Source organism: Bacillus cereus group sp. BfR-BA-01381, assembly GCF_022663555.1.
Taxonomy (GTDB): domain Bacteria; phylum Bacillota; class Bacilli; order Bacillales; family Bacillaceae_G; genus Bacillus_A; species Bacillus_A pacificus.
The window spans coordinates 1-52432 of sequence record NZ_JAKUFR010000032.1 but is presented as its reverse complement, the minus strand read 5'-3'; the positions used below and the strand labels follow the sequence as shown (position 1 = coordinate 52432).

Here is a 52432-nt window from a genome sequence, read left to right as displayed (position 1 = left end):
TAATTATTATTGATAATAATTATCATTTTCATTTAGATATTATATCGCCACTTTTTTTAAATAGCAAACTATTTTTTTACTTTGTTAAATATTAAAATACTTATTACAATTCCCTTCCAAAACTTACAAATACACGCAAAATAGAATACTAGCTTATTTTTAAAAGTGTAGTATACTTAATCATTATTTTGAGTTTTCAAATAAAAATATCCAAGGTGATGCAATGTTATATATAAAACAACTACTCTATTTTACTTATGAACAAGCATTATCCTGCTTATTCCCAGTCGTTATTTTCTTAACACTAGCCCTTTCAAAAATCTTTTCGATCCCAGGGTTATATCGCTACGATTTCATACTCATCGTATGCCTTCTTATGCAGTGGGTTATGTACAAGACTGGCCTTGAGACGAAAGACGAATTAAAAGTAATTACTGTCTTCCACCTCATCGGCCTTTTACTAGAAATATATAAAGTTCATTTCGGTTCATGGAGTTATCCGGAAGAGGCATATTCAAAGGTTTTTGGTGTTCCACTTTACAGCGGCTTTATGTATGCAAGTGTTGCAAGTTACATATGCCAAGCGTGGAGAAGATTGCATTTGCAAATGCATCATTGGCCGAAAGCTATTTTTGTAATACCTCTAGGAGCAATGATTTACTTCAATTTTTTCACACATCATTTTCTATACGATTTTAGATGGTTCTTAACTTTACTTCTATTCATCGTTTTCTTTCGGACATTTGTGGAATTTTCATTACGAGGCGTTACATATAAAATGCCGCTCGTTCTCTCCTTTTTTCTTATCGGATTCTTTATTTGGATTGCAGAAAACATCGCAACATTTTTCGGTGCATGGCAATATCCAAATCAACGGGAAGCGTGGGATCTCGTCCACTTTAGTAAAATTAGCTCATGGTTTTTACTCGTTGTTATTAGCATTATGATTGTTACACAACTCAAACATTTGAAAGAGTCGAAAAGATAATACTGATTATGTAAAAACAGTTAGCCCATCACTCATTAGAGGGTGATGGGCTTTTTTTAGTAATATTTTTTAAACCGTCCTTATCAAAGGAGTTATAATTTACAATAGCATAAGCAGTTGCACATTATGAACTACTACTAGCTGAAGAAGTTGCTGCAGATGAAGCGGCAATCGTTGCCATCATAGCTGCTTGTTGTGCTTGGATAAGGACTTCTATCATAGTTTGTAAACCTGTGTTGGTAGCTTTACTTTCCTCACCTTTCTGACTTACGAACAGTTGAATAGCAATAAGAATATTCGTATCTGTATGCCAACGGAATAATTTCTCTCCCTGCAATTTTTCAATCAACGCTTTAATAGAATGAATCTCTTTTTCTCCATCCTCAAGTAACGCTAATAGCCCGATTGCTGGGTAATGCATCTGTTTCACTTTTACCTTTTCTTGCTTTAACAAATTCCATATGTTTGTGCATGTTGCAACTAATATTTCTTCCCTGACATCCTTCTTTAGTGAAAGAATATGGCTTAGAAATTGGAGGTCATTCCCTTTGCGCAAGCCAGCTTTTGCTAGTTTCTGATAAAGACGCTCCACTCGGTCCATAAGTGTTTCTACATGCTCTGATTGTCCTGCTAATAAAACGGAGAGCGGATAATCATTTGTACCTGTTAGGAAAAGATGATCCTCTTTCATACGTTTATATACTTGCATCGAACGCTGAATATGCGTGCCATGATGCTCATTATCTTCTGTTAAAAGTACAGCTGCTGCAAGATAAGTAAATATACTGCGGCTAAAACCACCAGCGACCAATTGTTCATATAAGTCTAAAAACTCTCGAAAAGCTTTCTTATAATTTGTAAAGTGAATATCTAATGTTGCGGCCACTACAAAGCGATGATAAGACTTTAAGTATGAAAACATCCCTACCTCATTCTTAATATAACTACTAATTTCTAAAAAACGTCCGAGATCAAGCAATTTATCACTACTTGCATACATAGCAGCAATCATCATTCCTGTTCGAGGATCACTCGTTTTCCATTTTAGTTCTCCCTTTATCTGTGCATATGTATGTGTGTATTGCTCCAGCTTTTGTTCTAATGTAATCATAGTATTCACCCCTATTTCTAGTTCTTCTCTTTTATTATACGTATATTCCATATTTAGGAATACCTTATTTCATAATCACATCTTAAAAATTAGAAGGTTTCTTGTCCTTCTTCATCAGTAGCACGATGATCCCCCCTAATCCTTCAAGAAGTTATACAAAAAAGGTAGATAATAATTTATCTACCTTTTTTGTATATATTATTTAACATTACACCTGTATTGCTTGTTATATGCAATTAAGACTAAAGAGCTTTAATAATACGTTCCATCGCCTTCATTTGCCCAATATGATCCGCTTCATGATAAAGCATCATGCCGTATAGCTCACCAACTGTTTCTAGTCCTAAGAATGGCTCTGGCAGTTTATTTTCAAATGCTTCTGCTGGCATTTCGTTAATACGTTTTGCTTGTTCTTTTAATTGGGCCATTAATACTTCTAATGACGGTCCTTCTGTTTTCCATTTAGATGGTCTTGATCCATATCCAAACATACCTGGATATTCCGTTGGTAATTGTTTGAATTCTTTTCCAAACATAAAAACTTCTGCTGCCGTTAAAACGTGACCGATATGCCAGCGGATTGTATTATTAAAACCATTCGGCTGCGTATCCGCAGTTTTATCGTCTAGCGTCTCCATAAATTTAAACAATTCCCCACGCGTTATTTCAAATTGTTTTAAACCAACTAATCTATTCATCTTATCGTTCTCCCTCTTGATGCACAATTTATTATGAACTAAGAATGTTCAACTTATTAAAGTTTCACCTTGTATAATCTATCAGAAACAATTAATAAATACACCTAATATGCTTAATAAAAAGGTTCACCCCTCGTAAATATAGAATTACTTACTGCACAAATATTTTAGTAAACAAAAAAGGAGTGTTAATTTCATGTTACATGTTTTAAAACAGCAATATCACCTTATTAGCTCTACAAGAGAAACTTTATTTTCGTTTTTGGAAGAAATCCCGCTAGAAAAATTACATAGCACTGTTCCCAATTTCGGAAACGGTAGTATTATAAAGACCCATATTCATGTAGCTGATTGCTACCGATACTGGCTTGGATCATTCGCATTTAAGCAAAAGCGAGCAGATTTTTCATTTGCTAGTGATGATGAAATTGAGCATGCAGATGTAGAGAAAGTCCGTGCTAGATTTAAGTTAGTAGATGAGACTGTACAACGGTTTTTAGAGGAATACAACGACCGGTGGCTCGAAAATATAGCAAATGAAGTGAAATGGCAAAAAGAGCCTTGGAGCATAACTCCGCTATGGCTTTTAACTCATACGGAAACGCATGAATTTCACCATAAAGGCCAAATTGTATCTATGGCTCGTCACCTTGGGTACAATCCTCCTGATACAGATCTTAATCTTAATTAATTCAATCGTTCAAACAAATGAATTACTATAACTATCGTTAGCAGTGTTTATATATATGGAAAGGCCCTTCATTCTTTTTGATGTTGTTTATAGTTTTGCAATTTTTTTGCGGCACAAACTTGTAATATATTTTAATTATGTTTGTGTCGTGTTCTTACTAACTAGTTTCATATCCATAAAAAATATATTAATATGTTTCCTTCTATAATTTCAGTTACCTAATCAATAAGAGGTTCTTTCTTTTTATTATGAATGTATACAAAACAAACACGAAAATTCCGAAAATAAAAGTTGAAAACGCTGGTAACGCTTTATCATTTGGCACGTACACACTCCAAAAAGAATTAAGAAGCGCATGAAAAATTAGACACATAAAAATACTTTTAGTTGCGTTAATAATTGTAGTTAATAAGAAAGATACGGCAATTGTCGTAATTATAAAGGCTATAAAATCCCTTTGGGTTTGATTCGTGCCCGGAATAAACCATAACGGCCAGTGCCAAATAGCCCATATAACGCTCACAATAATCGTACTAAAAAATTCTGAAAACCTTTTCTGAAGAGCAGGTTGTAAGATTCCTCTCCATCCAATTTCTTCAAGACCTCCACCAATGATCATTATTGGAAAACTAATTAATGCCACGTATAATGGTTTTTGCACTGTTGCTCCACCAAATATCGTTGGAAGATAACAGCTTATAAAGGCTAGAATAATGATTAGAATATACCATGCAAAGTGATGTTTAGGATTTACAATATTTTTAATGAACCTTCTAAACTCCTCTTGTGATCCATATTTTTTCTTTAAACTAATCGCAATGATTGCCGGCATGATCCCACCGAAAACAAATAATATCATCGCAAGCGGTGTACCCAATGTCGTAATGTTTAATTTTATTAAGTTAATTAATAACCCCCAAAGTGTCCATGTACCTATAAAAGTACAAATTACATATCGTTTAATATCATTACTCATCTACTTGCCTCCTTTGTTTTAATTAGAGCACAAATTTCGAAGTATGAAAACAAATTATGTTAAATTATCCCAACATCCGAAAGAAATATCCATAGTCAACTAGACCTTTACGAAATATCCCGCTATCTGCTTCACTTCAATTAAAGCTCGAAGTTAGGGTCTTACTATTCGTTAATACTGGATAGACGAACAAAAAAAGAGCATGTTTTGAAATCCAATCAAAACATGCTCTTAAAATATTCTATCTTACAATCTCCATTTCCTCATCAATACCAAATAGTCTCCGCATAATTATATGCATCGCTATTCGGAATAGCATGTTTCCCCTGCGCTTGCGCTTTTCTTGGATCTAAATCATATACCATCGGCGTATAGCATGATGTTTGCCCTTTATTTACAACACCATTTCCTCCAGCACTTCCGCAAGTATATGCCTTTCCATCGGTTTTTCTGACGACCCTTGCATCAGCTTCGTTATTATAAACCGCTGGACGAGTTACAGTAACCTTTGCCCACGCTGTTTTACACGTCGTGCTAAATTTTAATTCCACATATGAATTAGAATCAATCCACTTCTTTTCTTTCGTTACTGCTGATTGATCACAGCTATTGTAGTAAGGGCTTTTCCCATCATATGAATGGTCTTCTGCAAATGCTTTATCATTATTCGTCGTACTAAACATACTAGTTACAACGAGCAATGCCAGACAAAGACATGCGCTTACCTTTTTAAAAAGCTTCATAGAATTCCACTCCTTTATTAATAACGTCCAGTTTTCCCGTAGCCATTATTAATCGTTACCGCTTCAGCATCAGCTGTATAACCAAAATCAGCGGTTAAATCAAATACCATTCCTGTATAAGTGCTCGTTTGCCCCGTTTTTATTGCTCCATTACCACTATTAGAATCTACTGATTTTTGAAATACACCATTTTTATATTTATTAATAACAGCGTAAGCATATACTCCTCCAGAAACAGAAGGTGCTGGTTGATCTAAAACAAGCTTAGACCATGCCGCATGACATGTATTACTGTAACGTAAATACACTGTTCCTACTTTTTTACTACCTTCATACACCGCTGTAGACTTTGCATTAAATCCATCTGCATCACATGTTGTACTGCCTCCGTATACTTTCGTTGTTGCTGGATTTTTCCCGTCATAATAACTACTCAGATCGGTAGCTGCAAATGTACTTCCTTGAAAACTAAATAATACCCCTACACTCGCTACACTTAACACACATACTTTCATTAACTTTTTAAACATTTTAAATTCCCCCTCAAAATAAGTACGTATATCTCCCCCCTAGTACGCCCCTCCTTTCATACTGCCTAGAGGCATCTTACAGAAACGAATAAAAGTTGTAAATTCCCTTACGATTATTGGAATATACGAAGAAATTTACTTATCCTTTTAAGAAAAAAAGTTGAGAAATACACATTTGAAAACATCCTTTATTTAAAACATAAAGAACCGATACTTGTTACATGCAAGCATCGGTTCTTTTATACAAAATTGCCATTTTTTCTTTTATATAAAATAAATATTTCTCCACTTAGTCTGTTGTAAAAAACTCCCTCGTTACATCAATAAATTGTTGCAGTGGTACTGTCATCCATTTGTCTTTATGCCAAGCAATTTGTGTGAAAATTGGATTGATAGTATTGTCTAGGTGTAACTCTTTTATCGTTCCCTCTCGTATATCTTTTTCTACTACTATTGCTGGCAAAACGGCTACACCTAAATCTGCAATCACACATTGTTTAATTGCCTCTACACTAACGAACTCAATCTTATTTACTGGATACACATCTTGGATGCGAAATAACTCTTCAAATAAAATTCGATATGAACACCCTAGTTCTGTTAATAAAAGTGTTTCCTTCTCTAAATCTTTTATAGAAACGGAAGTTTGCTGAAGTAAATGATGCCCTGGAGCAGCTACTACTTTTAATTCTTCTTTCATAAGCGGCTCCACATGTAAAGCATCTTCTGTTTTACATTCGTCCAAAATAAATGCAAGATCGACTTTTCCCTCCATCAATTGTTCCTTCGCATCTTTATTGGAATGTGCTGGTTTAAATATAAGTTTTATTTGAGGAAATTGCGCTTTAAACCTCTTTAATATAGAAGGAAGTCTATATGTACATTGGCTCTCTTGCGCACCGATTATTAACGTACCTGCTATTTCCTCATCATCTTTCACAGCCACCTTCGCTTCGTTACTAAGTGCAATCATCTTGTCGGCATATAGTTGAAACTTTCTGCCCGCTTCAGTTAAGAAAAGGCGTTTTCCTAATCTTTCAAATAACAGCGTACCTAGCTCAGCTTCTAACGTTTTAATTTGCGCTGTCACGCTCGATTGAGCAAAGTTTAATTTCTTCGCAGTTTGTGTAAAGTTCAAAGTATCTGCCGCTACTTTAAATGTAATTAATTGTTTTATCTCCATTTATCATCCCTCTTTTCAATCGATATTTCCGATTGATTCTATCGAAATAATCCTCTTTGTCTATTGATATTTATATTGTATGATAAAGAGCATCGACAAACAATATAATGGAGGTATTCCATATGAAAGCACTTTGTTTCGAACAGTTTGGAAGTCCGGATGTACTACAATATAAAGAACTAAATGATCCAATCATAAATCCAAATGAAATTCTTGTCCGCACGAAAGCAATCGGTTTAAATTTCGCCGATATTTATAGACGCCGCGGTGATTATCATCTCGCTGGCAACCCGCCTTATATATTAGGTTATGAAGGCGCTGGTATTGTTGAAAAAGTAGGAGCTGACGTTACAAATATTAATCCTGGAGACCGCATTGCATTTGCTGACGTTCCATTTGCAAATGCAGAATTAGTTGCCGTTCCATCAAAAAAAGCAATCCCGCTTCCAGATTCTATTTCTTTTGAAACAGCCGCTTCTGTCTTATTACAAGGTCTAACGGCACATTATTTAACGAAAGATAGCTATCAAATAAAACAAGGTGATACAGCTTTAGTCCATGCCGCAGCTGGTGGTGTTGGACAGCTTCTTATTCAAATCATTAAACTACTAGGCGGAAAGGTAATCGGCCTCACGTCAGCAAAAGAAAAGGCACAAATAGCTACATTAGCTGGTGCTGATCACGTATTTTTATATACAGAAGCATGGCCTGCGAAAGTACTTGAAATAACAAACGGTGATGGAGTAAATGTTGTATATGAATCAGTAGGTTCTACATTAGAGGAAAGTTTTAGCGCTACTAAAACTGGTGGCACTGTCGTATTTTACGGAATGGCCGGTGGTAATCCTGCGCCAGTTGATCCACGTATGCTTATGGATGCTTCGAAAACTTTAACTGGCGGAGACCTTTGGAACATGCTTACATCTTATGAAGAGAGAATAGAACGCTCCTCTCAATTATTCGAATGGATTGCGACCGAAAAATTAAAGATCGCAAGTTCTAATACATTCTCTTTACAAGATGGTGCCCGTGCTCATGAATTATTAGAGAGCCGAAAAAGCACAGGGAAGATTTTATTGATCCCATAATCGTTCCAATAAAAAAGGAAGCTAGAATGTATTTCTTTGCTTCCTTTTTTAAAGTTATTTATGTTCAATTGTAAAGTGATAATAAAGTTATTTAATTCTGATCTAAAAATATAAGAGCCTGGCTACAAATCATATTGTAGTAAGGCTCTTTAAAGTTGTTTAATTTCTAACCATTTAAATGTGCTTGTAGACAAAAATTAATAATAAAGTTGTTTAAATCTTGTTCAACTAAAGCACCCGTTAGTTTAATAAGAAAAAATTATCTATTATTATTAAAGTGGCCCACCTTCAAAACCAATAGGCCATCCATCGTTTTTAAATTTTACTTTATACTGAAACTCAAAGTGACCATCATAAATAAAAGCTAAACTAAACCCAGAAAATATATAATCGTCAAAATTAACCATCTTTCCAAAAAATATTGTGGATAGATAGTAGTTCTTCATTTCTTGATTAGGGAAGAATTTCTGTAAATATTTTAATGCACAGCTTATATGTAGATGGAGTTCATCGAATGTTTTTTCTGCCATTTCGATAATCTCCATATCGGGATTTTCATTATTCCCCTGAATAATAATCTCCACATCTTCCCATTCTCCGATATTAATACTATAAAACCACCGTTTTTGAATGAGATACTTCTCATTTTCGTATACAGGGGGATTAACTAGGTTTAATTTTTTTACCTCATCTTTAGTTAACGGTTTATCAAGAATAAGCTTTTTATGCAAAATTTCTTTGATATTAGAGACAATATATTTAGATTTGTTTAATTCTAAAGAGTCCATTTTCTACCTCATAAATTATAAAATAAAGTAAATTCCCCCTTAAGTATATCATCATCCTTATTCAACTATCCTGCACCGTTAATTCAATAAGAATTAAACAACTTTATTATTTTCAAAGGACTTTATTGTAAATTAAACAACTTTATTATCTCTTAACATCAATCTCGCTTCTTTTCAATAACCCTGTTATTTATATTTTTTCTCTACGCTTCTCTTTCTAGGCCCCTCATTTTTAAGTTTATATAATAAACGAATCTAAATATTAAAGGAAAGAACACTCCCCCTGATATCAACGATCCAATAAATATAGTATCAATAAAAGAAAGAATCCCAAATAATAGTATTCAAAAAAAATAAAATACAACTGCACTCCAATAAATAAAACGCGGAAACTTAGTTTGGAACGAATCACCTTTTTCACACGGTTTTCCAAATAACAAATGAACGAATTTAATCAACATAATCACTTCTCCATATAATTGTTAATATTCTTTTCTTCTTAGAACTGAACATAAATCACATACCATGTGCCACCCATGTTCACACATTCCTTACTTTGTTTTATCCCGCTTTAATGGGCAGTAAGACCCCCACCTCAAAATACAGCGAAAGCAAAGAAGTTAGGGGGGATCAACTGCCCATAAAAGTCCGATTGGTTCAACTTTATTTCTCGTATACTTACTTTAGATTCCGAGATAAAATGTAAGGTTAATGTCCCTCCAATACACTGCAAACTAATTTGTTGTTCCTACTCTCTAATTATACCATTACAATAATTTTCATAGTTCATTTTTAACAGAATATTCCGATTCAAATCAATAAATGATATATTAAAAAATAAGGAAAGGAAGCTAGATTTCTCTACCTTCCTTTCCTTATTTTTATATTTCCACACTTTCTTTTCCTTTTGCAACATAACTCATATCTCCAACCGACTCGACTGTATATGCTCCATCTTGATATACAATCTTCGTTACACTAGCATTTTCCACTCCAAGTTTTGTTTTACTACTGTCTAACATTTCTATTAAGGTAGTAATCAACAACCCATGAACAACAACTAAAACGTTACCGCCACCATCTTTAGCAGCTTCTTCACTAATTTTATCTATCTCTGCTTTTATACGAGTAGAAAATAATTCCCAATCTTCCGCCTGTTTCGTAGGGTCTGCTGCTCTAATAAGATTAATTACTTCTTGAATAGAAAACTTCATAAGTTCTTCTGGTGATGCAACGCCCGCAGCTTTTCCAACCACATCCCACATATTTTCAAGCTTTTCACCTTCAAAAATACCGAAATTTAATTCTCTTAAATTTTTCCTTTGTTCAAGTTTCAATTTTGATTGCTCACTATATTTTAATACTAAATTAGCAGTTTCAATCGCTCGGCCGCTATCACTACTATACGCATTCATAAAATGAACATCTTTTAATCCCATTCCTAAATTCGTGGCAACTTCCACACCTTTTTCTACTAACGGAGAGTCTGCCCAACCTTGCGCGCGATGGTTCGTATTTAATATTGTTTTACCGTGTCTTGTAACATATAACGTAACTACATTCTCATTGCTATCTGTTTCTCGCTTCTTCATTCAATTCTCTCCCTTTACATTTCTATATCAATTTTACCACCTTAATTATTCATTGAGCAAAATATATGTAAGTAGCTTCACTTAATAAAAAACGCTACCTTTCTGTATATCCCTACAAAAAGATAGCATCTTTTATGATTATATTTTTTAACCGATACTCTTACTCAACAAAAGCATTCGAATATTGCACAACTCCTTCTATACCTTGCAGAGCGTTCTCACTTAGCTCAACCGCCATAAACGCTTCATCTGGCACTTCAAATGGTGCTTTTATATTCCACTCACTTGCTTTCTTAAAACCAAATTTCGGATAGTACTCTGGATGTCCTAATACTACAACTGATCCGTATCCAAGTTCTTTCGCTTTTTCTAACGCAGCTACAATAAGTTTTCCGCCAATCCCTTTTTTCTGATGGCCCGTAGCAACTGATACTGGTGCAAGTGCTAATGATTCTACAGAAGCTTCATCCTTTTCTATCGTAATTTTCGATAACATAATATGCCCGACTATTTCTTCGTCTACCGCAACGATAGATAACTCAGGAACAAACGCGTCACACTCTCTAATACGTTTTACAAGTTCATGTTCCTTTTTATCACTAAATTCTTCATGTAAAAATGCTTGTTGTACAACTTCTTCCGTTTTTCGATAATCGGTTTGTCGTTCTTGTCTAATCGTTACCATTTTAACTTATCCTCTATTTTTTCTTATTTCTTTTTGGATTTTACGAAGTGCTTTTTTCGATCCACGCTCAATGTCGTGTTGCATTTTTCTTTCTTTATAATCGACAAATAGTGTATTTAAATCGTATCCCTCTGGATATAATTCTTTTGCTGCTACTTCTAAAGTAATGCGTTTTACATTTACTTCAACAAATTCGCCGTTATAATATACAACAACATTATAGAAATTATCTATTTCCTTATAGATAATACCAAAATCATCGTAATCTAATAAATTTACACGATCACCGATTTTGTACTCGTAATGGTTTTCTCTTTTTTCTTGCACAAATTTCGGTTTTCTAATTTTACTTTTATTCACTTTTTCTAGAGCATATTCTTTATTTTCCATATACGCTTTCGCTCTTTGCAGTACATGTTCTCTTACATTCATTTTGTTCGCAATCCAAAGTGCATTACTTTCACCTGATTTACCGATCACTAATTTATAAAGCGGTTCTAGTGTCTCACTATTAAATTGCATCGCTGCGTTCATGAAATCATCATGCATTTCTGAGAAGCGTTTAATTTCACCGTAATGCGTACTCGCAACTGTAATACATCCAGCAAGATAAAACTCCTCTAAAATAGAAATTGCAAGTGCTGCTCCTTCATTCGGTTCAGTCCCGCTTCCTATTTCATCAAATAATAGCAACGTATTATTATTTGACATCCTCATAATCTCAGATAAATTTTTCATATGTGATGAAAATGTACTTAGTGCATTTTCAATACTTTGATTATCACCAATATCTACAAATACATTTTCGAAAATAGCAATTTCTGTTTCTTTATCTCCGGCAATATGCAAACCTGACATTGTCGCTAATGTTAACAATCCAATCGTCTTTAACACAATTGTCTTCCCGCCCGCATTCGGCCCTGTAATAATTAAACTACGATAGTTTTGACCGATTTCAAAGTGTAATGGTACTACTTTTCCACTTAAAAGCGGATGCTTACAATTTACTAAATGAACGTAGCCATGATCATTTAACTTCGGCTCTATTCCATCAATCGATTTACTAAACTTCGCTTTCGCAAACACCATATCATACTGACTAATCAATTCCATATTAATTTTGATATGATAAATATTTTCTACTACCATTCCTGATAAAGTCGCTAAAATTTGATATTCTTCTATCGCTTCTTCTGCTTTCAAACTTGCGAGTTCCACATTTAACTTTGTAACCGTATGTGGTTCTATAAACACAGTAGAACCTTTAGCGGAAGCTTCAACTATACTCCCCGCAACTTGATTTTTATAAGAAGATTTAATCGGAATCGTGTACCTATCGTCCTTCTTACTAATAAAGAATTCTTGAATATACTTCTTATTTGCACTACTATTTAAAAACTTCGTTAAACGTTCTTTTATTTTCCCATCTACCGAATCAATGTTATTTCGAATTCGTTTTAACTCTTTACTAGCGGCAGAATCAATACTATTACCTTTTATTGAAAAATTAATTTCCTCTTCAATACTTTTAAATTCAGTCATTGAATTTGCATAAGAAGCTAATACTGGCGCAAAAAATTCTTTATCTAACATAAACTTTTTAATCTTTCTACACCCACGTAAAAAGTCTGAAACACTTACTAATTCTTCTGGATCTAAAATCATCCCTTTTTCTAATTTTTGAATTGTACTAGCAATATTTGAAATACCGAAAAAAGGCACATGCCCTTCTGCATCTAATATAGCTCGTGCTTCTGTCGTTTCATTTAATCGATTCCTTACTACTTTTATACTCGTACTCGGCTCTAATTTATTTATTAATTCTTTTCCTAATCCACTTACACAATAAGATTTCACTATATCCTTTAATTCGTTATATTGTAACTTTTCAAAAGTCATCGTATTCATTTTGTTTCTCCTCACTATGATTGATTTCTATCATAAATGAAGATACCTACTCATTAGATTCCAATGAGTTCTACATTATTCAATTACCATTCTTAAACATTAAAAATATACACAAAAAAGCTGCGGGGATACCGCAGCTTTTACATTTACAAGGCATGAGTAATAACATATGGGGAAATAAACCATAAAAAAACGGATGGCAATCCCCTTATTACACGCTTTATAAAGTATTGTAGGTATCTTCATAGGTATCGAAATAAATCCATGACAAAATTAGGGGTATGGTATACATAAAAATCCCCTGTTCTTATCCGATTTATTTCATTCAATTTTTCCTATTTAGTACCTACCGCACTCACAAAAAGCACCTCTCATTAATTTATATTATAGTCATTGAAATCTAATTTACTGAAATCATCATACTATATGTTTCGTGAGAAGTAAAGGTGTCAGACTATTCCCTTGCAGATTGTAAAGCCTTCATATAATCAGCCTTTTTCTCAAGTTTCTTTTTCGCCTCTTCAGCCGTTACTATATAATCTACCGCAATATGTTGTAATACGTCCTTATTACCATTTGGCAGCTGAACTGTTATATCATCCACACTACTCTTACTATTTTCAATCGTTTTATTGAATTCCTGAATACTTCTCGCAACTTCCGCTAATGTTTCCATATGTGCCCGGTTGTCTAAATCCAAAAAGATATTACTTCTGAAAACCGCCGTAACATAATGCTTCGGATGTTTCTTCGCTATTTTTTTCTCTGCATCCTTACCGAAAACAGTGTCCCCTGTTTGCATTTTCTCGAAAGTAAGTATAGTATTATTCCCTTTTTCTTCATAATCTGTATTGAATCTTTCTCGTAAATCATTCGCTTCTTTTTTTATTTTATAGTTATCATTATTTATCTTTGGAGAGGTTCGTCCATCGAAATACATTTGAAATTGCAAATATGGTTCATCTACTTGCTGTACATAAGCTATTCGTATATCTGGTCCTAAAAAATCCTTACCTTGACTAGGTATTTCAATTCGATCTAGTTTCACAGAAATACCATGCTCCAATTTTGTATAACTTTGTGCTTTTTGTTCAATTTCCTCATCCGATATATCACATGATGTTAATAGTAATAAACTAAACATTATGCTATATTTCATTATTGTTCTTTTCATATTGCCTCTCCTTTTGCTACTACTTCCTATACAAAAATGTCCTTATGGATTTTAAATTACGATTTATATAAAAAACTTCTTCTAATAATCATAAGTATAATGAAACTTTTTAATTATATTTTACACTTATAGTGTAATTTTACACTATATTCATTTTATCGTAAAGCAAATATAATATCTATTTCAATCACATTAAAAACATACTAATATTTAGTTCTATAGTAATCACAGTAAGGAGATGCTCTTCAAGTACGAATAAGAGAAAACACGGGTGACATCATTTATTCCAATGCATTTCTTGTTGTTTCAAAAGTCGACTATTTCCTTTATTAAAATAAAGATTTAGGAATGATAACAATATAAAAAGAAGAGGAAAACTTATATTTCAGTCTACCTCTTCTTTTCTATCAACAATTCACTGCTGAACATATATGGAAACTGATCCTCCACTTACATGGAACTGTCCCCATCCGTCCTTATTAATTGTTACAGTATTTGTTTGATTACCTGTAATATCGTACCATACTTCCCCTGCATTATTCTTTCCAACATCCATCCACTTTGATCCTCCTGGTCCATCAGAGATTAATGTTGCTAAACCAGAATTAGCATGTACACTATCACCTTCTCTTGTCCAGCCAATCACATCTGGATGGTCTAAATAATCACGCTGCGTACCATATGCAAAGTTTTTTCGTGCTGTCAAAATCGGATCAATTTTATCTTTTAACGCTGGAATTTCATAACTACTATTTCCACTTGTCCCATAGTAATCACCATAAAAAACGGAAGGATAGCCCTCTGCACGAGTTAAAATAAATGCATATGCTAACGGTTTAAACCACGGACTTACTACAGATTCCAATGATTGTCCAGGCTGAGAATCATGATTCTCAACGAGAGTTACTGCGAGTGCAGGATGATTTTGCATTACTGTTCCATTTAAAATGTTTCTCATATCATAATTACCATTTCCTTTTGAAGCATAATGAAAATTATAATGCAGTGGTGCATCAAATACAGATTGATTATAATTGACTTTCGCTAAATAATTATTTAAAGTCTGGATATCATTTTGCCAATATTCAGCCACCGTAAACATTTCTTTTCCCGTTTGCTGCCTGACATGATTTACCCAATCGCGTAAATATTCATGATCAATATGTTTAACAGCATCTAAACGAAACCCATCTAAATTTAATTCATTCGCATACCACGTCCCCCAATTTTTCATCTCATTCGCAACATCTGGATGATCAAAATCAAGGTCTGCATACATCAAATAATCATAGTTTCCATTCTCGCTAGACACTTCCCAGTCCCATGCTTTACCTATCCCCCTAAATTTATAAATTCGATTTAATTTCCTTCCTTCATCCCAATCCGTTCCGTCAAAATGATACCATTTCCATTTGAAGTTAGAATACTTATCTCCGCGCCCAGGAAAGTTAAACCCTGTCCATGCATTAATTTCATAATCACCTGATACCTCAATATTTCGATTGTTACGGTCTACCTCAACAGCTGTTACAGTTTCAGTATAATCCGCTCCACCTTTATGATTCATAACTACATCACCGTATACATCGATGTTTTGCTTATGTAAAGCTTCAATTGCAGATTTCAATTGTGCTTTCGTCCCATATTTCGTCCGCACTGTTCCCTTTTGATTGAATTCACCCAAATCATATAAATCATATGCTCCATATCCTACGTCATTTTGCGTAGTTCCTTTATATGCAGGCGGTATCCAAACAGATGTAATTCCCTTTTGAGCTAAATTTTCAGCATCCGAATGCAAGCGGTTCCAATGATTCCCATCATTTGGAGCATACCACTCAAAATACTGCATTAACGTTCCATTGTTAACCGTATCTGCATACGCTTTACTCACCCCATATATACTAGGTAAAAACATAACAACTGACAATCCGACTATTGTTATTCTTTTAAACATCTGTACTCCACCCCCTCCTAAGAAAACGTTTGCATAGTTTATCAGAATTATTATAATATTCGTCCCTCTGTTAGTAAAGTATCAATCTCTCACTCTTCCACATTATTTTGAATCCAACTTCAAATATTCAACGTAGTTTTCATTTCACATCCCATTCAAGATTGTTTACAATTTATCTATAAAAGCATAACGGAGGGATTTCTATGACCGACTTTCAAAAACAATTTTTTGCAAGATTAAATATAGAAGAAAAACACAAAGTTTCATTTGAAGATTTGCCTAATATTATGTACGCAATGGCACAAACTGTCCCTTTTGAAAACTTAAATATTCTCGAAAACAACTTTACGCAAATATCTAAAGACAATCTGAAAGAAAAAATTTTAGTAAACAACCGTGGCGGTCTTTGTTATGAACTCAATCCTACTATGTATTACTTCCTTAAAGACGCTGGATTTGATGTTCATCTCGTTTCAGGAACAGTGTATAACGCTGCAAATTCTATATGGGCCGTTGATTCTGGCCATATCGCAACCGTTTTAAAACATCATAATGAGCTTTATCTAATTGAAGTTGGATTCGGATCATACTTACCACTTGCACCAATCCCTTTCTCAGGTGAAGTCGTTCAATCCGTTACAGGAGATTATCGTATTCGTAAGGAAATGACCGAAAAAGGAAACTACATGTTAGAGATGCGTAAAAACAATGAGTTTTTGGATCAATCTTCTACTGATGATTGGACGTTAGGCTATGCATTTTATATAGAAGAAGTGGATGAAGAAAAAGCAAATGCAGCACAAAAAATTATTGTTGAACATGAGGGCTCACCATTTAACAAAGTACCTCTTATTGTAAAACTAACTGAAGATGGGCATGCATCTTTAACGAAGGATAGTCTCACAATAGCGAAAAACGGTAAAAAAACGAAAGAAAAAGTTACAAATGGGCAATATAAAAATCTTTTACATTCAAAATTCGGAATTACATTATAATTTTTCAAGCCTTGCCATTTTAGCAAGGCTTTTCAATTTTCAGCAGGGATTTTTTGCAATTTGTTGTATTTCATAGTTATATAGGAATATAACTACATATTTAGAAAGGAAATGATTATGACAGAACTTAAAGATCGACTACAAGTAGCTGATAAAGAAAAATGGGATTTAACGGATATTTACGATACCATTGAAGATTGGGAAAGCGATTTTCATAAAATTGAAGTATTAACGAAAGAATTACACGAGTTTAATGGAAATATTCACGATGGCAATAGTTTATTAGCCTATTTAACAAAGAGTGAAGAAATTTCTAGCATAATAACTTTAATGTTCGCTTATGCACGATTACAATCTGATCTTGATACACGCGATACTGACGCTCAATCTCTTGTCGATAAAGTAACACAATTACAAGTGAAAGTAAGTGGAGCTAAATCTTTCTTTTCTCCATTCTTACTTAGCGTAGATGAAAACACATTACATACTTACATAGAAGAAGCTGAAGGCTTACAATATTATAAAGAAGATTTATTTGAATTATACCGTTATAAGAAACACGTATTGAATAAGGACCAAGAAGAGATTTTATCACAAATGGGCGAAGCACTCTCCTCTCCGCAGCATACATATGGCATGCTAAATAATGCAGATATACTATTTGGTGAAGTGACTACTAATGATGGAGAAAAAGTTACTTTAACACGAGGAATGTATGCAAAGTTAATAGAAGATGAGAACCGCGAAAAACGTAAAGAAGCCTATAAAGCTTACTACAAGCCATACGTTCAATTGAAAAATTCTATCGCTTCTACTTTATCTGCAGCTATTAAAAATAATGTTACTGTTTCTAAGCTAAGAAACTATCCATCAGCTTTAGAAAAATCATTATTTGGCGATATGGTTCCGAAAGAAGTATACGAAAATCTAATTGATACAACGAAAAAAAACATTCATTCTTTACATACTTATAATAAACTTCGAAAAGAAAAATTAAATGTAGATGAACTACGCCAATACGATTTAAGTGTTGATTTAGTATCTGGTGTAAAACAAGACATTCCATACGATAGAGCGTTTGACATCATGATTGAATCACTAGCTCCTTTAGGTGAAGAATATATTGAAACATTAAAAAGCTTTAAAGATAAACGTTATATTGACGTAAGAGAAACACCTGGAAAACGTTCTGGTGCTTATAACTTTGGTGTATACGGCGTTCATCCTTTCATTCTTTTAAATCATCACGATGATTTAAATAGCCTTTTCACTCTTACTCACGAATGTGGGCACGGCATGCATACGCACTACTCACACGGATATCAACCAAGAATTTCTGCACACTATACTATTTTCGTCGCAGAAGTCGCTTCTACAGTAAATGAAGTGCTATTAATTCATCATTTATTAAAAGAAGCAAAAGATGCTGATGTACGTAACCATTTAGTAAATCACTTCATCGAGAAATTTAAAGGCACTTTCTTTACACAAATTATGTTCGCTGAGTTTGAAAAAATCACACATGAAATGGCACAGCAAGGTAAACCATTAAATGCCCAAACCTTTAGCGATGTTTACGAAAACTTGTTTAGAGAATATAATGGCGAATCCCTCGTATTTGACGAAGAAGTAAAATACGGATGGGCTAGAATACCGCATTTCTATCGTCCATTTTACGTGTACAAATATGCAACTGGATTCGCTTCTGCAATCCAAATTGCCGATAAGTTATTGAGCGGCGATCCAAATGCTCAAAAACATTATATTGAATTCCTTAAAGGCGGAAGTTCAGACTACCCATTAAACTTATTGAAAAAAGCTGGTGTTGATTTAACTACGCCAGAACCGATTGAAAGTGCATTAAATCGTTTTAGTGAACTTGTTGAAGAATTTTCAGCATTATAAAAAGCATGCAGAGTATATACTCTGCATGCTTTTTTCATTTCGGTTACTTTATACTAAATGTTGCTGCGTTACGCAATGAATCATGCCACCATACGCAAACAGTTCATTTACATAAATACCGACAATTCTTCTTTCCGGAAACTGTCCTTCAATAATTTGAAGCCCTAACTTATCATGGTCATCGCCGTATATAGGAACCAATACAACTTCATTTCCAATATAGAAATTCAAATATGAGCCCTTACAGTCTGCTTCTTTTACCATTTTTCTTGTCACCGGTACTGGTATGAGCTGAAATGGTTTTCCATCTATATTTCTTGCTTGTCTCAACTCTTGATAATGCTTTTCGTACGCCTCCAAAAGGTAAGATTCACTCTCCCCGAAAGGATCATATTCATAAAGAATTGTATTTCCATTTACAAAACGTGCTGCGCCATCAATATGGTAATCCGTATCTTCATCATAATTATCCTCACCGCGAATGCCCGTTATCCATATAAAATTCGTTACTCCCAAATACTTCGTTAACTCTATTTCAATCTCTTCCTGACTTAATGTAGGATTTCGGTTTTCATTTATAATAGAAGTTTTTGCCGCCATTAAGGTGCCATTTCCGTTTATCTCTATTCCCCCGCCCTCTAAACAGACACTAGCTTTAACTTTTGGGATGCTATACATTTCACTTATTTTCGCCGGAATCAAAGCATCCTTTTTATACGGATATTTCTCCCCCCAGCCATTAAATATCCAGTGTATTAAGCAGAGATTACCTTCCTTTTCCTTTACAAAGATCGGTCCATTATCTCGTATCCAAACATCATCCGTTTCTTCAATTAAAAATTCAATTTTATCCATATCCACTTTCGCTTCCATTAACTTCGATTGCACATGTACTTTTTCTTCTTCATCAAATACCACAATATGAACAGTTTCTCCGTAATGAAGCTCCTTTGCCATCGTTACCCAAATATCATCTAGCTTAGCTCTGTACCCTTCACCTCTATGAGCTTTATCATGAGGCCATTGGAGCCATGTCCCCTCATGTTCCTCCCACTCAGCAGGCATATAAAATAAACTTTTTTTCATACGTGTTCACCCCTTCTTCCAATGTAAGTTCAGTCTAAACTTTGACATCGTGTTAAGGTCAACAGGAATATATTCATTTACTTTTAAAAACTTTATAAGGTGATTCTTCACTTCTCCTTGTGATACACTATTTCTCCTTGTAAAACCGTCACCAAAACTTTCGCATTCGGAATCTTATCGACACTCATTTTAGTAATATCGTCATCTAGTAATACCATATCAGCCGATTTCCCTACTTCAATCGAACCCGTGATGTTATCAAGGCCTAATGCTTTAGCTGGCTTAATTGTATAGGCATCAATAGCTGCGTATACATCAGACAAGCCCTTGTCATCAATGCTTAATGCATTCGAAATCGTCACAAGTGGATTCAGTTCGTTTACATCCCAATCACTACTAAGTGATACATTCGCACCAGTTTTCCAAATTCGTCCTAACGGCATAATTCGTTTCATTTGCTGATCTGTAAAATACGTACTTGCCCAGCTTTGTTTAGGATCTTCTGCAAAATCATGCCCTACTTGGAAATCAGCGCTAATACCTAATTTAGCAAAACGATTTATATCACTATCTTCTACCATTTCCACGTGCGTAAGCGTATATGGCTGTTTTGCACCTTCTTTTTTCGCCGCTTCAATCGCATTTAAACTCTCTCTTACTCCGCCATCTCCAATTGTGTGAATGAGTGCACCGTAACCAATTTTGTTAAGCTCAGTTAACCACCATTTCATCTTTTCTTCTGGAATATAGTTCAAGCCATACGGAGTTCCTTTAAACCACTCAAATTTATATTTTTCTAGTGTTTTAGCTGTACTGTTAATGCTAATTCCATCACTATACATTTTCACTTGATTAATAAGCATTCGAGATGATACATCATCACGCTTAATTTTTTTGAAATACTCCATTTGTTCTGCTTCATTTAAATTCGGATATACCCATGGACGAAGTACTACTCGCGTTGTTAACCTTTTTTCATCATTTACTTTATTCCAAACATCTAACCAGCCTCGTTTCCAATACAGACGACCATCACCAACTGTAGTTATACCATTCTTCGCAACTTCATCTAAACTGTCTAACAAACCGTCGTAATTCTTTTCAAAAAGTTTTGGCTGAGAATTCCATGCTTTTTCCATCACAATATCTCCAGCTGTATCATAAAGAATACCAAAAGCTTCTCTTGTCTCTGGATCCCGAATGATTCTTCCACCCTGCGGATCTTTCGTATCTTTATTTATCCCAGCTAACTCGAGTGCTTTTGAGTTAACCCATACAGAATGAGAGGTTCTTTCCATAATTAATACTGGATTATTAGGAAATAACTCATCAAGAACTTGTAATGGCGTTTGTTGTTCTGCTTTTTCGTCCATATCTTTTAATAGCTCTTCCAAACTAAATCCTGTTCCACTTACCCATTCGCCATCTTTCACATCTTTTTTACAATCCTTTAAATACGAGCGTTGTTTTTGCAGCGAAGCATCTGGTGAGACACTACAATTCCCTGCTGCTGGTGATTTCGCTTCAAAAATATGATTATGGTTGTCCACAAAACCAGGAAGAATAAAACGTCCTTGTAAATCCACCACTTTCGTATCTTCATTTATAAATCTTTCTACATCTTTGTTTGAACCAACAAATGTAATTTTTCCTTCTTTAACGGCTACAGCCTCTACAATGTCTTGTTTGCCATTTGAAGTATAGATTGTCCCATTTTTAAACACTACATTTTTAGGTAACTCCTTAGGTAAAACAAAACTACCATTCTCACCTTCTCCTGCTCCAGGAGTACACGCTGATACCCATGTCATACTTAGAATCAGACAAATCATCATGATTGTTCTTTTCATATTCTTTCTCCTTTTTATTATGATGAATTACTTACATAAATAGAATAAGGATTGACATAATGTTAATGTCAATCCTTATCTTCAGTCTATTTTCATCACTAAAAAACAAATTTGCGTTACATACTCCTCTACTAAACAATCACATTCAGGTCCCTTTACGTAGACCTCATATGGCGAATCCTCTATTACATAACCATTTCTTTCAATCCATTTTTCTAATGCTATATAAGCGTAACCTATATAGTCATAACTTCCATAATGCATAGTAGTAACGATTTGATGCGGATTTAGTTTTTTTATTTCATATTCTTGTACTACATCTTTATTGTTCCCTTGCATTACCGGAATTCTTAATTCAATATCACTCTTATTTGGAATATACTCTTCATCATAAAAGACTGTAGAGGGCGAACCGACTATTTGAAATTTACTCTTTTGTACGTTTTCATATAAATCATAAAAATAATCATCCATATCATCTATATCTATTTGTAACCTTTGAGCAATTACTGTTATTTCGTTTCTCATTCCAATTAATATATCGTAATTTCTATGGCAAGCAGTATTTAAAGCATGATTCATATTTACCATTTCATTCATTTCTGAAATAACCTGTAAATTTTGTTTTACTTCATGAGATAACTCTATAATTTGCGCTTGCATATGTTTAATAAATGAATCTTGATCTGACGACTGAAGAATGATTTTAATTTTCGGTAGAGGGAATTTATACTCCCTTAACTTTTTTATTTTCAACGCTATTTCTAACTGCCCTTGCTCATAATATCTATACCCATTTTCTGGGTTCACATATGCTGGTTTTAATATATTCTCTTTGTCATAATGCCTTAGCATCCGTGTACTCATTTTACAAATCCGCGAAAACTCAGTAATTGTATACATATACTTACCCCTTGAATACATTTTCTTATATGCTTATTTTAAAACCAATCAAAAATCTTCCTAACTGAAAAATCTTCATTCTGATTGTTCAATCTTTTCATTTTTGAAGGTAACAAACGATGAGGACAATACCACGTTAAACAATTTATTGCGCCTCCCATTGTTGATATTTCTCCTACATGAATTTGAATAGCTTGTTTCTCCGTATGCTGTTGAATATATCGTAACACTTCCCGATCTTTAGCTAATCCAAACTTAGGCACGTAAATCGTATCACATGTTTCTAACATATTTATATACAACCCTTTTGCCGATGCTATTTCTTGATCATATTGTCCCTTTTCTGTATATGACGATGGAACAACTATAAATTTAGCTTCTGGCATTTGCTCTTGAATAATCTCTTGAACATTATATCTAAATTCATGATCCCCTAAAAAATCACTAATAAACATCGTATGTTCATCAATAAATTTAACCATTCCGTCTGCATGTGCAAGTACGTCCCCTTCTTCAGCAGGAATAATAATAACGCGGCTCACATCCAAATCCCATTCCAGTTGCTCTATAATTTCTTCTTCCGTCCAATCATAATTATCATCAAATATGCGTTCCGTTAATATAACAGTATCTTTTTTATTCCAAATAAGATTTCCACCGTCTAATATCAATGGAGATTTCACATATTCAAAGTCGTTCTTTTTCAACCATTTATTAAATTGTTGATCTAAATATCGCGATTGATCTTTCGGTAAGTAATTTGGTTGATATTTAAATTTAACTAAATGATTTGTGACAACTGGCGCAACATCCCTTAGCCAAATATCATCATACTCAAAAAAGCTTGTATGAAAGTCTTGCTCTTCAACAGATAAAGATATAAGTTGATCAGTAAATGCTTTATTTTCATTTAAATATTCATTAAAATAAATCAGGTCTTCATAAAAAGGACGATAATATTCATTTGATTTATCTGGTATTGCAGTAAAAATAATTCCATTATGTTTTTGTTCCATAATATTTACCTCGCTTTTTAATAATGGTTGAATAACTAATTTCACTGTGCCTACTACTTCCCTTTTCATAACAATTTTCGAGACGTGCACATTTCATGAATGGATTATAGCATGGAGAAATATTATATATTTATATAAAAAATATATACCCGTGGTTGAGCGGAAAATTGACTCTTGACAGGGTTTTAAACTATAGCATTTCATGACAACATTAAATATTTCATTCTTATACACAATTAATGATTAGATAATTTTTTTATCACGATTCAAATCAGTTACTTCTAATAATTTATTTTGATTATATAAATTCACTAAATGTGTTTCTACTCCTATGCAAATTCCTTCTAACGGAAGGTCATTTGGATCTTGACCAAAAGGATCTTCAATTTCAACGCCTATCGCTTCAATACCAATAAACGCAAAACTAATAAACATAGTTGCAAGTACTGTAACCCAGCCAAGACTATCAACAAGACCAATCGGTAAAGTCCCGCAAAATATGAGCAATAAAATTTTTATATGCGCAAAATAGGCAAAAGGAATAGGTGTCGTTTTGATACGATCACATCCCCCCACAGCCGTAAGCATATTATTCAAATCCGTTTCCATATTAATTATTGCATTTGGATGAATTTGACCCATTTTCAAACCTTTTGATAATATAGCTTTTAACATAAGAACGATACTAATCGGTAAATGCATAGATTGCTCCAACATTTCCTTCTCCTTTTCAGAACAAACATTTAATAATTCTTTTATTTCAGATAAATCTTTTTCGTCTCTCAAATGTCCTTTCGCTATCTTCGGAAAAGCAATTAATAAATGTAAAAATTTCAGTTGTTCCTGATCCATCTTTTCCCCCTCAGAATCCCAATAACATAAAAAACTAACTGCTAAATTTCTACTACAAGCACCAATTGTGCCAAACAACTTTCTACCTTCCCAATATCTATCATAGGCAGTGTTAGTACGAAAAACTAATAGTAAACCTAAGGAGCCTCCAACAATGACCCAAGGGGTTTGATTCATTTTTATTGTTGCATAATAATAATGAATTACAGTTACTACCGTTGAAACACATATATATAATAAAATTTGTGGGAAAATATCTCTTATTACCGTTCCCTTTAATGTAAATATTTGATGTAAACTATTTTGATTATTGTAATGCACCATATTTACAAAAACCTCTTCTCTTATTAACTTTTTATTTTTTTAATCACGAGAGTATACAATTAAATAGTAGAATCATAAACCCTATCATGACGAAACTCGTTAAAATTATTTCTTTCAATACCGTTACTCCTTTTTGCTCAAAAGATATAACTCTTTTTAAATATAAACAACAAACATTCACTCTTCTAAATCACGACGCATTATTTTAGAATTTGCAATGAATAAAGCACTAATTAGTACAAGAATCGCGCAGGCATATAACAATGAATCTATCGGACTATCGTGATCTATAATAATGAGACGAACGATAGCTGTTATACCTATATAAATGAAATATCGTAATGGGAAATGAAAATTCATTTGAAAATACTTTATAATCATTACAATAAATTCAAAATATAAAAAGAATACGACGATACTATCAATTAAATGATAACTAGTTTCTTCACCATTTAATTTCAGTTCTTGTATAAATTGAATGACCTCTTTCATAAGAAACACACTTAATACAACCCCTAAACAAATCAAAGCTACATTTAAAATGTACTGTAGAACGATAGGGAAAAACGAAAATACTATTTTTGAGTTCTTTAACACAAACATCTTTCTCCTTTTTTACATAAAACGAAAAGCGAATACACACTACAATTCTTTTATCATTATATTTAATTTTATTGTTACGAATAATTAGGAATGACAAAATAGGTAAAGTTAGGATTTCACCTATTTTGTCTCAAAAGCAACATAACGAAATTCCAATCTATTACTTCAATGCAATCGGTTGTTGTTGTGTCACACAATGAATCATACCGCCATTTTTATAAAGCTCTCTCACATCAATACCGACTACTTTACGATCTGGATATAATTTCTGAATCGTATCGTTTGCGATTTTATCATTCGGATCATTATAATTAGGCACCAATACTACTGTATTCCCAATATAATAATTAATATATGACCCCTTATAATCGAGAGCTTTTCCATTTTCTAAAATAACTTTATTTTTACTAAGAGGTAAGTATTCATACTTATATTTCTGTCCTGATGCATTTTTTGCATCTAACAATTTATCCATATCTTTATTAGATAAACCCCATTCGGCTAGGTCATCTTCTTTCATCGTTACAATGGTAGATTTATTATGGAATTTAGCAAACCCATCAATATGAAAGTCCGTAATATCTAAATTGGGCACTCCGTCTAACCAAATAAAGTTTGTCACACCCAGGTCACTTATATATTTTTCAATTTCCTTTTCTGATAAATCCGGATTTCTATTTTTATTTGTTACCGCACTTCGAGTTAATAAAGCCGTCCCATTGCTGTCTAATTCAATTGCACCGCCTTCAAGGACAAATTTCCCCCAATCAATTCTTTCAATTCCTGCTTGTTTACTCACATTTTCACGTATACGAGCATCATTTTTGTACGGCGTTTTCTTTCCCCACCCATTAAATGCCGGGTCTAATATTTTCAAATTTTTATTATTGTCATAAACAAAGATTGGTCCACTATCCCGTGCCCATACATCATCAGTAGGAGCGATAAAGAAATCAATTTTATCCATATTCAGTCCTTTATCTATTAAAAGTTTATTGATTCGCTCTTTCTCCTCCTCGTCATATGCAACAATGTGGACTTTTTCCCCCTCAGTTAAAGCACTTGCCATCTTAACCCAAATCGGTTCAACTTCCTGCTTATACCCTTCACCATATGTGTATTCATGAGGCCATTGCAGCCATGTACCTTCATGTTTATCTTTTTCATCTGGCATCGTATATTTTCCGACGGTTTTCTGTATCTCTACTTTTTCTCCTTCTTTCCCCTTAGCATTTTCATTGTTCCCCTCAAAAGAGCATCCACTAACAATCGCTGTAGATATTGTAGCTATTAAACAAAACTTTATTGCTTTTTTCATTTTTCTAACCTCCTGTTCGTTACTTCAATAATGTAAAGCTTCACATAGTGTGAAGCTCAAGCTTTTTTACCGATGTAAAATTTACCAATTATTTTTCCGCATAAATTCATTACGTATAGATGAACTTCACACAGCAAATTTCCTATATTTAACATCCATATCATTTAACTTCCTATACAAAATTATTCTAATATTCCCCTTTCATCATTACTTCTTCAGCAAACTTAACATCTCCAAACAAAAAAATCGGTATTGATAAATACATATCAATACCGATTTTCAAATTATTATTTTCCTTCTATTAAATCATTCGCCATTTTCCTAAACTCTTGATTAAATGCATCATTCATACCATTTTGAACGTTAGAGAATAATATGACAAACGTTTTTTTATCCCAGTTAAAATTATTAAAAGTATTCCACCCCGCTAATACGCCGTGATTATGATAATAATCTGGATACGTATAGAAACTAAATCCATATCTTCTTGCAGGTGATGCCGTAAACATATCTAATACACTTTGTTTAGATAACAGCTTTCCATCCATTATTGCCTCATCTAATCTTTTCATATCTTCAACAGTTGTATACATTTCACCACACCCATACAACCAGTTCATTTTTAAGCGGGGTGCAGCTATTAATTCATTATCTTTTCTCGTATAACCTTCTGCTAAAAAAATATCTTCTGGGAGAGTCGCCCCCATTCCAGATTCATGCATGCCAGCAGAAGTAAAAATATTTTCTTTGACGTATTCAGCGAGCGGTTTATTCGTAATTTTTTCTATAATATATGCAAGCACCATATAATTATAGTCTGTATATTTCCAGCCTGTCCCTGCAGGAAACTGCAATTTTTGCGCTCCAATCCACGTTACTAACTTTAAACGTGACCCTGCATCCACCCTACCTTGTCCTTGATCTGGCAAGCCAGATGTGTGTGTTAATAGATTTCGTAGCGTAATGTTTTTATCTGCTGGAAACGATGGAATATATTTATTTACATTGTCTTCAATGTTTAATTTCCCTTTTTCTTTTAGCTGCATAATAGATATTGCAACGACCGTTTTCGTAATAGAACCAATACGATATTTCGTTCTTGGCGTTGTTACTACTTTATCTTTCACATTTGCATACCCATAACCTTTTCGTAAAATCACATGATCTTTACTAGCTACAAGAACGCTCCCATTAAATCCTTTATCTTTTAAATATTGATCTAGTTTTCCACCTACAGCTTCATAGCGTTTTTTCTCAGTTGCATCAACTTCTTGCATATCGTCCTTTTGCTTACTATTTACATTAGAAAATGCCTTTATATCATATTTCTTACCTTTATTTGCATGTATTAGTGCAACGACACTTCCACAAAAAATAGCAAAAATAAAGAAAACGATTAACCATTTCTTTAACATAATAGGAACCCTCTTTTATATAGTTTCACTTAACGTACATCCATTCTGTTCTATATCTTTTCATTTTCAAATATTTTATAATACTACCTATTATTCACCTAAATGAACTAGATTCCTTTTTCTCATATTCAGTTTTTAGCTACTCTCTATTGTATTTCTTTCTTGCAAAATTTCCACCTTACAATCGGATGCACCCTACTATAATTTCAACATCTTATGTAACATTTGTTACACATGATAAGAAACGGAGTTGTTACGATGAAAAATACTGACAAACGCAATCGCTTAAATGATAGGATGTTTCATTACAGGGTAACAAAAAATAACATAGTTTTAATTGAATATTACATAAAATAGATTATTATATTAAAAGGAAATGACGCTGACAAATTTTTATACAAAATAAATCATGCACATAATGATACAGAAAAACAACTCATTATGGCTAAAGTAACAGGCAATTTCGAAAGAGGAAATGAGCATAACTGAAAACGAATCTCATTTACATTTTAATTATACAACATATAAAAAAGAAATGTCGCTCATTCGGCATTTCTTTAGACTTTCTTCATAAAAAATTTACATTGCTAACTTTCTTTTATTTTTTGTTTTTTCTATATAAACTGACTGCTGAGATACATAGTAATACTACTATACACAACCACGCATACGTATACCCTTTCTTATCTACAATATAACCAAATAAAATAGGTGCAACAATAATAGCAATTTGATTGAATGTAAGTGCCAAACTAACTGTTATCCCAACAGAATCTTCCCTCGCCAACTCAGCAACTTCGGCTATAAAAAGACTAAACCATCCAATTGAAAAGAATCCTAACAATGCACTTACACCATACAATACCCCACTCGTTACTGTATGTATACTTATTACTAACAATAGAACCAAACCGATAGAAGCACAGACAGTTATAAATAAAGGTATGCGCCGATTTCCCTTATAAAACACATCACTAATAGCTGCTAATACAACACGACCAATCATTCCAGAAAAGAACATAACTGAAAATACTGTTCCGGCTACAATAGATGTAATGGATTGTTCCCTTACTAAAAATTTCATGAAGTGTCCAACTAACACCATTTGCAATGAAATCATGCAAATACCCGTTATATATATTGGATACAACTCTTTTTTACATATCACTACTTTTAGCTGTGTCCAAAAAGAAACTTTAATATGTTCTTTCCTTGCTTCCGCCTGAACATATGGCTCTTTATAAAACACCAAAAATAATAGCCCTCCAATAATACAAATGCACGCAATACTATTTATCGCGTAAGTCATATTATATTGTATTGTTAGAAACGGGATTAGCACTCCCGCTAACGCGCCACCAATCGGTATACCAGCTTGCCTTATTCCCATCGCTAACCCACGATTTTCTTTTGGGAACCATTTTAAAATCACTTTACTTCCTCCTGGTTGGGAAACACTATAAAACATGCCCATTAATAAAAGTACAAATAATAACCCATTAAATTCACTTACTATATTAGTCAGTAAAAGCGAACTCCCTAGCAAAAATGAACTGATAGAAATTAATATTTTTTCATTATATTGATCAAGTAGCCGACCGACAAAAAGCATACAAAATAACGGCCCAACATTTACAACACTTACTAATAATCCACTCTCCGTATTCGTAAGTGCATATTCTTCTTTCCAAAATAAAGCGAAAACCCCGACACCATACGTTATAAGTGTCGCTGTTGTTTGAGCAATCGTCGCAACAATTAACATAACCCATTTATAAGTACGATTCACCCTTTCTTCAATCAACATAATAATCCCTCCCGCTTCCATTGTATAAAAGTTCTGATATCATATAAAATAAAGATTCATCATATAATCCATCAAAAAAATTGATACCTTTTCGGAGGGATGATACGTGGACATAAAAGATTTAACTGTTTTTTACGAAGTCGCGAAGGAAAATAATATTTCTCACGCAGCGAAAAATTTGAACTACGTACAATCAGGCGTAACAATGCGTATGAAACAACTAGAAAATGAATTAGGCGTGCCTTTATTTTACCGTAACGGAAAAGGTGTAACTTTAACTTCTAACGGTGAGATTTTATTAACGTACGCCAAACAAATTATCCACTTAATGGATCAATCTATAAAAGCGGTTCAAAGTAATGGAACTGATCCTAAAGGCACTTTGACAATCGGATGTACAGAATCTACAACTGCGGTAAGGCTCCCCTCTATATTAACGGCCTACTATGAGAAATACCCAAAAGTCGATTTAATTTTAGAAACAAATACGACTGAACAACTAATTAAGCTTGTATTCGAGCGAAAACTAGACGGAGCGTTTATAGCTGGCTCTACTCAGCATGCTGAACTCCATACAACTGTATTTCATGAAGAAGAATTGGTTCTTATTAGTAAAAAACCTTTGTCCTCTCTTACAGACATAGAAGATATGAATTTACTTGCTTTTAGTCACGGGTGCTATTATAGAAGTTTATTAGAAGACTGGCTTCAAGAAGAAGACATCTCACCTAAACGAGTTTTAGAATTCGGGACAATCGAAGCTATACTTGCATGTGTAAAATCAAGTATGGGCGTAGCGATTATGATGAAATCAATTTTAAAGGGGCATGAACATGACGTATCATTCAATCCTTTACCCAATAGCTTCAAAAAAGTTCCTACTACTTTCATTACTAGAAACGATATATTTCGCTCAGCTGCATTACAAAAATTTATGGAGATGACTCACAATGCATGAAAAGAAAATACGTGGTATGAAACGAAAAACAAACACTATGATTAAGCGCATTGAGGAACATACAAAAACGTTCCCTTCTACTTTCTATAACGATGAATATTGGTATATGCCTTTACCAGTTTCTCAAGCTTTTATCGAGTCTCATAAAATACCTAGAAAAGTAAAACGATTATGTATACAAACCTTAATAGATCGAGTGAATCATTTAATAAAAATAAAACCGAGTGATACACATACATATCGAGTTGTTACTTTAATTTCTATAGAGAATTTATGGGAATCGCAAATTATCGTATTCAAAAACGATGACTATTTTCATAACTTTTTCAATAGAAATAATGAATTTCAAAAATGGATTTCTCTTTCAAATGAAATTGATTTTTGGAAAACATGGGGAATTTCAATTTGTCCTACTGCCCAAATTTTACACTTTCAAGAAGTCATTTATGATGAAGATGCAATCGATAAAAAAGAGATTTGGTTTATTGGAGAGTTATCTTAAAAGGGGTACTTTCAAATGAAAAGCTTCCCTTTTTTCACTTAATGAAATCGCTATATAATGAATTTATTATTTACTATATCGGAGGTTTTCAAATGGTAATACCTAAATATCCTGATGTCCCTACTCTTACGAAAAAACAAATCGATCAAATTACAGAAATCGTTTTTCTAAAAGAAATAACAACACAAAAATGTGATGCTATTTTCGTTTTCGGCGGTTCTCATCCCGGCAATTGGCAAGCTCCTCTAGAAGCTTACCGACAAGGTTTAGGAAATCAAATTATCGTTACAGGTGGTACTAGTTTGCATGGCATGAAACATCCGAGCTGGAATTACGGGGATTTGTCAGATGCAGAAGTAATTGTAACTAAATTAATTGAACATGGCGTACCAAAAGATGCTATCATGTTCGAGAAAAACTCCCTCCATTCTATCGCTAATGTAATAGAAGCGAAAAAGATTTTTGATTTTACAAAGATTAATCGCCTACTATTTGTTTGCAAAAGCTTAGGCGCTGGTCGGCAATACAGAGTATTAAAAAAACATTTACCTAAAACTATTACTTGTATCCCATATACATTTGATACAAGTTTCGATGGTGAGTTTATAATTAATAGATATAATTGGATGGAAAATGAGAAAAGCCGCTCTATGATTTTTGCAGAATACTTGAGAAATATTTGCTACGGTAGAAAAGGCGGCATTGAGCCACCTGAAAATGAGGTTGAAGGTTTAGAAGAATATGTATCCTACTACTATAATCTAGCATAATAGAAAAAGGTATACCAAAACCTCGGTATACCTTTTCTCCTATTTATTTTTCTTTTAACACACTATGTAATCGATCAGGATAATTTGTAAACATTCCTGTAGCACCCCATTTCATTAACAATCTCATATCTGGTTTCTCATTAATTGTATAAGGGTGAATTAACAGACCATTATTTCTAGCCATTTTCATATATGACTCATCAATAATTAGTTCTCCGTTATCATTGCGTAAGTTCGGTCCAATACCAACTGCATACTTTTTAATTTCTTGAAAATCTTCATTTGTTACACGTTTCGGTTCATGTGTAATGCTAGACCATTCAACAATCTCATTGTTTTCATTTGGATAATACCAAAGCAGTTGAACTAACGGAATATTTTTATTCATACTATGAATCTTTGTTAAACTATCTTTACTAAATGACTGAATCATAACACGGCTAGAAGACATGTTTTGACCTACTAAATTATATTTTTTTAATAAAGCTAATAATTTCTCTTCCATTCCTGGATACACATCTGGTGATTTTGTTTCAATGTAATACTTCATGCTTCTTCCGTACTTTTGGAAAATTTCTTCAAGAGTCGGAACCTTTTGACCAACGTACTCTTGCTTAGCCTTTTCTGGATAAGCTTTATTGAACCAAGATCCTGCATCTAAGCTTTTTATTTCACTTAATGTTTTATCTCGTACTTCACCTGTTCCATTTGTAGTGCGATCAACTGCTGTATCATGCATTGCAATCAACTGGCCGTCCTTAGTTAACTGAATATCTAATTCCAAATAATCCGCTTTCATTTTTTTCACAAGATCATAAGAAGCAAAAGTATGCTCAGGTGCATGTCCACTTGCTCCGCGATGTGCAATATTTAAAAACTTATTCGTATTCCATTCATGCTTCCCTTCTGCTTTCGCATGAACAGCTCCCCCAGCAAAGATACTTCCCGTCATAAAGAAGATAACTAACACGCTAATAATTTTTCTCATCCTTCTAACCCTTCCTACGTTGCAAATTTCAACAAGTTAATGAGATTTACACGAAATAGAAGATATACTTTCATTATTTTTATAAGCTTATATTAAAATTTCAGTCTTACGAATATACTTTCCCTATGTTATTAATATAGAAAACTATTTATTTTCTTTATCCCTCCTTTCCACATGTAACTTCCCTATTGTGTACGTTTCAACCAATAAAAAAAGCCATAAATTATTTAAAGGACACTTCTGTATCCCTAAATAAATTTATGGCTTATCTCAAACATCTCCGGCCTCGATTAACTTGTCGAAATTAATCATACCAAACCTATTAAAATTTGTGAATATTATTTAAATAGATATTTTCTATACTAAAGCAAACGGCGGCATTAACTGCGGACCCTTTCCCATACGTGCCAACATCCAATCATCGTAATACCACATTTCCGTTTGACGACGACTCATCATATAATCCCAGCGTACTTCACGCTCAAATTCGATGATTTGTCCGTCGCCTCCAATTGTCACCCAGTTAAAACTCCCATTATCATGCATCATTTTCACCCATAAAACAGGAAAAGTAACAATTTCTCCTTCACCTTTATACTGTCTCGTTTGTTTTTCTATACGAATTAAAGTTAAACCACTTGCATATTGTTGATCAACCTTTTCCATTACATCCATTGCTATTTGTTCAGCATCATCTTTACGAGGCAGTTTATTTGAGTATACCGGCATCATATTCGTATAACTTAATAAACACTTATCATTTTGAGTAGTAATGGTTGTAATATGAGCACCGCCATAATGTAACAACTCTTCCGCCTGATAGCGCTTGATGAAAACTTGTACACCGTCACGTAATTCTTCATGCTCCCGTACTAACTTTACACACTTCGGAAGTGGTAATAACATTGACACTTCTTTACTACAATTTTGAAAAGTATTATATTGATTCGCCATTTAACATCTCTCCCTTATATATAATTCTTCTGGAACATGTGTAAGAAATTCCGTTAGCTCCCCGGCATAATATACATATAATTCATGCATCGCCCTCGTACATGCTGTGTAAAATAAATTGCGTTCAGACTCCCTATAATAACTTTCATGAGAAGCATCAAATATAATAACAGCGTCAAATTCTATCCCTTTCGCCAAATAAGCAGGAATAACAACAACGCCTTTCTCATAAGTTGTATTCTCTTTTTTCATAAGATGGACGTGTAATGTATTCCCTATTAACTCCATCACTTTCATACATTCTTCATTTGTTTTACAAATAACTGCAATCGTTTTATGTCCTTTTTCTTCTAACTCTTTCATCTTAAAAATCATATTTTCTACATGCTCTCGTTCATCACTTACTTTTATATAAACGGGCTTCTTACCATCCCTGTTAAAAGCTTCAATATCATTTCCATTTGGAATCATACACTTTGTAAATTCAATGATTGGTTTTGTCGATCGATAACTCCGGTTAAGCTGGACTGTTTCTACTTTACGATTTCCAAATAATGCGGAGATAAAATTGTTCTCTCTATTGTAATCATGAGAAAAAATATTTTGATTGAGATCACCAAGTAATGTCCATTTCGCCTTCGGAAATAGTCGTTTTAGAAATGCTAATTCAAAGGATGTATAATCCTGCACTTCATCGATAAATACAAATTTCACAAGATGATTCGTTTTAAAACCTTCAAGTAATTCTTTTAAAAACAAATACGGCGTAACATCTTCATTTGCTAGCTGTTTATCCTTCAAACGCTTCACTGTCTGCTTACATATATCTTCCCAGCAATCTGGTACGAAAATATCTTTCTGCTTACTTTCAAATAACTGCTCAAAAATTGCAGGATGATTTACAAAAGCAAATTTTTTCACCTTTCTACGTAGCGAACGAAAATGTTTCTTCACTACATATTTCGTTAATAACTCATGTTCTTTCTCATAATAATCAAATTGATTATCTTTCTCTATTTTTTCATATATGCGATTGTAATCTTCTTTATTTAAATACTGAACTTCTCGTTCCACCCAATCTTTTTTCGCTTCTATCTTTTCAAAATCATTTAACTTCCGAAGAACCCATTCCATTGTAAGTTGCATTCGATTCGGTATAGCAATAGACATGTCTAGACTATAAAAATAATTACATATGGATTTTGCTTTTATAAGTACTTCACTTTTACATGTAACATCATGAAAGTGTAAACCTTTTTCCCCTAGACTTTTCGCGTATTTCTCAAGTAGTCCCATAAATTCAACCGAGGATTTATATTGAATTCCCTTCACTCTAGTTTCATACGTACTTTCATGCTTCTTCGTTAATACGTATTCTAACTGCGCAAATGAATCTTCTACAGTAAAGCTTTTTCCAATCACATGTTCCACATACGCTTGAAAAGTCGTTTGTTGCATATTCTCTTCCCCAAGCTCTGGCAAAACGTTTGCAATATAACTATTGAACAACTCATTCGGAGAAAACAGTAACATTTGATCCGCATGAACCGTGCCGCGGTAATGATACAATAAATAAGCAACGCGCTGCAGTGCCGCTGAAGTTTTCCCGCTCCCAGCAGTTCCTTGCACAATTAACACATCACTTTTATCGTTTCGAATAATTTGATTTTGTTCTCTTTGTATTGTCGTTACAATGCTTTTCATTTGTTCACTTGCATTTCGTCCCAGTGCTTCTTGTAATAATTCATCACCTATCGTCACACCTGTATCAAACATACTTTGAATCGTTCCGTTTCGAATCATGTATTGACGTTTTAAAAGCAAATCACCTGAAATCGTACCTATTGGCGCTTTATACTGTGCCCTGCCTAAAGTGTAATCATAATAAAGACTCGAAATAGGTGCCCGCCAATCATATACTAAAAACTCATCATTTTCTTTATCATAAAAAGAGCCGATACCGATATACATTTCATCGGCATCCGCTTCATCATCTTCTTTAAAATCAATCCGGCCAAAATACGGCGTTTCTTTTATTTTCATTAAAAGGTTATATTCATTTTTCGTATGACGATGTGTATGTTCTCTTTCAGTGAGAAGCTCTGCCTCTTGCCTAATACTCGCCGCCGTTTCAACCGCTTCTTTAATATTATCTATATTTACTTTTACATCTTCCCAAAAGTTTTTTCTAATACTAACAATTTCAGACTTCACCGATCCAACTCGGCCATCAAGCTCTTTCAGTTCTTCATCTACTTTTTCAATGACTATATTTACACGTTTTTTCTCTTTTTTATAATGATTCATATAATCTCCCCTTCTCATACTGTTTGAAAGCCTTATATGATACGTAACTTTTTACTTTTGAAAAATGCCACAGGCAACAATTTTCCATGACTTTTGGAACTCTTCGTTTATCCTCTCTTCTTTCCATCTCTCAGAAAAGGCAGGATGATAAAACACTGAAAGTAACCGAAATAGCGTATGCGCTAAAAACAAACTATCTTGTTTTTCAATCTCATTGCGCTCTATCCCGCGATTTATCACATTCTCCAGTTGTCCAACTAATCTTTCCTCATGCTTTTGAATTACCTTATTCTTTTGCTGCACTAATGAACTATTCAATGTAAATAACTCTTCGTTTTCCAGCAACTCTTTCTTTTTAAGCTGAAATAAACGAAAGAACCACTCTTGTAAAATGCTTTCCGTCTCTCCATCTTTTCCTGCAATTTTCTCAAGCTGATCCGAGTATTTGAACAGCCACCTTTCTAAAATAGCATCGCGCAGCGTGGCCTTACTCCGAAAATAAGAATATAAAGCTGCATGACTAACATCAAGTGACTTCGCAATACTAACAAGTGTCGTTCTGCTCCATCCATATTTCATTAACTCTTTTTCCGCTGCATCTAAAACAACATTTTTCGTTAACGCCTTATCTGTCATTTTTCTCACCGTCCATTTTATTTACATAACAATATCATTCCAATAACAACTTACATTTTTTATTTTTTGTAAGTTAAGTGCAAAAAAATACTATTTCAATTAGGTTATAAGATTAACACATCCTCTTTCAACTTACAATATTTTTATTTTGTAAGTTGAAAGCATAATAGAAGAATTGCCTTATATAAGACAATTCTTCCTCGTTACTTAAAAATTACATAATAAATGATTCATTACTTCATTAAGTACTGCATCTGGATTTGCTACCTCTTTTTCCAAACGCCATCCTATAAAACCATCTGGTCTAATTAATACAGCTCCTCCATTCTCTATCCCATATAATTCACGAAAAACATTTTCTTGAGCAATAAAGTCTCCACTTCCCCCTACTCGATACAGTTTAATATTTATTCCTAATTTAGATGAAACATCAAATACAGCTTCAGCCCAAGAGCTATTGTCTACTCCAGTAAGTAATACAAAATTGTTACCAAATAAGTCTAATATAGAAGCTTCTTTCCCTTTATACATCCCCCAAAAGTGCGGCGCTCGCGTTCCAGGTCTCCCGTTCAACTCTACGCTATCCATTCTATGTGGAGTGACTGAGTCATCTATAATCGCCTCTGAACAATACTGATATCCAACTGTAACAGCTAAACCATCCATATTATTCAAACTGCCTTCCTCTCTATTCGCAGCACGAAACAGTAAACTACTCGCATAATCTGTCGTTAATTTTGCAACAGGATATCTCTCTTCATGATATGTTTCTAACAATTTTGATTTTGCCTTGCCTTTTATAACAGCCGCTAATTTCCAAGCTAAATTGTGCGCATCTTGTATTCCTGTATTGGAACCAAACCCTCCAGTTGGCGGCATAATATGTGCAGAATCGCCAACTAAAAAAACGCGATTATCTTGAAATTTTGTAGCAGTACTTTCAGTCGCTTCCCACGGTAAAACACTTACTATTTCTGACTCAGCATTTGTACTTCCAATTGCGGTTTGAATAATTTGTTTACAACGTTCTATAGTGAAATCCTCTGGTCTCTCTCCTTTTAATGGATCGTAGGATACATGGTAAATCCATCTTCTTTCGTTATCAACTGGAATAAGCGCACCAAGAACTTCCGGATGAAGTACCATAGTAAAACCAAATGCATCTCCTTGTATAAACTCACTTAAATCCGCTTCAAAATAAATATTCATATAATAGCCACCGATTGTACCTCGTCCCTCCGCACTTATCCCTAGCTGCTCACGTATTTTACTTTTTGCCCCATCTGCTGCAATTACATAATCACAATGTATGACACTTTCTTTTTCTGTTTCACGATTTCGAATTTTTGCGATTACTCCTTGCTCATTTTGTTCATAAGAAACTAATTCATGATAAAAAGATAATTCTCCGCCTAATGTTCTCGCTTCTTGTAACATGATCTCTTCTAAAGTAATTTGATAACAAGCAGTTTGTTTTGATGGACTAATCTCTTCTATTTTCTGAAGTAACTTTTCATCATTTTCATACTGATTCGCCCTCATTTGTGCCAATTCTTCCTGATTCGCCTCAGCTATTGTATGAACCGCTATTCTTCCTCGGCAATTTTCTAACGCTTTACCCGCTGATCTAATTCTTTGTTCTAAACCTAATTCTCGAAATAACTCCATCGTACGAAAAGTAATTCCACCCGCTTTTGGATGAATTGCAGTAGACGGATGCCTTTCAATAAGTAAGTACTTAATGTTATGTTTTGCAAGGAATAACGCAGATGCTAATCCTGATAATCCCCCTCCAACAATTAAAACTGGTACATCATTCGATTTCATATATTTATCCTCCACATCATTGTTCTGAGCTCAGTGACATAAATATAATCAAAAAAACAACAAAAATATAGACTTATATTTTATTTTAAAGTATCATATAGATAGATTACGCCCCAAATTACTTTTACTCTTTCATATATCTATAATCCGCTTGTATTATGTATATATGAAAGAGTAAAACGAAACAACTCACTTTAAAATAATAAAAACATGATAAGCGGTCGTAACCCTAAAAATTATACAGGGTTACGACCGCTTAATTTTTTGTTCAATGGCTTAACTATCCTCATCTAGAAACAACGTATTATTAAATCATTTTCTATTTTAAAACTTTATCCATTCCAATATGTAATTCTTTTCTACCCCCTTTATCATTTTCAACATAAAAAATTCATTCGTCTCGATTTTCTTTCCCAATATTGCAGTTCATACAACAATCATGTAGCATTACGGTATCGAAATAATGGTCCATCATTTTAAACCTTTCGACTAATTTTTGGAGGTAAAGTGATTGAAATGAATAAACAAGAACAATTAAATGTTATAAAAAAAGATTTTATTGATTCTCAAAAAGTATTATTGGCAATTGGCGATGAAACACGTCAAGCTATTTTGTTAGTTCTCATGGAAACGGAATGTCAAACCGGATTACGTGTAGGAGAAATTACGAAACAAACACACCTTTCTCGGCCAGCGGTATCACATCACCTAAGGATTTTACGAGAAGCCGGTATTATTTTAATGCGTAAAGAAGGTACAAAAAACTTTTATTATATTGATATACGTACAAAATTAAGTTTATTAAAAAATCTTGTATTAGACATTGAAAAGCTATTGCACAACTTTTATCCCACTTTAACGGGCAGTAAGACCCCCACCTCAAAATTCAGCGAAAGCAAAGAATTTAGATAGGGGATCAACTGCCCATAAAAGTCCGATTGGTGAGGGCTGATAATCAGTGGGGGATGAAGCCACCCACAGTTTCATTTTATTGAAATTTGGAGGTATAAGAAATGAAAGCGATGATAATTGATAAATACGGAAAAGTCCCAATGCATATGGCAGAGGTACCTACTCCTGAAATAAATGAGTATGAAGTGCTCGCAGAAATTCATGCAGCTAGCATTAACCCAATTGATTTTAAAATACGCGATGGAAAGGTAAAAATGTTACTGAAATATGAAATGCCTCTAATCCTTGGGAATGACTTTTCCGGTGTCATTACGAAGGTTGGATCAAAAGTAACTCGTTTTAAAGCCGGTGATGAAATATATGCTCGTCCAAGAAAAAATAAGATTGGTACTTTTGCGGAATATATAGCCATTCATGAAGATGATATAGCCTTAAAACCGAAAAATTTAAGTTTTGAGGAAGCTGCTTCAATTCCACTCGTTGGCTTAACATCCTATCAAGCTTTACATGACATCATGCACTTACAAAAAGGTCAAAAGATTTTAATTCACGCTGGATCTGGTGGTGTTGGTACTTTCGCAATTCAGTTAGCAAAAATAATGGGTGCTACTGTTACAACGACTGCTAGTGAAGCTGGTGCGAATTTAGTCAAGTCTCTTGGTGCAGATGAAATTATTAATTACAAAACAGAAAAATTTGAAGAAATACTAACAAATTATGATGCAGTATTTGATACAATTGGCGGTACAACACTTGAAAAATCATTCAACATTATAAAAAGCGGTGGCAACATTGTTTCCGTTTCAGGTACGCCGAATGCTCGATTCGGTAAAGAATTCGGTTCAGGATTTTTCAAAACACTCTTATTTTCATTAGCAAGCAAAAAACTTACTGCACTTGAAAAGAAGCATAATGCTCAATATTCATTTTTATTTATGAAGCCAAGCGGAGATCAACTACGTACTATTGCAAACTATATTGAAGCCGGAAAAATCAAACCGGTAATCGATCGAGTTTTTTCATTTGAAGATGCTCAAAAAGCAATGGAATATTCAGAGGCTGGCAGAGCAAAAGGAAAAATAATCGTAAAAATTAAGTAATAATAAAAACTCCATTTTTTAAAATGGAGTTTTTATATTTGCTGTTAAATAGACATAGTGCAGTGAAGTCCTTACAATAGATTGCAAGGGGAAATATCATATTATACTTTTAGCTAATTTTACAAAGAATACATACGTACACATACATAATAAAAAAATAAACAAGGAGGAGATAAAATGACTAAAAATAATGAAGCAGGTTGGAATTTAGACAATAGTTATGCTACTTTACCACATTCATTTTATACAGAAATCCCCCCTACTCCCGTAAGTTCACCGGAGTTAGTTAAGCTAAACCATTCACTTGCGATATCTCTTGGCTTTAATCCGGAAGAACTGAAGAAAGAAACCGAAATTGCGATTTTCGCCGGTAATGCACTACCAGAAGGAGCTCATCCATTAGCTCAAGCGTATGCTGGTCATCAATTTGGACATTTTAATATGTTAGGCGACGGTCGTGCTCTTTTAATTGGTGAACAAATTACTCCTTCAGGTAAACGTTTTGACATTCAGCTGAAAGGTTCTGGCCCTACTCCTTATTCACGCCGTGGTGATGGTCGTGCTGCACTCGGTCCGATGCTACGTGAATATATTATTAGCGAAGCAATGTATGCACTTGATATCCCAACTACCCGCAGTTTAGCAGTTGTCACAACAGGTGAGCCAACCTATCGTGAAACAAAGTTACCTGGAGCTATTTTAACTAGAGTTGCAAGCAGCCATATACGCGTCGGCACATTTCAATATGCTGCAGCTCGCGGTTCTATCGAGGATCTTCAATCGCTAGCTGACTATACAATAAAAAGACATTACCCAGAAATTGAAGATCATGAAAACCGATATACTGCATTGCTACAAGAAGTCATCAAAAAACAAGCCAGCCTCATCTCTAAATGGCAACTTGTTGGATTTATTCACGGCGTAATGAATACTGACAATATAACGATTAGCGGTGAAACGATTGATTACGGCCCTTGTGCATTTATGGACCATTACGACCAAGGAACTGTATTTAGCTCTATTGATACACAAGGCCGCTACGCATATGGAAACCAACCATATATGGCCGCATGGGACCTCGCGCGATTAGCAGAATCTTTAATACCAATTCTGCACGAAGATGAAGAAGAAGCATTAAAAATTGCTCAAGACGAAATTTCAAAATTTAGCGTACAGTATGAAAACCTGTGGTTCCTTGGAATGAAAAAGAAATTAGGACTATTTAGCAACGTAGAACAAGATCATTCACTTATTGAGCAACTTTTAAAAATGATGGAGAAATATAAAGCGGATTACACAAATACATTCCGTTCATTAACTCTTAATACGTTAGAAAATACCCCTCTATTCGATAGCCCTGAATTTAAAGAATGGTACAAACTGTGGCAATCTCGATTAGAAAAACAAGATGAATCGAAAGAAAATGCCTACGAAATGATGAAAAATAATAACCCATCAATCATCCCTAGGAACCACCGTGTAGAAGAAGCATTAGAAGCAGCTGTCACAAATGGCGACTATAGCGTAATGGAAAAACTTCTTGAAGCTCTAGCAAATCCTTATGCGTATGCTACAGAGCAAGAAGAATACTGCGTTCCACCTGCGCCTACGAATCGTCCTTATCGTACTTTTTGTGGGACTTGATTGTTTAATATGTAAAAAGGTGTATTCATACAAATTGTGTGAACACACCTTTTTTATATCCTCACCTCTCAACTAGAACTTTAAAATGCCTCTTCACCAATTCCTTTCTTTACTCCAAAACAAAAACATCACTATTCCAATTGGCTTACTAAAATATTTGTTAAACAAATATTGAGAAATAAAAATCATATTTCTAAATATTGTTATTTTTGATACTATATTTTATAAGAATATTCAAAAAGTGAGGGGATTTCATGAACGTTCAACTACAAGGTAATGAACAAGTTACAAAATTATTTAATGACTGGTATTTAGCTATGCTAAAACAAGATGTGTCCCAAGCGACAAACTTAAAGCATGAAATTGAGGAAAAGAAACTAAACTTCGAGGAAGATGAAAATTTAGCATTATATCATTCCTTACTAGAGTTTCGACATAAAGTTTTGACAGATAGTTTAAGTATTTCAAAAGATAGCTTTGATAAAATAGATTCTTACGTAATCTCATCCAATCATCCACTGTCTTACTACTATCATTTTTTTAAAGGCATTTATGCAACTTTAACCACAGACTATAACTTAGCTAGCGAACATTATGAACAGGCTAAGTTATTATTAGTAAATAACACTGATAATCTAGAGCATGCTGAATTTTATTATCGAATGGCGATTTTCCATTATCACTTTTACCAACCAATTGAATCTATTGAATATGCAACTAAGGCTAAAGAGATTTTCGATAAACAAACTGGCTTTGAAGTTAAAGTTGGATTATGTAAAAATACATTAGGTGCCTCATTTGTATATTTAAAACAATATGAACAAGCGGAAGAGCAATATAATTCAGCAATACATCTTTTACAAAAATCTGATGAAAAAGAATTAATTTTAAGTGTACGTAATAATTTGGGTTGGTTATATGCCAGTCAAAACCTCTCCACACTCGCAATCCGTCACCTATCAGAAGTGACCGAAAAGAAACCAACACATTTCAAGGCTCTCTTCTTGCAAGCAAGAGAACACTCTAAACTAGATGAAACAAGTATCGCTGAAGGATTAATCCAAAAAGGGTTAAAAATTTGTACGGAATTAAATAATGAAGAATATATATATCATTTTAAAATTCTAAACGAACTAAATAATAATGTTAGTTCTGAAGAATTAGAAACAATTATCCTTAAAGGAATTACGTTTTTCGACAAAGAATTATTATATAACTACACTCAAGAATACTCAGAAAAATTAGCTGTTAAATTTTATAGTGAAAATAATCACATTAAGGCAAGTGAATATTTTCATAAAGCGTTACAAGCAAAAGAAAAAACGTTTGAGAAAGGGGCATTGAAATGATTAAAAAAATTAGCTCTGTTTTTTTAGGACTATCTGTTTTCGGTATTTTGGCTACTGGTATTCATAATTCATTTACATACCAAGCGGGTCATGCTGATCTTCCTGCACCACAAAGACCTGACCTTGTTCAATCCGTTGACGTAAGTAAAGACTATAACTCAACAATAGCTGAAAAAACACTTTAGAAAACGAAAGACCTTCATTAAGAAGGTCTTTTTTAATAAGCTTATTTAGAATATTTCCCTTTCATATAGGCTTTATTTTCTCATCAACTCCGCAATCCCCTTACTCCCCTCACTATCAACTTTCTCAAGTTCCTCCACAACTAATTTCCGTCTCCCCACAGAATGATTTTGACTTAGCTTTGCTTTTCCTTCTATTTTACTAATCTTAATTTTAAAACCAATTATCCCCTTACTTAATCCCGCCATATAATTCGGATCTACATCATCAAATGAGTAGGCACTCTGTGGATCTTCATATGTATGTACTAACTCTTGAAGAGAATCTATTAATTCCTGTTCTTCTTCAACAATTTCTAATTCACCCTATACATGCACTGCAACGTAATTCCATGTTGGTACTGCATTGTTTGTTTCATACCATGACGGCGATATGTAACTGTGTGGCCCTTGGAATATAGCGAGTACTTGTTGATTCCCACTATCTTTCCACTGTTCATTCGGCCGTGCGAAATGACCATGTAACGTGAGTGTTTCCCTATTTAACAACAACGGCAAATGTGTTGCATATGGTTCCCCGTTATGTTGAGAAAATAATGTCGCAAAGCTATTTTGTTCAATTATTTCGTACTTCATCTCTTCATCTTGTATTGCAAAGTATTTTGGTATATACATAAACTCCCTCTTTTCCACTCTTTTATTTCTCATTATATTTAAGTCTCGTTTCATTCAATAGGGCCAGTTTGTATTTCTTTTACAATAGCAGCTTTCTATCCAAAAAGAACAGGCGGCATATACTCCATGCCGCCTTAGTTTATTTCTTCTAATATATTTGTAATAAATTTCGTCTTACCTTCACTGTAGCTCGTTCTACTTTTTGATTCTCTTGCTAACTCGTCCTTTAAACGACCATATTCACCAGCAACATCTTCATGTTCACGAAGGTAATCCCGAAACGCTATATGTTTTCTTAACTCTTCACTATTTTTATCACAAACATATAAATGATGTTCCATCCAAACTGTACTTTCTTCACTCCACGGAACGAAAGCGTCCTTTCTGCCAAACGCCTCTCTCCCTTTGTAACTCCATTCTGCCTGATGATAGTATACTATCGTTTCAAGTTTTTTTACTATTTCAGGAAAGATTTCATAATCTTCTATTACAATATCAATATCTAATATTGGTTTTGCTGCAAGCCCTTTAATAGATGTACTCCCAACATGTTCAATGGATAAAATGCTGTCTTCCATTACATCGTTAATGAGAGTTTGTAGCTTATTAAATTCACTTTCCCATTTGATGTTATATTCTTCGATAGTAATTCTTTGTTTCAATGTATCCCTCTCCTCAAAAGCAACTATAACCTCTGAATATGAGTATCCTTAAAATCTGTCTCATATTTCAATCCATATCCAAACATTCGATCCATTCCAATATGTGCTGTCCATATTAATCCAATCATTATAACCGTATCTATCTTAAAATAAACTCCTATGATAGCTATTATTATCGATATAATATATGTGTGACATATATTATAAATTTTAGCACCTACATGATTATTTATACCATACGCTAACATTGATAAATCCGGAGCTAAAAGGAACAGAAAAAATATTATCCAACTAAATTCATATACTGAATACGCATAAATCGCAGCTATGAAAACAACTAGCCCTTCAAAATGTACAATGCGTTTTTGCATTCTTTATCATTCCTATTTTTCTATATTTACCGATAAAGTTTCATCACTGAAAGTATCCTTTGCATTTTTTGACCAGATGGTTGCTAAAATCGGTCCTGCAATGTTATGCCATACTGCTGCTAATACACTTGGAAGCGCAGCTGCTGGTCCAAAATGTGCTGTTGCTAAGGCAACACCTAGGCCTGAATTTTGCATTCCTACTTCTATTGAAATAGCTCTTCTTGTCCCTTCATCTAGTCCAAGTACGAATGCTGTTATATATCCGAGTAAAAAACCGAAAGCATTATGGAGCATAACGGCAATAAAGATAAGAAGGCCTGAAGAAGTAATACTACTTACATTTGCTGAAACTACCGCTGAAACAATAATGATAATTGCTAAAACTGATATGAAAGGGATAACGGTCATTCCTTTCGTAACAGTTTTCGGGAAAAACTTCTTCACTACTAATCCTAAAATAATAGGTATGATAATGACTTGTACGATAGAAAGAAACATAGACATAGGATTAACCGGCATCCATTGTCCTGCAAGCAATAGTAAAATAAGAGGTGTAGCAATTGGTGCTAGTAACGTTGATAATGATGTCATTGCAATAGACAACGCTAAGTTCCCTTTTGCTAAATAAACCATAACATTTGATGCAGTGCCACCCGGTACTGAACCGAGTAACACTAATCCAGCTGCTAATTCGGCTGGCAGATTCATAACGTAGGCTAGTACGTATGCGACAAGTGGCATAATAATAAACTGGGCACATACACCGATAATAACTGGCAATGGTTTTGTAGCAATGATTTTAAAATCAACAGCCTTTAACGTTAATCCCATCCCAAACATAACAACCCCAAGTAAAATCGTTATGTAACTAGTTAACCCTAGAAATGGAGCAGGAATAAAATACGCAATAGCTGCAATACAAATAACCCAAAATGCAAAATACTTTCCAGCTATATTACTTATCGCTTCTAGTACTTTCACCCAATCAGCCCCTATCCTTTAACTGAAAAACTTTATTCGGATTCAAAATATTTTGCGGGTCAAGAGCTTTCTTTATTTTCTCCATTACGAGTAATGCCGCCCCATGTTCTTCTTCTTGATACTTCCGCTTTCCGATTCCAACGCCATGTTCTCCCGTACACGTTCCCCCTCGTTTAAGAGCATATAAAACGATACTTTCATTTATTTCGTCTGCCTTTTCCACTTCTTCTTTATCGTTAGGATCAACCATTAAAAGCACATGGAAATTCCCATCTCCTACATGACCAAGAATACCACCAACAAGACCAACCTTATCTAATGTCTCTCTCGCATGTTGAATTGCCCCAGCCAATTCTGAAATTGGTACACATACGTCTGTACTCATAAGCTTTTTACCAGGATAGCTATGGACGTAAGCGTATGCTAGATTATGCCGCGCATCCCATAATTTATTTCTCGCTGCCGTTTCCGTCTCAAAAGCAACTTCTTTACATTTATGATCAAAAACAATTTCTTTCGTAAACTCAATATCTTGCTTTAGCCCTGCTTCATTACCATGAAACTCTAAAAACAGCGTAGGCTCTTCTCTGTAACTTGTTTCACTATAATGATTGACTTGTTTCATAGATAGTTCATCAACGAGTTCAATTCTCGCAATCGGAATACCCGCTTGTAATATGTTAATAACAGCTTCTACTGCATCATTTATAGCCGGAAACGATGCTCTCGCGGCCATAACATGTTCTGGTATACCGTATACTTTTAGTGTTAATTCCGTAAAACATCCAAGCGTCCCTTCTGACCCTACGAAAACACCGTTTAAATGGTAACCTGATGATGACTTCGCCGCTAAATTCCCAGTATGTATTACTTCTCCATCAGCAAGAACGACTTCTAAATCACGAACTTGATCACGCATTACTCCATACTTAACCGCTGTCGTTCCGCTTGCATTTGTAGCAGCCATTCCACCTAACGTTGCATCTGCTCCTGGATCCACACTAAAAAACAATCCATACTTTTTCAATTCTTTATTAAGCTGAGAGCGAGTCACTCCTGGTTGTACTCTCACTAGAAAATCTTTCTCTCTTATTTCAAGAATTTTGTTCATTAACGAAAAATCAACTGTAATCCCTTTTTCATAAGGAATTACGTGTCCCTCTAAACTGGACCCTACTCCAAACGGAACGACAGCTGTTCCGTGCTGACTCGCTACTTTCATTATCGCGCTAACTTCTTCGGTCGTTTTCGGAAAAACTACTACATCAGGTAAACTACTAGCATGATAAGATTCATCTTTACTATGTAACTCTCTTACTGTCGTATTGATTACTACTCGATCTTCAGGAATTACGTTTTTTAATTCATTTACTAAACGCTCTACTGTTATTTCCATCGTACACTCTCCTACTCTCTATAAATTTGAATTACAAAATATGTTAAGTGTTTTATACATAATAATCCGAAAAATTAAATAATTCAAGTTTTACATAAATGAAATTCGTTTCCTACTATCCAATAAACAAAAAGAACTTGCAATTAATTGAATATAGATTAAATAGTATAATAAAATAAAACCAGACCTTATATTTAGAGTTTTTGAGTTTGATTATATATAATCAAACTTTTTGTTTGTATGGGGTAGCACAAATAAAACGCGAATTTCGTACGCTAAGGATATCCAATATAAAAAATCCCAATCTCTCAGTGATATACATAAGAAATTGGGATTTAATTATTTAACAATTGCACTCAACTGTTAAATAATATCTATTTTTTCATACGCTTTACAAACCTATAACCTGTTATCTCGTAACCAAGGAATTTATATAGTTCGTGTGCCTTTATCCTCTGTTCACTTTTTCCACTTAGAAGATAAATAAAATTAGAACCCCTTTTCAAAGACCATTCTTCCACATATTTAATCAATGCTTTCGCAATACCTTGACCACGATATTCTTTCTTTGTAACTAGCGATGTTATTTGAATCTTTTCATCATTGTTTGTGTACGTTGTATGAATTGTTATTCCTATCATCCCTACTAAGTTATTATCATTTATTGCAACAAAGGTGTAGTAATTTGGATTGGATTCGATACGTTGCATTCTTACTTTCATTTCATCTAATGAACTGGGATAACCTAAATCTGGCATTAAATCTGTAAATTGTTTGATGTCATCAGAATTATATTTTCTTATCTCCACTAAGGAACCCCCCACATTTTTTCTCTAATTATATCATCTTTAATATTACAATATTTGTCTTAACGTACAGAATCCGCGTTATGTTGGTGTACCCCATGCCCATCACCTTAAGAATTTAGAACTTCCCCAAAAAATTATGAGTTTTTTGTTACAAGTTATCACAAAATTTTCGTTTTTTTGGTAGTTTTATTTTCTTAGCTTGATTACGATGAGCGGCACCCCATAAAGGCCCCTAATACATAATTGATGTTCTGCCATTTGTAGAAAACAATTCACTTATACCATTTTAACAAGAAGAAATATCTCGTCCATGTTGTAATATTGGCTTACGTTAAGCTTGTGAAAAAAACATATTCATGTATAATACAATTGATGTATGATACATTAGTTGTAGGAGGGGGACCTTTTTGAAAAGAGAAGATGCCTTAAAACTAAGAACAGATATTAAGAAAATGATTGTAATAACTGGGGTTTTTGAATCTCAAAATTTGCCCAATGGACCATTTGAAAAACCTTTACCAACTTCTCAAATGATGGCGTTAGAAGAACTAGAGGTGGAAAAATTAACAGTTTGGCAACTATCCAATAAACTTAGATTAGAGACTTCAACTGTAAGTAGATTGGTAGATAAGTTAGTAAAAAAGGGGCTTATTTATCGTGAAGTAAATGAAAAAAATAGAAGAGAACTTTTTCTGCACCTCACAGAAAAAGGTCACATAACTGTTAATTGCTTAAGAGAGCAATCCATTACATTTTATCAAAGTATTCTCAATAATTTATCAGAGTCAGAACAAAAAATAGTTGTGGATGGTTTTGAATTATTTATTGATTCTATTTCTAAGTCTTTTGATTAGAATGAGGTAAATCATAACATTTGGAGGATAAAATGAGTTTGCATTTTGAACGTCCTATTATTGAATTAAAAGAGAAATTTGATGAATTAAAGAAAATTATGAAAGAAAATAATGTAGATTTATCTTCAGAAATTCATGAATTAGAAAAACGTTTAAATAAAATGCAAGATAAAATTTATTCTAATATTACACCTTTTCAACGAGTTCAAATTGCAAGGCTACGTAACCGGCCCACGACATTGGACTATATACCTTTATTGTTTACAAACTTTCTCGAACTTCATGGTGATCGATTATATGGTGATGATAAAGCAATGATAGGTGGTATTGCAAAATTTAAAGGAATGCCCGTTACGGTTATTGGTCATCAAAGAGGTAGAAATACAAAGGAAAGTATAGAAAGAAATTTTGGAATGGCACATCCAGAAGGTTATAGAAAAGCGCTAAGACTTATGAAACAAGCTGATAAATTTAATCGCCCTATTATTACATTTATTGATACAATAGGCGCCTATCCAGGGATAGGGTCTGAAGAACGTGGAATTTCTGAAGCGATAGCTCGAAATCTATTTGAAATGACTACACTTAAAGTGCCAATTGTTTGTATTGTAATTGGAGAGGCATCAAGTGGTGGGGCTCTTGGCATTAGTGTCGGTAACCATATCCATATGTTAGAGTATTCATGGTACTCGGTAATTTCGCCAGAAGGAGCAGCATCTATCCTATGGAAGGACGCTAAGTATGCTCCAGAAGCTGCTGAACATATGAAAATTTCAGCAAAAGATTTAAAACATTTAGGAATTATTGATGAAATCATCCCTGAAATTAAAGGTGGAGCACAAAATGATATAAAATCACAGGCAAAAATGATTGAATCTGTAATCGAATCATCTCTAAAAAAATTGATACCATTATCCTCGGAAGAGCTTATACAACAGCGATATGAAAAGTATAGACAAATAGAGAATTATAAATGAAAGTATTTAAAGTCCATATTACATTTCGGAGGATTCTCGCGAAAAAAATTCTAAATATTTTGTAAGCAACCTCTTAAACCGGGATATGCTGACACTATTACTCTACAAAAGATGTGTGATCGGTATGGAAAAGGAAAATTTGTTCAAATGGAAGCATTATCACATGCCCATCAACTTAAGAAATTGATTGTTCCCCAAAACGAAAAAATGAGCTAAATTCTCATAAATAACTGTAAAAAGGTGAAAATTTCGGTATGGGGGGGTATCTCAAAACTTAGGTTGATGGCAATGTGGCGTGACCCCTGTATGTAAAAATACATCCATTAAATCAATCTTTTTTGAGATAATGGATGTATTTTTTTATTTTTCATTTACCTACATTTTGATTATTATATTACATATAATACCGTAGATATTTAAATGTAACTACAATAAAAAAGGCACTACATCATTAAAATGTAATACCTTTTTAGTAGTTTGCTTATAAATATTTTACCCTAGATAACAATTATGGCAAGTTCTTTTCTATAAAGTGAAACTTTAATCAGTAGGAGTTTCATCCCCCACTGATTATTAGTTGAACCAATCGGGCTTTTACGGGCAGTCCGACCCCTACCTAACTTCTTTGCTTTCGTTGAAATATGAGATGGGGGTCTTACTGCCCGTTAATGCGGGATAAAACTATATTTTAAACGACTTCTTTATTAACAACATAAACCAAATTAAAGTAACTGCCATCAACGAATGAGAAAAACCAACAATATAAGTTAACCCTTTAAAGTCCGCTCCATTTAACTGAAGAAGCCCTCTTGCTGCTAGCGAACCTAACATTAAAATTAATGCGATATTATGTACAACAAACCACTTATTAAAACTTTTCGCTTCATGAAACGCGAATACTTTTGCTAATCCTAAAGCAATTAAAAAGAAGAAAAAGCCGAGTACAAGTGTATGTGTATGTAAAAGGTTTAACAAAGTAGATCCTACAATCCCTTTATACTTTCCATACTCCCTAGCGAAAATCCCTGATAATAAACCGATAATCAAATACGTAAACGATGCATTATATAATTTCTTCATTATGTACCTCCTTGAGTAGAATGTGTAGTGTGTCATATTTAGTAATAATGATAGTTATATAGTAAAAACTCCTAGTCACCTAGGAGTCATTGTATAAGCATCTCACTCTTTACAATCAATTCTAATTATAAAATATCCCTTTATACAAAACAAACGAACTTTATGTGAACAATCAGGACTCTATTAAAATATGTTGCGATTTTGTATTACACAATCCATACTAATGATTATAAATGTTAAAGGTGGTGCATTGGATTGATAGTTCTTGAAACTGAACGCCTCGTTCTTCGCTGGTTTGATATAAAAGATGCT

The 52432-nt window shown here is 33.8% G+C and carries 47 protein-coding genes and 3 pseudogenes; 16 read left to right on the top strand and 34 right to left on the bottom strand.

Features of this window, described 5'->3' with window-relative positions:
* The first annotated feature begins 223 nt into the window (after positions 1–223).
* Positions 224–988, top strand: a complete 765-nt coding sequence (locus MR079_RS13380) for a DUF817 domain-containing protein (protein ID WP_062821221.1) — start codon at positions 224–226, stop codon at positions 986–988.
* Between the two features lie 124 nt (positions 989–1112).
* Here MR079_RS13380 and MR079_RS13375 read toward each other — a convergent pair whose 3' ends face one another.
* Together MR079_RS13375 and MR079_RS13370 are read right to left on the bottom strand one after the other, a co-directional pair.
* The gene (locus tag MR079_RS13375) at positions 1113–2150 is read right to left on the bottom strand and encodes a DUF4003 domain-containing protein (RefSeq protein WP_242294133.1); all 1038 of its coding nucleotides are present in this window, start codon (positions 2148–2150) and stop codon (positions 1113–1115) included.
* A 191-nt stretch (positions 2151–2341) separates the two neighbouring features.
* Positions 2342–2797: a DinB family protein gene (locus MR079_RS13370; RefSeq protein ID WP_062821223.1), complete on the bottom strand. Its 456-nt coding sequence runs from the start codon at positions 2795–2797 to the stop codon at positions 2342–2344.
* 196 nt (positions 2798–2993) lie between these two features.
* Here MR079_RS13370 and MR079_RS13365 point away from each other — a divergent pair, with 196 nt between their 5' ends.
* The gene (locus MR079_RS13365; protein WP_062821224.1) at positions 2994–3488 is read left to right on the top strand and encodes a DinB family protein; all 495 of its coding nucleotides are present in this window, start codon (positions 2994–2996) and stop codon (positions 3486–3488) included.
* Positions 3489–3702: 214 nt separating this feature from the next.
* Here the strand turns inward: MR079_RS13365 and MR079_RS13360 are convergent, their stop codons facing one another.
* From MR079_RS13360 to MR079_RS13345, 4 genes are all read right to left on the bottom strand, one after another.
* Positions 3703–4464 carry a CPBP family intramembrane glutamic endopeptidase gene (locus MR079_RS13360; RefSeq protein ID WP_242294132.1) on the bottom strand — a complete coding sequence of 254 codons (762 nt, stop codon included), beginning with the start codon at positions 4462–4464 and terminating at the stop codon, positions 3703–3705.
* 266 nt (positions 4465–4730) lie between these two features.
* The gene (locus MR079_RS13355; protein ID WP_242294131.1) at positions 4731–5207 is read right to left on the bottom strand and encodes a DUF2690 domain-containing protein; all 477 of its coding nucleotides are present in this window, start codon (positions 5205–5207) and stop codon (positions 4731–4733) included.
* Positions 5208–5224: 17 nt separating this feature from the next.
* Complete coding sequence (locus MR079_RS13350; RefSeq protein WP_242294130.1) at positions 5225–5737, bottom strand: DUF2690 domain-containing protein; 513 nt, start codon at positions 5735–5737, stop codon at positions 5225–5227.
* A 289-nt stretch (positions 5738–6026) separates the two neighbouring features.
* Positions 6027–6920 (bottom strand): LysR family transcriptional regulator, encoded by an 894-nt coding sequence (locus tag MR079_RS13345; protein ID WP_242294129.1) that lies wholly within the window; start codon positions 6918–6920, stop codon positions 6027–6029.
* A 122-nt stretch (positions 6921–7042) separates the two neighbouring features.
* Between MR079_RS13345 and MR079_RS13340 the strand changes: the two genes are divergently transcribed.
* Positions 7043–8008, top strand: coding sequence for a quinone oxidoreductase family protein (locus MR079_RS13340; protein WP_242294128.1), 966 nt, complete (start codon positions 7043–7045; stop codon positions 8006–8008).
* A 272-nt stretch (positions 8009–8280) separates the two neighbouring features.
* On the opposite strand, the gene MR079_RS13335 is transcribed toward MR079_RS13340, so the two are convergent.
* The 7 genes and pseudogenes from MR079_RS13335 to amyS form a co-directional block, all read right to left on the bottom strand.
* A complete protein-coding gene (locus MR079_RS13335; protein WP_048525709.1) occupies positions 8281–8796 on the bottom strand; it encodes a hypothetical protein in 516 nt (171 codons plus the stop codon).
* Between the two features lie 203 nt (positions 8797–8999).
* Positions 9000–9257: pseudogene (locus MR079_RS13330) on the bottom strand (hypothetical protein).
* Positions 9258–9677: 420 nt separating this feature from the next.
* Complete coding sequence (locus MR079_RS13325) at positions 9678–10388, bottom strand: histidine phosphatase family protein (protein ID WP_242294127.1); 711 nt, start codon at positions 10386–10388, stop codon at positions 9678–9680.
* Between the two features lie 160 nt (positions 10389–10548).
* Positions 10549–11073 carry a GNAT family N-acetyltransferase gene (locus tag MR079_RS13320; RefSeq protein WP_134197723.1) on the bottom strand — a complete coding sequence of 175 codons (525 nt, stop codon included), beginning with the start codon at positions 11071–11073 and terminating at the stop codon, positions 10549–10551.
* Between the two features lie 6 nt (positions 11074–11079).
* The gene (locus tag MR079_RS13315) at positions 11080–12981 is read right to left on the bottom strand and encodes an endonuclease MutS2 (protein ID WP_242294126.1); all 1902 of its coding nucleotides are present in this window, start codon (positions 12979–12981) and stop codon (positions 11080–11082) included.
* 454 nt (positions 12982–13435) lie between these two features.
* On the bottom strand, positions 13436–14155 hold the full coding sequence (locus MR079_RS13310) for a hypothetical protein (RefSeq protein WP_242294125.1): 720 nt from the start codon (positions 14153–14155) through the stop codon (positions 13436–13438).
* 415 nt (positions 14156–14570) lie between these two features.
* Entirely contained in the window at positions 14571–16112 is a 1542-nt protein-coding gene (gene amyS, locus MR079_RS13305) for an alpha-amylase (protein ID WP_242294124.1), read from the bottom strand.
* A 203-nt stretch (positions 16113–16315) separates the two neighbouring features.
* On the opposite strand from amyS, the gene MR079_RS13300 reads away from it, so the two are divergent.
* Together MR079_RS13300 and pepF are read left to right on the top strand one after the other, a co-directional pair.
* Entirely contained in the window at positions 16316–17107 is a 792-nt protein-coding gene (locus MR079_RS13300) for an arylamine N-acetyltransferase family protein (RefSeq protein ID WP_242294123.1), read from the top strand.
* Positions 17108–17224: 117 nt separating this feature from the next.
* Positions 17225–19012 (top strand): oligoendopeptidase F, encoded by a 1788-nt coding sequence (pepF, locus tag MR079_RS13295; RefSeq protein WP_242294122.1) that lies wholly within the window; start codon positions 17225–17227, stop codon positions 19010–19012.
* A 48-nt stretch (positions 19013–19060) separates the two neighbouring features.
* Here the strand turns inward: pepF and MR079_RS13290 are convergent, their stop codons facing one another.
* The 8 genes from MR079_RS13290 to MR079_RS13255 all read right to left on the bottom strand — a co-directional run bounded on the left by MR079_RS13290 (position 19061) and on the right by MR079_RS13255 (position 28379).
* A complete protein-coding gene (locus MR079_RS13290; RefSeq protein ID WP_242294121.1) occupies positions 19061–20098 on the bottom strand; it encodes an agmatine deiminase family protein in 1038 nt (345 codons plus the stop codon).
* A 107-nt stretch (positions 20099–20205) separates the two neighbouring features.
* The gene (locus tag MR079_RS13285; RefSeq protein WP_242294120.1) at positions 20206–21948 is read right to left on the bottom strand and encodes an amidohydrolase; all 1743 of its coding nucleotides are present in this window, start codon (positions 21946–21948) and stop codon (positions 20206–20208) included.
* An 81-nt stretch (positions 21949–22029) separates the two neighbouring features.
* Entirely contained in the window at positions 22030–22851 is an 822-nt protein-coding gene (locus MR079_RS13280) for a MerR family transcriptional regulator (protein WP_097851419.1), read from the bottom strand.
* A gap of 38 nt (positions 22852–22889) precedes the next feature.
* The gene (locus tag MR079_RS13275) at positions 22890–23867 is read right to left on the bottom strand and encodes an agmatine deiminase family protein (RefSeq protein WP_139866250.1); all 978 of its coding nucleotides are present in this window, start codon (positions 23865–23867) and stop codon (positions 22890–22892) included.
* Positions 23868–24110: 243 nt separating this feature from the next.
* A complete protein-coding gene (locus MR079_RS13270) occupies positions 24111–25043 on the bottom strand; it encodes a bestrophin family protein (protein ID WP_139866251.1) in 933 nt (310 codons plus the stop codon).
* Between the two features lie 177 nt (positions 25044–25220).
* Entirely contained in the window at positions 25221–25640 is a 420-nt protein-coding gene (gene psiE / locus MR079_RS13265; protein ID WP_139866252.1) for a phosphate-starvation-inducible protein PsiE, read from the bottom strand.
* A 166-nt stretch (positions 25641–25806) separates the two neighbouring features.
* A complete protein-coding gene (locus tag MR079_RS13260; protein WP_242294119.1) occupies positions 25807–26964 on the bottom strand; it encodes an agmatine deiminase family protein in 1158 nt (385 codons plus the stop codon).
* Positions 26965–27251: 287 nt separating this feature from the next.
* Positions 27252–28379, bottom strand: coding sequence for a serine hydrolase domain-containing protein (locus tag MR079_RS13255; RefSeq protein WP_242294118.1), 1128 nt, complete (start codon positions 28377–28379; stop codon positions 27252–27254).
* Positions 28380–28637: 258 nt separating this feature from the next.
* Here MR079_RS13255 and MR079_RS13250 point away from each other — a divergent pair.
* A pseudogene (locus MR079_RS13250) lies at positions 28638–28868 on the top strand (hypothetical protein).
* A gap of 109 nt (positions 28869–28977) precedes the next feature.
* On the opposite strand, the gene MR079_RS13245 reads toward MR079_RS13250, so the two are convergent.
* Positions 28978–30186 carry an MFS transporter gene (locus MR079_RS13245; protein ID WP_242294117.1) on the bottom strand — a complete coding sequence of 403 codons (1209 nt, stop codon included), beginning with the start codon at positions 30184–30186 and terminating at the stop codon, positions 28978–28980.
* Between the two features lie 106 nt (positions 30187–30292).
* Between MR079_RS13245 and MR079_RS13240 the strand changes: the two genes are divergently transcribed.
* The 3 genes from MR079_RS13240 (at position 30293) to MR079_RS13230 (ending at position 32416) form a co-directional block, all read left to right on the top strand.
* Positions 30293–31144, top strand: coding sequence for a LysR family transcriptional regulator (locus MR079_RS13240; RefSeq protein WP_000351705.1), 852 nt, complete (start codon positions 30293–30295; stop codon positions 31142–31144).
* Positions 31137–31646, top strand: coding sequence for a DUF3916 domain-containing protein (locus tag MR079_RS13235; protein WP_139866256.1), 510 nt, complete (start codon positions 31137–31139; stop codon positions 31644–31646). Before MR079_RS13240 ends, MR079_RS13235 begins: the two co-directional genes overlap by 8 nt.
* Positions 31647–31738: 92 nt before the next feature.
* Positions 31739–32416: a YdcF family protein gene (locus MR079_RS13230; protein WP_242294116.1), complete on the top strand. Its 678-nt coding sequence runs from the start codon at positions 31739–31741 to the stop codon at positions 32414–32416.
* A 43-nt stretch (positions 32417–32459) separates the two neighbouring features.
* On the opposite strand, the gene MR079_RS13225 is transcribed toward MR079_RS13230, so the two are convergent.
* From MR079_RS13225 to MR079_RS13205, 5 genes are all read right to left on the bottom strand, one after another.
* Complete coding sequence (locus MR079_RS13225) at positions 32460–33404, bottom strand: glycerophosphodiester phosphodiesterase (RefSeq protein ID WP_242294115.1); 945 nt, start codon at positions 33402–33404, stop codon at positions 32460–32462.
* Between the two features lie 357 nt (positions 33405–33761).
* A complete protein-coding gene (locus tag MR079_RS13220) occupies positions 33762–34358 on the bottom strand; it encodes a hypothetical protein (protein ID WP_242294114.1) in 597 nt (198 codons plus the stop codon).
* On the bottom strand, positions 34359–36665 hold the full coding sequence (gene helD, locus MR079_RS13215; protein ID WP_242294113.1) for an RNA polymerase recycling motor HelD: 2307 nt from the start codon (positions 36663–36665) through the stop codon (positions 34359–34361).
* Positions 36666–36716: 51 nt separating this feature from the next.
* Entirely contained in the window at positions 36717–37301 is a 585-nt protein-coding gene (locus tag MR079_RS13210; protein WP_242294112.1) for a TetR/AcrR family transcriptional regulator, read from the bottom strand.
* A 207-nt stretch (positions 37302–37508) separates the two neighbouring features.
* Complete coding sequence (locus tag MR079_RS13205; protein ID WP_242294111.1) at positions 37509–39128, bottom strand: FAD-dependent oxidoreductase; 1620 nt, start codon at positions 39126–39128, stop codon at positions 37509–37511.
* Between the two features lie 507 nt (positions 39129–39635).
* Between MR079_RS13205 and MR079_RS13200 the strand changes: the two genes are divergently transcribed.
* The 5 genes from MR079_RS13200 (at position 39636) to MR079_RS13180 (ending at position 44318) form a co-directional block, all read left to right on the top strand.
* The gene (locus tag MR079_RS13200; RefSeq protein ID WP_061654120.1) at positions 39636–40040 is read left to right on the top strand and encodes an ArsR/SmtB family transcription factor; all 405 of its coding nucleotides are present in this window, start codon (positions 39636–39638) and stop codon (positions 40038–40040) included.
* A 101-nt stretch (positions 40041–40141) separates the two neighbouring features.
* Positions 40142–41140 carry an NADP-dependent oxidoreductase gene (locus MR079_RS13195; protein ID WP_242294110.1) on the top strand — a complete coding sequence of 333 codons (999 nt, stop codon included), beginning with the start codon at positions 40142–40144 and terminating at the stop codon, positions 41138–41140.
* Between the two features lie 177 nt (positions 41141–41317).
* Positions 41318–42784: a protein adenylyltransferase SelO gene (locus tag MR079_RS13190; RefSeq protein ID WP_242294109.1), complete on the top strand. Its 1467-nt coding sequence runs from the start codon at positions 41318–41320 to the stop codon at positions 42782–42784.
* Positions 42785–43038: 254 nt separating this feature from the next.
* Positions 43039–44133, top strand: coding sequence for a response regulator aspartate phosphatase (locus tag MR079_RS13185; RefSeq protein WP_014893568.1), 1095 nt, complete (start codon positions 43039–43041; stop codon positions 44131–44133).
* Entirely contained in the window at positions 44130–44318 is a 189-nt protein-coding gene (locus tag MR079_RS13180; protein WP_014893567.1) for a Phr family secreted Rap phosphatase inhibitor, read from the top strand. Before MR079_RS13185 ends, MR079_RS13180 begins: the two co-directional genes overlap by 4 nt.
* A gap of 72 nt (positions 44319–44390) precedes the next feature.
* On the opposite strand, the pseudogene MR079_RS13175 reads toward MR079_RS13180, so the two are convergent.
* The 6 genes and pseudogenes from MR079_RS13175 to MR079_RS13150 form a co-directional block, all read right to left on the bottom strand.
* Positions 44391–44990: pseudogene (locus MR079_RS13175) on the bottom strand (FMN-binding negative transcriptional regulator).
* 134 nt (positions 44991–45124) lie between these two features.
* On the bottom strand, positions 45125–45652 hold the full coding sequence (locus MR079_RS13170; protein ID WP_242294108.1) for a GrpB family protein: 528 nt from the start codon (positions 45650–45652) through the stop codon (positions 45125–45127).
* Between the two features lie 23 nt (positions 45653–45675).
* Positions 45676–46023: a DUF4260 domain-containing protein gene (locus tag MR079_RS13165; RefSeq protein WP_113742113.1), complete on the bottom strand. Its 348-nt coding sequence runs from the start codon at positions 46021–46023 to the stop codon at positions 45676–45678.
* 12 nt (positions 46024–46035) lie between these two features.
* Positions 46036–47004, bottom strand: coding sequence for a bile acid:sodium symporter family protein (locus MR079_RS13160; protein ID WP_242294107.1), 969 nt, complete (start codon positions 47002–47004; stop codon positions 46036–46038).
* Between the two features lie 4 nt (positions 47005–47008).
* On the bottom strand, positions 47009–48400 hold the full coding sequence (locus MR079_RS13155) for an FAD-binding oxidoreductase (protein ID WP_242294106.1): 1392 nt from the start codon (positions 48398–48400) through the stop codon (positions 47009–47011).
* A gap of 374 nt (positions 48401–48774) precedes the next feature.
* Positions 48775–49209 (bottom strand): GNAT family N-acetyltransferase, encoded by a 435-nt coding sequence (locus MR079_RS13150; protein ID WP_000405815.1) that lies wholly within the window; start codon positions 49207–49209, stop codon positions 48775–48777.
* 407 nt (positions 49210–49616) lie between these two features.
* Here MR079_RS13150 and MR079_RS13145 point away from each other — a divergent pair, with 407 nt between their 5' ends.
* Both MR079_RS13145 and MR079_RS13140 read left to right on the top strand, forming a co-directional pair.
* Positions 49617–50063, top strand: a complete 447-nt coding sequence (locus MR079_RS13145) for a MarR family winged helix-turn-helix transcriptional regulator (RefSeq protein ID WP_000817666.1) — start codon at positions 49617–49619, stop codon at positions 50061–50063.
* 32 nt (positions 50064–50095) lie between these two features.
* A complete protein-coding gene (locus MR079_RS13140) occupies positions 50096–51040 on the top strand; it encodes an acetyl-CoA carboxylase carboxyltransferase subunit alpha (RefSeq protein WP_000052087.1) in 945 nt (314 codons plus the stop codon).
* 681 nt (positions 51041–51721) lie between these two features.
* On the opposite strand, the gene MR079_RS13135 is transcribed toward MR079_RS13140, so the two are convergent.
* Positions 51722–52120 (bottom strand): DUF2871 family protein, encoded by a 399-nt coding sequence (locus MR079_RS13135; RefSeq protein WP_000737904.1) that lies wholly within the window; start codon positions 52118–52120, stop codon positions 51722–51724.
* Positions 52121–52432: the final 312 nt, after the last annotated feature.

Coding starts and splice junctions, on each gene's coding strand:
- MR079_RS13285 (WP_242294120.1), bottom strand. CDS start 21,948: ATGAAAAGAACAATCATGATGATTTGTCTGATTCTAAGTATGACATGG.
- MR079_RS13380 (WP_062821221.1), top strand. CDS start 224: ATGTTATATATAAAACAACTACTCTATTTTACTTATGAACAAGCATTA.
- MR079_RS13195 (WP_242294110.1), top strand. CDS start 40,142: ATGAAAGCGATGATAATTGATAAATACGGAAAAGTCCCAATGCATATG.
- MR079_RS13190 (WP_242294109.1), top strand. CDS start 41,318: ATGACTAAAAATAATGAAGCAGGTTGGAATTTAGACAATAGTTATGCT.
- MR079_RS13370 (WP_062821223.1), bottom strand. CDS start 2,797: ATGAATAGATTAGTTGGTTTAAAACAATTTGAAATAACGCGTGGGGAA.
- MR079_RS13220 (WP_242294114.1), bottom strand. CDS start 34,358: ATGGCGAATCAATATAATACTTTTCAAAATTGTAGTAAAGAAGTGTCA.
- MR079_RS13155 (WP_242294106.1), bottom strand. CDS start 48,400: ATGGAAATAACAGTAGAGCGTTTAGTAAATGAATTAAAAAACGTAATT.
- MR079_RS13235 (WP_139866256.1), top strand. CDS start 31,137: ATGCATGAAAAGAAAATACGTGGTATGAAACGAAAAACAAACACTATG.
- MR079_RS13165 (WP_113742113.1), bottom strand. CDS start 46,023: ATGCAAAAACGCATTGTACATTTTGAAGGGCTAGTTGTTTTCATAGCT.
- MR079_RS13270 (WP_139866251.1), bottom strand. CDS start 25,043: ATGGTGCATTACAATAATCAAAATAGTTTACATCAAATATTTACATTA.
- MR079_RS13310 (WP_242294125.1), bottom strand. CDS start 14,155: ATGAAAAGAACAATAATGAAATATAGCATAATGTTTAGTTTATTACTA.
- MR079_RS13205 (WP_242294111.1), bottom strand. CDS start 39,128: ATGAAATCGAATGATGTACCAGTTTTAATTGTTGGAGGGGGATTATCA.
- helD (WP_242294113.1), bottom strand. CDS start 36,665: ATGAATCATTATAAAAAAGAGAAAAAACGTGTAAATATAGTCATTGAA.
- MR079_RS13315 (WP_242294126.1), bottom strand. CDS start 12,981: ATGAATACGATGACTTTTGAAAAGTTACAATATAACGAATTAAAGGAT.
- MR079_RS13280 (WP_097851419.1), bottom strand. CDS start 22,851: ATGTATACAATTACTGAGTTTTCGCGGATTTGTAAAATGAGTACACGG.
- MR079_RS13355 (WP_242294131.1), bottom strand. CDS start 5,207: ATGAAGCTTTTTAAAAAGGTAAGCGCATGTCTTTGTCTGGCATTGCTC.
- MR079_RS13365 (WP_062821224.1), top strand. CDS start 2,994: ATGTTACATGTTTTAAAACAGCAATATCACCTTATTAGCTCTACAAGA.
- MR079_RS13375 (WP_242294133.1), bottom strand. CDS start 2,150: ATGGAATATACGTATAATAAAAGAGAAGAACTAGAAATAGGGGTGAAT.
- pepF (WP_242294122.1), top strand. CDS start 17,225: ATGACAGAACTTAAAGATCGACTACAAGTAGCTGATAAAGAAAAATGG.
- MR079_RS13210 (WP_242294112.1), bottom strand. CDS start 37,301: ATGACAGATAAGGCGTTAACGAAAAATGTTGTTTTAGATGCAGCGGAA.
- MR079_RS13245 (WP_242294117.1), bottom strand. CDS start 30,186: ATGTTGATTGAAGAAAGGGTGAATCGTACTTATAAATGGGTTATGTTA.
- MR079_RS13360 (WP_242294132.1), bottom strand. CDS start 4,464: ATGAGTAATGATATTAAACGATATGTAATTTGTACTTTTATAGGTACA.
- MR079_RS13290 (WP_242294121.1), bottom strand. CDS start 20,098: ATGAAAAAAAGTTTATTTTATATGCCTGCTGAGTGGGAGGAACATGAG.
- MR079_RS13320 (WP_134197723.1), bottom strand. CDS start 11,073: ATGGTAACGATTAGACAAGAACGACAAACCGATTATCGAAAAACGGAA.
- MR079_RS13335 (WP_048525709.1), bottom strand. CDS start 8,796: ATGGACTCTTTAGAATTAAACAAATCTAAATATATTGTCTCTAATATC.
- MR079_RS13255 (WP_242294118.1), bottom strand. CDS start 28,379: ATGTTAAAGAAATGGTTAATCGTTTTCTTTATTTTTGCTATTTTTTGT.
- MR079_RS13275 (WP_139866250.1), bottom strand. CDS start 23,867: ATGGAACAAAAACATAATGGAATTATTTTTACTGCAATACCAGATAAA.
- MR079_RS13140 (WP_000052087.1), top strand. CDS start 50,096: ATGAGTTTGCATTTTGAACGTCCTATTATTGAATTAAAAGAGAAATTT.
- MR079_RS13135 (WP_000737904.1), bottom strand. CDS start 52,120: ATGAAGAAATTATATAATGCATCGTTTACGTATTTGATTATCGGTTTA.
- MR079_RS13185 (WP_014893568.1), top strand. CDS start 43,039: ATGAACGTTCAACTACAAGGTAATGAACAAGTTACAAAATTATTTAAT.
- MR079_RS13350 (WP_242294130.1), bottom strand. CDS start 5,737: ATGTTTAAAAAGTTAATGAAAGTATGTGTGTTAAGTGTAGCGAGTGTA.
- amyS (WP_242294124.1), bottom strand. CDS start 16,112: ATGTTTAAAAGAATAACAATAGTCGGATTGTCAGTTGTTATGTTTTTA.
- MR079_RS13180 (WP_014893567.1), top strand. CDS start 44,130: ATGATTAAAAAAATTAGCTCTGTTTTTTTAGGACTATCTGTTTTCGGT.
- MR079_RS13300 (WP_242294123.1), top strand. CDS start 16,316: ATGACCGACTTTCAAAAACAATTTTTTGCAAGATTAAATATAGAAGAA.
- MR079_RS13260 (WP_242294119.1), bottom strand. CDS start 26,964: ATGAAAAAAGCAATAAAGTTTTGTTTAATAGCTACAATATCTACAGCG.
- MR079_RS13225 (WP_242294115.1), bottom strand. CDS start 33,404: ATGAGAAAAATTATTAGCGTGTTAGTTATCTTCTTTATGACGGGAAGT.
- MR079_RS13325 (WP_242294127.1), bottom strand. CDS start 10,388: ATGAAGAAGCGAGAAACAGATAGCAATGAGAATGTAGTTACGTTATAT.
- MR079_RS13230 (WP_242294116.1), top strand. CDS start 31,739: ATGGTAATACCTAAATATCCTGATGTCCCTACTCTTACGAAAAAACAA.
- MR079_RS13345 (WP_242294129.1), bottom strand. CDS start 6,920: ATGGAGATAAAACAATTAATTACATTTAAAGTAGCGGCAGATACTTTG.
- MR079_RS13340 (WP_242294128.1), top strand. CDS start 7,043: ATGAAAGCACTTTGTTTCGAACAGTTTGGAAGTCCGGATGTACTACAA.